Origin of the sequence: Pseudomonas sp. P1.31, from assembly GCF_001269815.1 — a bacterium.
GTDB lineage: Bacteria > Pseudomonadota > Gammaproteobacteria > Pseudomonadales > Pseudomonadaceae > Aquipseudomonas > Aquipseudomonas rustica.
Genome location: NZ_LHVN01000008.1, coordinates 55,508 through 111,245, shown reverse-complemented (window position 1 = coordinate 111,245; position 55,738 = coordinate 55,508). Strand labels below are relative to the sequence as shown.

The window sequence follows — 55,738 nt, the reverse complement described above, 5'->3', positions numbered from 1 at the left end:
TATTCGCCAAAGTGGTCAAGGGCATGGACGTGGTCGACATCATCGTCAACTCGCAGACCACCACTAAAAGCGGCATGCAAAACGTGCCTGTCGACCCTGTGATCATCAAGTCGGCCAAGCGCATCGACTGAGTACTGCAGGGCATATCGAGCGGCGCCGGGCTGATCCCGCGCCGCTCACACTGATAAAAGGAGAGCCCGCATTCCGGGCGGTTATCTGATGCTCTATCGCCGTTTCGAACAACTGATCGACATATTCCGCGACGCCCCCACGGCGTCCCCTCCAGACCGTGTCTGGCCCTTCTATGTTTACTACCTCAAACAGGTCTGGCCGAGTTTCGCCGCCCTGCTCGTCGTTGGCCTGTTTGCCGCGCTGATCGAAGTGGCGCTGTTCAGTTACCTGAGCCGCATCATCGACCTGGCCCAAGGCACGCCGAACCCGAATTTCTTCAGCGACCACGCCCTCGAACTGACGTGGATGGTGGTGGTTGCCCTTGTGTTGCGGCCGATCTTTTTCGGCCTGCACGACCTGCTGGTGCATCAGACGCTGAGCCCCGGCATGACCAGCATGATCCGCTGGCAGAACCACAGCTATGTGCTTAAGCAGAGCCTGAATTTCTTCCAGAACGACTTCGCCGGGCGCATCGCCCAACGCATCATGCAGACCGGCAACTCGCTGCGTGATTCTGCGGTGCAAGCGGTGGATGCGCTGTGGCACGTGGTGATTTACGCGATCAGCTCGCTGGTGCTGTTCGCCGAAGCTGACTGGCGCCTGATGATTCCGCTGCTGCTGTGGATTGCCGCCTACATCGGCGCGCTCTACTACTTTGTGCCACGGGTCAAACAACGCTCGGTGGAAGCCTCCGACGCGCGCTCGAAACTGATGGGGCGCATCGTCGACGGCTACACCAACATCGCCACGCTGAAGCTGTTCGCCCACACCAATTTCGAGCAGCACTACGCCAAGGAAGCCATCGAAGAGCAGACCGTCAAAGCGCAACTGGCCGGTCGCGTGGTCACCAGCATGGACGTGGCGATTACCACCATGAACGGCTTGCTGATCGTCGGCACCACCGCGTTGGCCCTGTGGTTGTGGACGCAATCGTTGATCACCGTCGGCGCGATTGCTTTGGCGACCGGTCTGGTGATTCGCATCGTCAACATGTCCGGCTGGATCATGTGGGTGGTCACCGGCATTTTCGAAAACATCGGCATGGTGCAGGACGGTCTGCAGACCATCGCGCAACCGGTCAGCGTCACCGATCGCGAAGACGCCAAACCGCTGCAAGTAGCCCGTGGCGAAGTGCGTTTCGAGCACGTCGATTTTCACTACGGCAAGAAGCGCGGGATCATCGGCGACCTCAACCTGAACATCAAACCCGGTGAGAAAATCGGTTTGATCGGGCCGTCCGGCGCCGGCAAATCGACCTTGGTCAACCTGCTGCTGCGCCTGTACGACGTCGAGGGCGGACGCATTCTGATCGACGGGCAGAACATCGCCGATGTCGGTCAGGAAAGCCTGCGTGCGCGCATCGGCATGATCACCCAGGACACTTCGTTGCTGCACCGTTCGATCCGCGACAACTTGTTGTACGGCAAACCGGACGCGACCGATGCCGAGTTGTGGGACGCGGTACACAAGGCGCGCGCCGATGAGTTTATTCCGCTGCTGTCGGACGCCGAGGGCCGTACCGGTTTCGATGCGCACGTTGGCGAGCGCGGGGTGAAATTGTCCGGCGGTCAGCGTCAGCGCATTGCGATAGCACGGGTGCTGCTCAAGGACGCGCCGATCCTGATCATGGACGAAGCGACCTCGGCGCTGGACTCGGAAGTCGAAGCGGCGATTCAGGAAAGTCTTGAAACCTTGATGCAGGGCAAAACCGTGATTGCGATCGCGCACCGGCTCTCGACGATTGCGCGGATGGATCGGCTGGTGGTGCTGGAGAACGGCAAGATCGCCGAGAGCGGTACTCATGCTGAGCTGCTCGCGCATCGCGGTTTGTATTCGCGGCTGTGGGCGCACCAGACTGGGGGGTTCGTCGGCATCGATTGATGCACTGAATGATCGTTCCCACGCTCCGCGTGGGAACGCAGCCCGTGACGCTCCGCGTCACTGGACGCGGAGCGTCCCTTGAGGCATTCCCACGCAGAGCGTGGGAACGATCACCGCCCCAGCCCGCCAACCACGGGCGCTGGCGGTTTTTTTGTGGCCGCTGGAAATCCGTTAAAACCCTGCTGTACTCAGCCAAGGCTTCGGAACGGAGCCTGTCGTAAGTCTGCAAGGACGCACAACTCGATGCAGTCTCGATAGCAGCGCTATCAAGGACTCTTCTCATGTCTCTGTTGAAACGTTCAGCTACGGAGTTGTTGGGTACGTTCTGGTTGGTGTTGGGTGGTTGCGGCAGTGCGGTGATCGCCGCGTCTTCGCCGCTGGGTATCGGCGTGCTGGGGGTGGCCCTGGCGTTTGGTCTGACGGTGCTGACCATGGCGTTCGCCATCGGCCACATCAGCGGATGTCACCTCAACCCGGCCGTGTCGGTCGGTCTGGTCGTCGGCGGTCGATTCCCCGCCAAAGAGTTGCCTGCTTACATCATTGCCCAAGTGCTCGGCGCGATCCTCGCGGCGGCGTTGATCGCTCATATCGCCAGCGGCAAGGAAGGTTTCGATATTGCCTCCGGCCTCGCGTCCAACGGTTATGGCGAGCATTCTCCCGGCAAGTATTCGATGGCGGCAGGGTTTGTCACTGAGCTGGTGATGACCGCGATGTTCGTGATCATCATCCTCGGCGCGACCGACAGACGCGCGCCACCGGGACTGGCACCGATTGCGATTGGTCTGGGCCTGACGCTGATCCACTTGATCTCGATTCCGGTCACCAACACCTCGGTCAACCCGGCGCGCAGTACCGGGCCGGCGCTGATGGTGGGCGGCTGGGCGATTGCGCAGTTGTGGATGTTCTGGGTGGCGCCGCTGATAGGCGCGGTGGTGGGCGGCGGAATCTACCGCTGGCTGGGCAAAGAAGAAACCTGAGCCCAACACAAAACCCGTGTAGGAGCTGCCGAAGGCTGCGATCTTTTGATCTTGGTTTTTAAAAGGCCAGATCAAAAGATCGCAGCCTTCGGCAGCTCCTACATGGGTGCTAGGTTTGGCGGTAGGGCAAGGCTGTTCGAGCTTCTTCGGCGTAGGCGAGAACGCCGGCGCGCTCTTGCTCGAGGAAGTCTTTGACCGCCGCTTTCAGCCCCGGATGACGCAAGTAATGCCAAGAATGCGTGATCACCGGCTCAAACCCGCGAATCAATTTGTGCTCCCCCTGAGCACCCGCATCAAACCGCTGAAAGCCATTGGCAATCGCATAATCCATGCCCTGATAAAAACACGTCTCGAAATGCAGCCGATCGAACTCGGCCAGGCAGCCCCAATAACGCCCATAGAAACTGTCGCCACCGACCAGACTGAAGGCCATCGCCACCGGCCGTGAACCTTGCTTGGCCAGCACCACACGAATCGCTTCGGGCATGCGCTCGGCGAGCAAACTGAAAAACTCCCGCGTCAGATAAGGCGCTTGGCGACGCACCGCATAGGTATTGGCGTAGCAGGCATAAACGAAATCCCACTGCGCCTCATCCAGCTCACGTCCTTCCAGCCATTCAAACTCAAAGCCCTGCCCCGCCACTTGCTCGCGCTCTTTGCGCATCTGCTTGCGCTTGCGCGAAGCGAGCACGTCGAGGAAGTCTTGAAAGTCGCGATAACCCCGATTTTGCCAGTGATACTGACAGCCGATGCGCTGCAGCCAGCCGGGTTGCTCGGCCATCGCTGCATCGGTAAACGGGTCAGTGAAATTGATGTGCGCGCTGGAAAGCTCTTCGATTTCCAGATACCCCGGCAGGCTTTTCAGCAGTTCGAAACCGTCCTCGACATTCGCCGCCAACAAGCGCGGGCCGCTGACCGGGCTGAACGGCACGGCGATCAACAATTTGGGGTAATAGTCGATACCGGCGCGGGCACAGGCGTCGGCCCAGCCATGATCAAACACGTACTCGCCGTAGGAATGCCACTTGCGGTAACTGGGCAGCGCGGCGATCAGGCGATCATCTTCGATGTGCAGCAAATGCTCCGGCAGCCAACCGGTGTGCGGGCCAACGCTGCCGCTGTCTTCCAGCGCACTGAGAAAGGCATGCCGCAGAAACGGCTGATTCTCGGGCACCAGTGCGTCCCAGCTTGCCGGGGCAATTTCTGAGAGGTTTTGCAGGCGTTGCAACGGCATCAACGGGCTCTCCACATCGGGGCTTCAAAGCCCGGCGAGTATCGCTTATCGACGTGCTTTGCACACGCTCCTTCGGCCGACACCGCTCTAAATCAATCGTTCCGGCCAAACACCCATCGTCATCATCCTGCCATCACTGTGCCACTGCACTGTCATAAACCATCGCGATACTGGCGCCTGTTTTTAGAGCGTCGGGTTATAGCCCGGCCACTGTTTTCCGACCTTCAACCGTCGGTTGTGTCCAGGATGGTTCAGCCATCCCCTTTCATCTTCGGAGATTGCTATGCGTCTTGCTTCCACGAAAACTGCGGCGGCCCTGTGTGGCGGCCTGTTGCTGGCCATGAGTGTTCCGGCCAGCGCCGCAGTCGACGCCAAACTGCTCGACATGCTTAAAGCCAACGGCTCGATTTCCCAGGCGCAGTACATCGAACTGCAAACCGAACTGGCCAAGGATCAGAAGGCTCAGCAAATCGCGCAGCAGGCGCAGCAAGAGACCAATGAACAAGTCGCGGCTGTCGCGAAGAAGACCAACGAACAAAGCGCTTTCGATCAGAAACTGGCGTGGGCAGCGAAGACTCAATTCAAGGGCGACGTGCGCATCCGTCAGGAGACCGTCAAGATCGACGGCGAATCCAACAACGGCGGTCGCGACAAGGATCGCCAGCGTATCCGTGCCCGCCTCGGCGCCTACACCGAGATCAACCCGCAAGTCGACACCGGCATCCGCATCGCCACTGGCGGCGGCGACGACGCTCGTTCGACCAACCAGGATCTGGACAACTATTTCGACAAGAAGCAGATCTGGCTCGACCTGGGCTACATCGATTACCACCCCGATCAGATCAAGAACCTGCACGTGATCGGCGGCAAGATGCTGCAACCGTGGGTGAGCATGGGCGATGTGATCTGGGATGGCGACATCAACCCGGAAGGTCTGGCCGTTACTTACAAATACCCACTGGGCAGCACCGCCGAACTGTTCGGCAGCCTGGGCAACTACACCCTCAAGGACAACGTCGATGGCGAAGGCGTGCAGTTCCGTCACGACCTGCGTCTGACCGCCGGCCAGTTGGGTAGCCGTCTGGCGATCACCGACAACCTGAAACTGACCGTCGGCGGCAGCGTTTACGCCTACCAGAACGACGAAGACAGCCGCTGCACAGGCACGTCCACTCCTTGCGCGCTGTCGGTCAACGGCAACTCGGCGAACAACGAATTCCGTCTGTATGAAGGGTTCAGCCAACTCGACATCGGCGGTCTGGCAATGCCTCTGTCGTTCTACGGTCAGTACGTGAAAAACAACGACGCCGTGACCGACGCGGACACCGCCTGGCTGATCGGCGCCAAGTCGAAAGTCTTCGGTTTCAACCTCGATTACAACTACCGTGATGTGCAGCGCGACGCCGTGGTGGGGGCCTTCACCGACTCCGACTTCGCCAACGGCACCACCGGCTCGCGTGGCCACAAGTTCAAGGTCGGTTACGACATCGACAAGAACTTCGCCATCGGTGCCACGTACTTCCTGACCAAGGCCGACTTCGCCAGCCGTACTCAGCGTGACGCGGACACCAACACCCTGCAACTGGATGCCGAAGCCAAGTTCTAACCGCGTCAATTTAGCCCGGTGCGGGCGGGACGATCCCCATCATCCGTTCGTTTCACCCGCACTGCGCTACTCCCTTGTAGGAGCTGCCGAAGGCTGCGATCTTTTGATCTTGTTTATCAAGGTCAAAAGATCGCAGCCTTCGGCAGCTCCTACAGGTCTTTGCGGCGTTGTTCGGCGAGGCGTTCGGCCAAGGAATCAACGCCCTCCTCCGGTTTTTCCGGCATCGCCTTCAACGTGGCCTGCATCAAGCGCATCTGCCGAATAAAGCGGCGGCAATTGGGGCAGAACATCAGGTGATGACGCACCATCAGTTTCTCGCGGAAGCTCAACTGGCCATCGAGATAATCGCTGGAGCGCGCCACTTGTTCTTTACAGGTCAGCATTCGCCGGTCTCCTCAAAATGCTCCACCGTGGCGAAGACTTTCAGCCGCGCCCGATGCAGCAGCACACGGACATTGGAGAGCGAGATCTCCAGAAGATTACAGATCTCTTCCAGCTCCAGACCCTGCCGTTCGCGCAGCAGCAAAACACTGCTTTGCAGCTCCGACAGACTGAGCAACGTGTGCTCAAGACAGTCGCGCAATTCACCTTCGGTGAGCAGTGCTTCGGGGGTGTCCTGGTGCCAGGCGAACGGGGCGATCAGCCAATGGCCGTCACCGGGGGAAAAGCGGTCGTCGTCGATGCTGCCGTGGGGTGACGGCAAGTCATCCATCAGCACTTCGCGGCGATTTTGCTTGTAGCGGCTTTTGGCGGAATTGGCGGTGATGGTCAGCAGCCAGGTTTTCAGGCTGGAACGACCTTCGAAGGTGCCGATATGGCGAACCACGGAAAGCCAGGCGTCCTGCACCACTTCTTCGACGTGACGCTGGCCGACGATGGCATAGGCCACGGCGCGCATGGCGCTTTGATAGGTGCTGACCAGTTCCTTGAAAGCCTTCTGCTCACCGGCCAGCAGGCGTTCGAGCAGTTGGGTGTCGTCCGTTGCGGCCATGCATTACCTCTCTGAAAGCAAAAGATCGCAGCCTGCGGCAGCTCCTACGGGGATCAGTGCAGGAGCTGCCGCAGGCGGCGATCTTTAAGGCGTGATCAACGTTTACGCAGGATCACACTGCCGATTGAGTAACCGGCACCGAACGAGCTCAGCACGGCCAGCGAACCGGCGGCGAGATCGTCCTGATATTTGTGGAACGCGATGACCGAACCCGCCGAGCTGGTGTTGGCGTAGGTGTCGAGAATCACCGGAGCTTCTTCTTCGGTAGCTTCGCGACCGAGCAGTTTGCGCACGATCAGGTGGTTCATGCTCAGGTTGGCCTGGTGCAGCCAGAAGCGCTTCACGTCGCCAACGTTGAGTTGGTTCTCCTGCAGATGCTCACCGATCAACTCGGCAACCATCGGGCAGACATCCTTGAACACCTTGCGGCCTTCCTGCACGAACAGCTTGTCGCGGGCACCGACGCCCTCTTCTGCTGCGCGGTTGAGGAAGCCGAAGTTATTACGGATGTTATTGGAGAACTTGGTCAGCAGTTTGGTGCTGACCACGTCGAACTGGTGCTTGGAGGTGGCGGTGTCCGCACGTTCGATGATCACCGCAGTCGCGGCGTCGCCGAAGATGAAGTGGCTGTCGCGGTCACGGAAGTTCAGGTGACCGGTGCAGACTTCCGGGTTGACCATCAGGATCGCCCGGGCCTGGCCCAGTTGCACGCTGTTGGCGGCGGCCTGAATGCCGAAGGTCGCCGAGGAGCAAGCGACGTTCATGTCGAAACCGAAGCCTTGAATGCCCAGGGCTTCCTGGACTTCGATGGCGATGGCCGGGTAGGCGCGTTGCAGGTTGGAGCAGGCGACGATCACGCCGTCGATGTCAGCGGCGGTTTTGCCGGCGCGTTGCAGGGCCTGTTCGGCTGCGCCGATGGCCATCTGGCAGAGCACCGACCATTCGTCGTTGGAACGCTCGGGCAGGCGCGGGGCCATGCGTTGCGGATCGAGGATGCCGTCCTTGTCCATGACAAAGCGGCTTTTGATGCCCGAAGCTTTTTCGATGAAGGCTGCGCTGGATTCGGTCAGGGCCTGGACTTCGCCGTTGGCAATGGCCTCGGCGTTGTCGGCGTTGAACTGCGCGACGTAAGTATTGAAAGACTGCACCAGCTCTTCGTTGGAGATGCTGTTGGCCGGGGTGTACAGGCCGGTGCCGCTGATGACGACGTTATGCATGGTCGTTTCTCTAATCTGTTCAGGCAGAAAGTGCTGGAACCGTCGTACCAACACACAAAGGGTCTATTCCCATCCGGGGGACGCAAACCTGGCATCGTTTTATTCCGCCACGCGACACGGCCGAAGGCTCTGGGTCGCGAAACCGGCGTTTATGGTCGCGAAGTTTGCCATAAACGCAGGGATTTGGCGCCTTTCTCAAGCACAACACCGCTCCCCCATGTAGGAGTGAGCCCTTGTGGTGAGGGGATTTATCCCCGATGGGTGGCGAAGCCGCCCCAAAACCTGACACCTCGGTTCATTAGTCTTACCGAGTGTGTTGGTTTGGCGACTGCTTCGCAGCCGATCGGGGATGAATCCCCTCGCCACAAGGTATCGGGGGATTACGCCAGATCAGGGTTCTACCTGGTTCCACTGTTTGCTCAGGCGTTTGTCGGAGATTGGGGTTTTCGTGCCCAACTGCTGGGCGAACAGGGAAACCCGGTATTCCTCCAGCCACCAGCGGTACAACTCAAGCTGCGGATCGCGTTTGCCTTCCTGTGCATGCTTGGCGGCGCGAGCCTGATATTGCGCCCAGAGACCGGCCAGTTCGCCGCTCCAGACGCGATCCTTCTGCACCTGCGCGCCAAGTTTCTCGAAACGCTGCTCTACCGCTTTCAGGTAACGCGGGATTTCTTTCAGCCACTGCATCGGCGTCTCGCGCACGAACCCCGGATACACCAGGTTACTAATCTGCTGCTTGATGTCGTTCAGTGCCACGGCCTGGGCCAGGTCGATCTTGCCTTTGAAGCGTTTCTGCAAACCGTGCCACAGCTTGAGAATCTCCAGGGTCAACCGCGCCACACGTTCAGCGTGCTCCGTCCAACCGCCGCGCTTGCGCTCAGCCAGTGCCGCCAGACCGGCGCCGTCACGCGGCAACGGGTCTTCGCCTTCAAGAATGCAGCTGTCGAGGCTGGCCAGCAGAATGTCTTCGACCAGCGCATCGACCCGGCCCAAATCGCGATAGAGCAAGCCCAACTCAGTCTGCCCCGGCAACTTGCTGCGCAGAAACTTCGCCGGCTCGGCCAGTTGCTGCATCAACAAACGCTGCAACGCACGACGATGCTGGAATTCGGCTTCGGCCGGGGTCGAGAAACGCCCTTCCTTGACCGTGCCGCCCTCTTCGACCAGCGCCGGATACACCGTCATCGACAACCCGGCAATCTTCTGTTGAGTCTTTTCCGCGACCGGTGCGAAGACTTTCGCCTCTACCGGTTGCTGACTTTTCGCACTCTGCGGCACCGCTAACGCGGCCTGACTGGCCTCGGCAAAACGCGCGGTCAGCTCGGCCAGATCACGTCCTTCACCGAGGAATTTGCCTTGGCCGTCGACGATTTCCAGGTTCATCCGCAGATGCCCTTCGACGCCTTGCTCGGCCTCCGCCCACGCTTCATCGCTGACCCGCGCGCCGGTCATGCGCAACAGCTCACGGCCCAGCGCTTGCGGCAAAGAACCCTCGGCGAAGGTCATGCGTTGCAACGCAGCCTTGATGAAGTCCGGCACCGGCACGAAGTTCTTGCGCAAGGCTTTCGGCAAGTTACGCACGAGGGCGATGCACTTGGCCTCGATCAGCCCCGGCACCAGCCACTCCAGACGCTCCGGCGGCAGCATCGGCAGCAGCGGCGCCGGCACCCGCAAGGTCACGCCGTCTCGCGGGTGATTCGGTTCGAAGTGATAGGTCAGCGCCAGTTCCAGATCGCCGATGTGCAGCGTGTCCGGGTAGTGCAGCGCGGTGACTTCACTGGCCTCACGGGCCAGCACGTCTTCTTCGCGCATGATCAACAGCTGCGGATCTTTCTGGCTATTGATGCGATACCAACTGTCGAAGGTCGCGGTCTGGTGAATCTCCGCTGGCAGGCGTGCGTCGTAGAAGGCGTAGAGGGTTTCTTCGTCAGCAAGAATGTCGCGACGACGGGCCTTCGCTTCGAGTTCGTCGAGTTGTTCCAGCAGTTGTTTGTTCGCGGTCAGGCACTTGGCTTTCGACTGAATCTCGCCGCGCACCAAACCTTCGCGGATAAACAGCTCACGCGAAACCACTGGATCCACCGGGCCGTAATGCACCGGGCGACGACCGACCACGATCAATCCAAACAGGGTGATCTGCTCGAACGCGACGACCTGGCCGCGCTTCTTCTCCCAGTGCGGTTCGAAGTGGTTTTTCTTGATCAAGTGCCCGGCCAGCGGTTCGATCCAGTCGGCGTCGATCTTGGCGACCATGCGCGCGTAAAGCTTGGTGGTTTCCACCAGTTCGGCGGTCATCAACCATTGCGGACGCTTCTTGCCGATGCCCGACGACGGATGAATCCAGAAACGTCGCTGCCGCGCGCCGAGGTAATCGCCGTCCTCGGTTTTCTGGCCGATCTGGCTGAGCAGACCGACCAGCACGGCTTTGTGCAGCTTCGGATAATCCGCCGGCTCTTTGTTCAGGCTCAACTGCATGTCGCGGCAGATCAAGCTCAACTGGCGATGGGAATCGCGCCACTCGCGCAGACGCAGGTAGTTGAGGAAATTCTTCCGGCACCAGTTGCGCAGCGGACTCGCGGTCAGGGCCTGGCGCTGTTCTTCGAAGCCACGCCAAAGATTCACCAATCCGGCGAAATCCGAGTCGATGTCTTTCCACTGCGCGTGGGCTTGATCTGCAGCTTGCTGACGCTCCGGCGGACGCTCGCGCGGATCCTGAATCGACATGGCACTGGCGACGATCAGTACTTCCTGCAGGCTGCCGAGCTTGGCCGCTTCAAGCAGCATGCGACCCATGCGCGGGTCGACCGGCAGACGCGCCAATTGGCGACCCAGCGGGGTCAACTGGCTGTTGCGATCCACCGCCGAGAGTTCTTGCAGGAGGTTGAAACCGTCGCTGATCGCCTTGCCGTCCGGCGGCTCGATAAACGGGAACGCGGTGATTTCGCCGAGGCGCAGATGCAGCATCTGCAAAATGACCGCGGCGAGGTTGGTGCGCAGAATTTCCGGATCGGTAAATTCCGGACGCCCGAGGAAATCTTCCTCGCTGTACAAACGAATGCAGATACCCGGCTCGACCCGACCGCAACGGCCCTTACGCTGGTTGGCGCTGGCCTGGGAAATCGCCTCGATCGGCAGACGCTGCACCTTGGCGCGGTAGCTGTAACGGCTGATGCGCGCGGTGCCGCTGTCGATCACGTAACGGATGCCCGGTACGGTCAGCGAAGTCTCGGCGACGTTGGTCGCCAGCACCACGCGACGGCCCGGGTGCGACTGGAAAATCCGCTGCTGCTCGGCCGGCGACAGGCGCGCGTACAGCGGCAGAATTTCAGTGTGTTTGAGTTGGGCTTTGCGCAGCATGTCGGCAGCGTCACGAATCTCGCGCTCGCCGGGCAGGAACACCAGCACATCGCCGGGACTGCGGCGTTCGCTGCGTTCGTAAGCGGCGATTTCGTCGAGGGTGGCAAGGATCGCCTGATCCACCGTCAGGTCATCCTCGACACGGTTGCCCTCTTCGTCCTGCTCCAGCGTCAGCGGGCGATACCAGGTGTCGACCGGGAAGGTACGGCCGGAGACTTCAACAATCGGCGCGTCGTCGAAGTGCCTGGAGAAGCGCTCCAGATCGATGGTCGCCGAGGTGATGATGACTTTCAGATCCGGGCGGCGCGGCAGCAGGGTTTTCAGGTAACCGAGCAGGAAATCGATGTTGAGACTGCGTTCGTGGGCTTCGTCGACGATGATCGTGTCGTAGCGTTCGAGGTAGCGATCGTTCTGGGTTTCCGCGAGCAGGATGCCGTCGGTCATCAGCTTGATCAGGGTGTTGGAATCGCTCTGATCTTCGAAACGCACCTGATAGCCGACCAGCGACCCGAGCGGCGTGCCGAGTTCTTCGGCAACCCGACTGGCCACACTGCGGGCAGCGATTCGACGCGGCTGGGTGTGGCCGATCAAGCCGTGCTGACCGCGACCGATCTCCAGACAGATTTTCGGTAATTGCGTGGTTTTACCCGAACCGGTTTCGCCGGCGATGATCAGCACCTGATGCTTTTCCAGCGCTTTCTTGATCTCGTCGCGCTTGGCGGCGATCGGCAAACTGTCGTCGTAACGAATCACCGGCAGGCTGGCCTTGCGCGCCAGCACCTGATCACAGGACGCCTGCATGCGCGTCACCCACTGGGCCAGTTTGGCCTCATCAGGTTTCTTGCGCAGCTCAAGCAACTGCCGCCGCAGCCGGTGACGGTCGGCGAGCATGGCGTGTTCGAGGTTTTTCAGCAGTTTGTCGATGGAGGGCGATTCGTCGGTCATCGGGTACGCAATTCGGTCGTCTATTTGTGCAGGGGGCGGATTGTCGCAGATTTGCCTTCGATTGGCCTGCTTCCCCGGTAGGAGCTGCCGAAGGCTGCGATCTTTTGATCTTTTTTTTTAAAAGCAAAATCAAAAGATCGCAGCCTTCGGCAGCTCCTACAGAGGAGTTATTCGTTGTCCAGGCCTTTGCGGCGGTACGGGAAGACGTCGATGATTTTGCCGGCGCGAATCGCCTCCTGCAGGCTCTTCCAGTAATCCGCGTTATACAACTCGCCATGCAGCTGATCGAACAACTTGCGTTGCCCCGAATCAGCGAACAAAAACGGCGGAAATTCTTCCGGAAACACATCCAGCGGCCCGATCGAATACCACGGTTCAGAGGCCATTTCATCCTCCGGCGTGCGCGGCGCAGGAATGTGTCGGAAGTTAGCTTCGGTCAGGAAACAGATCTCGTCATAGTCATAAAACACCACGCGCCCATGACGGGTAACGCCAAAGTTCTTCAACAGCATGTCGCCGGGAAAGATGTTCGCCGCCGCCAGTTGTTTGATCGCCAGCCCGTAATCCTCCAGCGCCTCGCGCACTTGCGCGTCGTTGGCGTTTTCCAGATAGAGGTTAAGCGGGGTCATTCGCCGCTCGGTCCAGCAGTGGCGGATCAGCACGGTGTCGCCCTCAACCGATACCGTCGACGCTGCCACTTCGAGCAACTCCTCAAGGCAGGCTGGATCAAACTTGGTCAGTGGAAAACGGAAATCGGCGAATTCCTGGGTATCGGCCATACGCCCTACCCGGTCGACGCTTTTCACCAGTCGGTACTTCTCGATCACCGTCGCACGGTCGACGTTTTTCGAGGGCGAAAAGCGGTCTTTGATGATTTTGAAAACGGTGTTGAAGCCCGGCAGGGTGAACACGCTCATGACCATGCCACGCACGCCGGGAGCCATGATGAATTGATCGTCGGTATTGGCCAGGTGATTGATCAGCGCGCGATAAAACTCGGATTTGCCGTGTTTGTAAAAGCCGATCGAGGTGTACAGCTCAGCGATGTGTTTGCCGGGCAAAATGCGCCGCAGGAAGCCAATAAACTCCGCCGGCACCGGCACATCGACCATGAAGTACGAACGGGTGAAGGAGAAGATGATCGACACGTCGGCTTCGTCAGTGATCAACGCATCGATCTGAATCCCGCGCCCTTCGCGGTGCAGCAGCGGAATCACCAGCGGCCATTGTTCGTCGCGGGTGTAGATGCGCCCGACCAGGTACGCGCCCTTGTTGCGGTACAGCACCGAGGAAAATAGCTCGACGCTAAGCTCCGGATCCTTGCACACCCAGTCCGGCAGGTTCTCACGCAGTTGCGCTTCGAGGCGCTGCAGGTCACCCGATAAATCGGCGTAGTCTTCGCTGAAACGGTAATCGGCAAAAATGCTCGCGAGCATCCCCGATAACTGCCCTTGCGGTTTGTAGGTACGGGTTTGCGCGGCGCGGGCACGGCGCAGGCTCGGGCGTGTGGTGTGAATGAACATGCAGCCATCGCTGATCAGATCGTGGCTGAACAACCCGCAGAAAATCGAGTTGTACCAGGTCTCGGACAGTTCATCGTCGAAGCGCAGGTCGATAACACTGATGTAGGCGCTTTTCACCAGCGGCCAGCAGCTGACGTTCATCAGTGTGTCGTCGTCGAAATGCTCGCGCAGGCGGGCGATTGTCTCGCCGACCTTTTCTTCGTAGAGGTTGATCCGCGCTGCCGACGCCGTTTGCGTCTCCTGCCAGCGCGCCTGTTCGAAACGCTCGCGCGCGCCGTCAGTGATTCGGCGGAAATGCTCGCGGTAATCGTCAAAGCCATCGAGGATCATGCGGGCGATGTCGGTGGCTGGCCATTGCTGCGGCATAAATGAGACCTCGGCGTACGTTTGGAAATCTGTGCCTGAGCTTAGCCACGGTTGCGGGCACAGGTGAAGTGCAATTTCGGCCAAATGCCGTTCCGGTTGTTACCGCGTACGGTTTTCTGCGTGTAAGCGGCGGCTGCAGGAAATTAAATGTCCGATTAGCGGTTGCCATGATCCGGGGCCTCGGCAACACTCTCGTCCCGATCAAGGAAGGAGCCCCGCCGTGAGCCCTGTCGATATTTTCCGTATGTTGTCGCTGGCAGCCATCTGGGGCGCGAGTTTCCTGTTCATGCGCGTGATTGCGCCCGTGATCGGGACCATTCCGACCGCGTTTTTTCGCGTATCGATCGCTGCCGTCGGTCTGCTGGTGATCCTCGGTTTGATGCGCATCAGCTGGGATTTCAAAGGCAAACTGAAAACCGTGATGCTGCTCGGCGTAATCAACTCGGGGATTCCGGCGACGCTGTACTCGGTTGCCGCGCAAGTGCTGCCGGCCGGTTACTCGGCGATTTTCAACGCCACCACGCCGTTGATGGGCGTGTTGATTGGCGGATTGTTCTTCAGTGAAAGATTGACCGTCGCCAAGTTGAGCGGCGTCTTCCTCGGACTGTTTGGGGTTGGCGTGCTGACGCGCGCAGGGCCGGTGGCATTCGATCTGCAATTGTTGATGGGCGCCGTCGCCTGCCTGCTGGCGACCACCTGTTATGGCTTTGCCGGGTTTCTTGCGCGGCGCTGGCTGGATCAGGCCGGCGGACTGGACAGTCGATTATCGGCACTGGGCAGTATGCTCGGCGCGACATTGTTCCTGCTGCCGCTGTTTGGCTACAGCGTGGCAACCCAGCCACCCGTGAGTTGGGGCGGCTGGCATGTCTGGCTGTCGCTGCTCGGTCTGGGTCTGGGCTGCACGGCGTTCGCGTACATCATTTATTTCCGCCTGCTCAGCTCGATCGGCCCGGTGAAATCGATGACCGTGACCTTCATGATTCCGCCATTTGGCGTGTTGTGGGGGGCGTTGCTGCTGGATGAGCCGCTGTCGATGGCGCACATTTATGGCGGCGTGCTGATTGCGGCGGCGTTGTGGCTGGTGTTGAAGCCTGCGGTGGTTAAGCCGGCGGAGGTACCGGCCCGGTAGATTTGTGCTGGTGCAGAAAAGGCTATCGCGAGCAGGCTCACTCCTACAATTGGAATGCATCCCCCTGTAGGAGTGAGCCTGCTCGCGATTGGCGGCCGAACAGCCGCCACCTGACTCTCTGTTACCCCGTTTTACGAAACACAAACGCCAACCCAACAATGATCAGCAGCATCCCCAGCACACTCAACGCCGCCAGCCGATTACCGAAAATCAGGTAATCCATCACCGCCGTCACCGCCGGCACCAGATAAAACAGGCTGGTGACGTTCACCAGATTGCCCTGCGCAATCAGCCGATACAGCAACAGCGTCGCCAGCACCGACACCACCAGCCCCATCCACAACACCGGCAGGAAAAACCCTGCGCTGTGTTCAAAATGAAACGGCTGGAACGGCACAAAAATCCCGCACAGCAACAGCCCGGCGAGGTACTGCACCGGCAACGTGCCGAGGGGATTGTCGGTGATGCGCTTCTGCATGATCGAACCGAGCGTCATGCTCGCCAACGCCAGCAACCCGAAGAGCATTCCCGCCCAGGACATCCCGGCCAGACCGATGCCCTGATAAACCACCATGATCAGACCGGCCAGCCCCAGCGCCAGGCCGAGCAAGCGGCTCGCTGAGCGTTGACGTTCCATCAGCACCACGGTGAGGATCGGCTGCACGCCCATGATCGTGGCCATCACGCCGGGTGTGACTTTGGTGTTCAGGGCCAGCAGATAGAAAATCTGATAAGCCCCCAATAACACCACGCCCGTGGCAATCGCATACAGCATCGGCTTGCCGCCCTTGGGCAACTTCAACTTGAGCAACGGCGCCAGCAGTACCAGCCCGCACAAGGCAATCGCAAAACGTATCAGCAGAAAGGCAAAGGGTGACGCGTGCGCCAGCCCCCATTTGGAGAAGATCGCCCCGCTGCTCCACAGCAGAACGAACAGGCTCGTGGACGCCGCCGCGAGCGCGGATTTTTTCGAAAGGACAAACATGAATACCACCTGTAGTCAGGCAAATAGCCAACTCAGCCGAGGCTGAAATTCAGTAGGTTTTTTCAGGCGGGCACGGGGGGCAGCAAAAACGCTGATCAGCCCGAAACGCCAACGCCCGGCGGTGATACGACTGCGCACACCGGCGTGCTACTGACAGGTGGGGGGTAATGACTGATCTGCCTTGGCTGCTGATTCCCGCACGGCACGACGCCAGCGTTGACCGCTGAATCGACTACCGCGTTGATGAGGGATGCAGGCATTGGGGCTGATCTTTTTGAATGGATACGTAAGTCGGTTGGCTCACGTGGGGCTGAATATAACCAGCGTATGACATGGATTGCAATGACTTGGGCGAATGGCCGCTAGCGACAGGTGGATTGGAGACGCTTAGGCTGAATTGCAATGGCAGCACCCATCCATGGAGGACAAGGAATGCACGGAATCACATGCCAAAGGAACGGACATCTTTGCGATATCAGTTGTATCGATCACAAGCCAGAAAGCAGGCCGCTATCGTCACCGCCCGGTTACAGCTTCAACCGGCGCAAAATGAATCGACTCTCATAGATTTATCAAAAGTTCGTTTCGAACCGATCAATCAGCAAGCAGTGGAAGCGTCACGACTTTGGAAAGATCAGCACTTCGCGTGGTGTGAAGTCGTTGAATGGAAAGCCCGGGAACCCTTGTCTCTCGACATAGCGATCTGGCACGAAGAGCAGCTTTGCGGACTGTGCTTTGCAAATCCAAACGCCAGCAGGAAAAGAATACGAATTGTGCGTCTGGAAGGACGCCCTAGAGAAAAACATCCGTTGAAAAACCGTATCGGTGCATTGGCGTTGATCGCAATCGAACAATATGCCCAATTCCTTGGAAGCAATATTCTCGAAATCCAGGAGCCTTTGAAGGGTGCGGTTTCACATTATCAAAAACTCGGCTTTGACTTCGATTCTCAGGGCCGCCTTGTAAAAAACCTAGAGAACCGAGTATCGTGAAAACTGTTCAAATAACGATCAATAGTGGTGGAAACATGAGCAAATCCGAGAAAAAGGCTCCCACTAGAAAGGGATCTCTTCCCCGCAGCAAAAAATCTGGAGAGGTGCTTCTGACTGCAAGCCAAAACCGGCTTCTGAAATTACTGGAAACCGGTACTGACACAGAAGAGCCGAGTGTACTCGCAGCAGGTCGCCTGTAAGTTTTCCAATAAAAAACCGCTCCCAAAGAGCGGTTTTTTCATTTCAATATCCAGCCTCAGCCAAACAACCAATACCCCAACAACGTCAACACCACTACCGCCAATACCGGTCGTGCCACACGGTAAGCCTTTGGATTACGGCGCTTCCACTGTTTCACAACGCCGCTGAATTTGTCGCTGAAGTTCTTGCTCCAGGCGTAAGCCTGGTTGATCCCGCCCACGCGTTCATCATCGAGGTTCTGCGGCGCAGTCGCGCGGCCGAGCCAGGCGCTGATCGAACGGTTGATGCGAGTCATGAAGCGGTTTTTCAGCGGACGTTCGACGTCGCAGAACAGAATGACGCGGGTTTGCTCGGTTTCGTTTTTAACCCAGTGCACGTAGGTCTCATCGAACATCACGTCTTCACCGTCGCGCCAGGCGTAAACCTGACCGTCGACGAAGATCCGGCAATCGTCCGAGTTAGGCGTCGACAAGCCGAGGTGATAACGCAGAGAGCCGGCAAACGGATCGCGATGCGGGTTGAGGTGACTACCGCCCGGCAGCAACGCAAACATCGCGCCTTTTACATTCGGAATCGCACTGACCAGCGCCACGGTTTTCGGGCACAGGGTTTCGGCTGAAGGCAGCGGTTTGTCGTACCACTTGAGGTAGAAACGCTTCCAGCCTTTCTTGAAGAACGAACCGAAACCGGCATCGTTGTTCTTCTCGGCGGCGCGAATATAGCCCTCGTCGAACAGGTGCATGGCTTCGTCGCGGATGGTTTGCCAGTTGTCGCGCAACACGTCCAGCTCTGGAAACTTGCTGCGATCCAGATAAGGCTTCGACGGCACGCCAGAGAACATGTACATCAAGGCGTTGTACGGAGCGAACAGCGCCGAATGGTTGACGAACTGACGCAGTACCGGCAAACGCGCCTTGCCGCGCAAATGCACATAGAGCGTGCTGCCGAGAAACAGCAACAGCACAAACGCCTTGGCGGCAAACGAAACGGTCATCCACAACTCCTTGATAAAAAACGACGCTGCGATGCCATTTACCCGGCATGGCAGCCGGCCATGATAAACACTACCGGCGTCGGGAAAAACCCGTCCATTCCAAGATTCAGTGTTAAGCAATGCGCAATAAAGCGCTTATTAACATAACGATCCTGAACCTTGGCTGACCTGAATCAATCCAGATTACTGCTGATTCTCCTGCTCGGTGAACAGGTCGCTGAACAACATGCTCGACAGATAACGTTCGCCTGAGTCCGGCAGGATCACGACGATGGTCTTGCCCTGCATCTCCGGGGTCTCCGCCAGACGCACGGCAACCGCCATCGCTGCACCGCAGGAGATCCCGCACAAGATCCCTTCTTCCTGCATCAAACGCAGGGCCATGGCTTTCGACTCATCATCAGTCACCAACTCAACCCGGTCTACCATCGACAGATCGAGGTTTTTCGGCACAAAACCTGCGCCGATACCCTGAATCTTGTGCGGGCTCGGCTTGATCTCTTCACCGGCCAGCGCTTGCGTGATCACCGGTGAGGACACCGGCTCCACGGCCACGGAGAGAATCGGTTTGCCCTGGGTATTCTTGATATACCGCGAAACACCGGTGATGGTTCCGCCGGTTCCGACGCCGGCCACCAATACGTCGACAGCGCCATCGGTGTCGTTCCAGATTTCCGGGCCGGTGGTTTTTTCATGAATGGCCGGGTTGGCCGGGTTATCGAACTGCGCTGGCATGAAATATTTGTCGGCATCACTGGCCACGATTTCAGCGGCTTTTTCGATCGCGCCTTTCATGCCCTTGGCCGGTTCGGTCAACACCAGTTCAGCGCCCAATGCTTTGAGCACCTTACGGCGCTCGATGCTCATCGAGGCCGGCATGGTCAGCATCAATTTGTAACCGCGAGCGGCGGCTACGAAGGCCAGGCCGATGCCAGTGTTGCCCGAGGTCGGCTCGACGATGGTCATGCCGGGCTTGAGTTTGCCGCTGCTTTCGGCGTCCCAGATCATGTTGGCACCGATCCGGCATTTCACCGAATAACCGGGGTTGCGCCCCTCGATCTTGGCCAGAATGGTCACGCCACGCGGCGCAATACGGTTGATCTGCACCAGCGGCGTGTTGCCGATGGAATGGGCATTGTCAGCAAAAATACGGCTCATGGCTGGGTCCTTATGCAGCGTTGAATTCAGCGCTCCAAGGTATGCCTGTTGCCCATCACAGTCCAGTCGAGGCGAACGTCTGCAACACGTAGTAGTCAATCGCTTTACATCGTTCGGGAATTGTCACCATGAAACGTCGTTACAGTTGGCCGCTATGGACTTTTGCGGGAATCGTCGTGCTGCTGATCGCGCTGCACATCGCCCTGCCCTACGTGGTGCGCGATTACCTGAATGACAAACTGGCCAACATGGGCGATTACCGTGGTCAGATCACCGATGTTGACCTGGCGTGGTGGCGCGGCGCCTACAAAATCAACGGTCTGAAGATTGTCAAAGTCGACGGCAAAGTGCCGGTGCCGTTCGTTAACGCACCGTTGATCGACCTTTCAGTCAGTTGGCACTCGCTGTGGTACGACCATGCCGTCGTCGCTCAAGTGAAGTTCTTCAAACCTGAAATCAACTTCGTCGACGGTGGCGCCAACAAACAGAATTCCCAAACCGGTCAAGGCACCGACTGGCGTGAGCAGTTGGGCAAGTTGTTGCCCATCACCCTCGACGAAGTGCAAATCAACGACGGTCGCATCAGTTTCCGCAACTTCAACTCCAAACCGCCGGTGAACATGAATGCCACTGACGTCAACGCGAGCATCTACAACCTGACCAACGTGGTCGATAAGGACGGTAAACGCGACGCCCGTTTCGAAGGCAAAGCCTTGCTACTCGGCCACGCACCGCTGGAAACCACCGCCACCTTCGATCCGTTGAGCAATTTTGAAGACTTCGAATTCCGTCTGCGCGCCAAAGACATCGAACTCAAAAGCATGAATGACTTCGCTTCGGCCTACGGCAAGTTCGACTTCAATGCAGGTCACGGCGATGTAGTGATTGAAGCCAAAGCCAAAAAGGCGCAAGTCAACGGCTACATCAAACCCCTGCTGCGTGACGTCGAAGTGTTCAACTGGCAGCAGGACGTGGAAAACAAGAACAAAAGCATCTTCCGCTCCGTCTGGGAAGCGCTGGTCGGCGGCACGGAAACCGTGCTGAAGAATCAGGCGAAAAACCAGTTCGCGACCAAGGTTGAGCTGAGCGGCAATGTGCATCAGCAAAATATCAGCGCGTTTGAAGCGTTTTTGCAGATTTTGCGTAATGGCTTTGTTCAGGCATTCAATGCGCGGTATGAACGGCCCAAGCCGGATGCGGGTTAGGATTTACGGGCGAAATGCATCCCGATAAAAGGTATCTGCGCCGATCTGGATATCTGCGGCCAACCATTCAACAGTCCAGCCATTATCTGCCAGACGAGCAGTTGCAAAGACTATCGGATCGAGTAATGGGGCGAGTCCTGGATATGTTTGGATATCGCAACTCAAATCGACTGTTACTTGCCGGCTATCGCAAAAGGTCAGTGCGAGTCGGCGGTCTGTAAGCGCTACGGCAGCGGACAAGCGTGGTCTTTTTATGCTCGACATGTATTAAAAGCCTCCGAGTGAACGGGATGGGGCTGCTTCGCAGCCCAGCGGGAGCAAGCTCCCTCGCCACAGAAAGCCCTTTTGCCGCAAGTCATGCGGTGTGTTCAGAGGCTATCGCCGAATCAACCGGGTAAAAATACTGGCCATGCGCCGAGACTGAGTCAACATGTGACGCCCCATTCAGAGACTGAATAAGCCGTCTGCGTTCACAGTCGACCGGCCTGCGCGTTATAGTCGGGCATCCGATTATTTCGCCCCCGCCCTGCCCGTTCAGGTCGGCGTTACCGTTCGAGGATTAGCAGATGAAGTTCGAAGGCACCCAGGCCTACGTCGCCACCGATGACCTGAAGCTGGCGGTCAACGCCGCCATCACCCTGGAGCGGCCGCTGCTGGTCAAGGGCGAGCCGGGCACCGGCAAGACCATGCTCGCCGAGCAACTGGCCGAATCGTTTAATGCCAAGCTGATCACCTGGCACATCAAATCCACCACCAAGGCCCATCAGGGCTTGTACGAGTACGATGCGGTCAGCCGTCTGCGCGACTCGCAGCTGGGCACTGAAAAAGTCCACGACGTGCGCAACTACCTGAAGAAAGGCAAGCTCTGGGAGGCTTTCGAGTCCGAAGAGCGGGTCATTTTGCTGATCGACGAGATCGACAAGGCCGACATCGAGTTCCCCAACGACTTGCTGCAAGAACTCGACAAGATGGAGTTCTACGTTTACGAGATCGACGAGACCATCAAGGCCAAGAAGCGCCCGATCATCATCATTACCTCCAACAACGAGAAAGAGCTGCCGGACGCCTTTCTGCGCCGCTGCTTCTTCCACTACATCGCTTTCCCGGATCGCCCGACCCTGCAGAAAATCGTCGACGTGCATTACCCGGACATCAAGAAGGATCTGGTCAGCGAAGCGCTGGACGTGTTCTTCGATGTGCGCAAAGTGCCGGGCCTGAAGAAGAAGCCGTCGACCTCGGAACTGGTCGACTGGCTGAAACTGCTGATGGCCGACAATATTGGCGAAGCGGTGCTGCGCGAACGCGATCCGACCAAGGCGATTCCGCCGCTGGCCGGTGCTTTGGTGAAGAACGAGCAGGACGTGCAGTTGCTTGAGCGTCTGGCGTTCATGAGCCGTCGCGGCACCCGCTAAGAGGCTGATGCCATGTTGCTCAACCTGTTCAATGAAATGCGTGCAGCCAAGGTGCCGGTGTCGGTGCGCGAACTGCTCGACCTGATCAACGCGCTGAAACAGCGCGTGACCTTCGCCGACATGGACGAGTTCTATTACTTGTCGCGGGCGATTCTGGTGAAGGACGAACGTCATTTCGACAAATTCGACCGTGCGTTCGGCGCCTACTTCAATGGCCTCGAAAAGCTCGACGATCATTTACAGGCGCTGATTCCCGAAGAGTGGCTGCGCAAGGAGTTCGAGCGCTCGCTGAGCGACGAGGAACGCGCGCAGATCCAGTCCCTCGGCGGTCTCGACAAGCTGATCGAAGAGTTCAAGAAACGTCTGGAAGAACAGAAGGAACGCCACGCCGGCGGCAACAAATGGATCGGCACCGGCGGCACCAGCCCGTTTGGCTCCGGCGGCTTCAACCCGGAAGGCATTCGGGTGGGCGATGCCGGCAAGCGTCAGGGCAAAGCGGTAAAAGTCTGGGATCAGCGCGAATACAAGAATCTCGACGACTCGGTGGAACTGGGCACGCGCAACATCAAGGTTGCCCTGCGTCGTCTGCGTAAATTCGCTCGCCAGGGCGCGGCGGAAGAACTTGATATCGACGGCACCATCGATCACACCGCCAAAGACGCGGGCCTGCTGAACATTCAGATGCGCCCGGAGCGGCGCAATACGGTGAAGCTGTTGTTGCTGTTCGACATCGGCGGTTCGATGGACGCGCACGTGAAGATCTGTGAGGAGCTGTTCTCGGCCTGTAAGACCGAGTTCAAGCATCTGGAGTACTTCTACTTCCACAACTTCGTTTACGAATCGGTGTGGAAGAACAACATGCGCCGCACTTCCGAGCGCACTTCAACCCAGGATCTGCTGCACAAGTACGGCGCTGACTATAAGGTGATTTTCATTGGCGACGCGGCGATGGCGCCTTATGAAATCACCCAGGCCGGCGGCAGTGTCGAGCACTGGAACGAAGAGCCGGGTTATGTGTGGATGCAGCGGTTTATGGAGAAGTACAAGAAGCTCATCTGGATTAACCCGTATCCGAAAGATACGTGGGGGTATACCTCGTCGACCAATATCGTGCGGGATTTGATTGAGGATCAGATGTATCCGTTGACGCTGCGTGGGCTTGAGGAAGGGATGCGGTTTTTGTCCAAATGACGACCAGATCGTTCCCACGCTCTGCGTCACAGGGACGCGGAGCGTCCCGGGCGGCATTCCCACGCGGAGCGTGGGAACGATCAAATTCGCGTTCCCCTGTAGGAGCTGCCGCAGGCTGCGATCTTCTGATCTTCAGCCAAATCTCTGCAAATACTCGATATGTTCGCGATGTGCGACATCCTGCACCACCGGCCTTAACCGCACCTGCATCCCCGGCAAACACTGTGCCAGCCGCGCCAACGCCAGCGGCGTCAAAGCCCCCAATCTCGGATAGCCACCAATCGTCTGCCGATCATTGAGCAACACAATCGGCTGTCCGTCCGGCGGCACCTGCACCGCGCCCAACGGAATTCCCTCGGAAATCATCGGCTGTCCCTGATACTGCAAAGCCTTGCCCAGCAGGCGAATTCCCATGCGATCAGCGCGACTGTCCAGCGTCCACGCACTGTTAAACACATCAAACAGACTCTGCCCGCTGAACTGACCAATCTGCGCGCCGAGCACCAGATCCAGCGGTGCACTCGATTTAAGATCCGGCCGCAACGCCAACGGCATTTCCCGCACCAGCAACGATTCCCCGTGATAACTCAGCGTTGAACCCTTGGACAACGACAAGCCCATGCCGTCGAGTCCACCGAGTTCTTCACGCACCACCGTCGCGCTGCTGCCCAACACCTTCGGCGCGTCAAATCCACCGGGCGCCGCAAGATACGCCCGGGCACCGAGCAATGGCTGCGTGAACTGCAATTTCTGCCCTTTGCCCAATTTGAAACTGCGCCACGGCGCCAACGGCTGACCATCGATCTGCGCGCCAAGATCCGCCCCGGCCAGCGCCAGCAAGCAATCCTCTTCGGCGATCAGCGCAAACCCGCCGAGGGTGATTTCGATCACCGGTACATCCAGCCCATTGCCCAGCAGCCAATTGGCCCAACTCATGGAATTCCAATCCGCCGCGCCGCCCTGAGTCACGCCCAGATGCCGCACACCAAATCGCCCGGCATCCTGCAACAAACACAGCGCCGTGCTCGCCTCAATCGCCAATCGGCTCATGCCTGCGCCTCCAGTGGCGTGTCGTCGCCGCCCAGATTGATGAACTCGGCATGGCTCACAGCTTCGAAACGCACGGTGTCGCCGGGTTGCATCAGGCTGTAGCCCTCGCGATGACGGTCAAACAGTTTCGCCGGCGTACGACCGATCAAATTCCAGCCACCGGGCGAGACCACGGGATAGGCAGCGGTTTGCCGCTCAGCGATACCGACGCTGCCGGCGGCGACTTTCTTGCGCGGCGTGTTCAAACGTGGCGCCGCGAGGATTTCTTCGACCAAACCCATAAAGGCAAAACCCGGCGCGAAGCCGAGAGCGAACACCTGATATTCGCGGCCGCTGTGGCGACGGATCACCTCATCCACCGCGAGTCCACTGCGCTCAGCCAGCAAGCTCAACTCCGGCCCGACGCTCAAGTCATACCAGACCGGCAGCACATGACATTGACCGGCGGATCGTGAATTCGGCGACAGATCAATCAGCGCCTCAGCGATCAATTCCCGCGCCTGATTCGGGCTCAAAACAGTCAAATCGTAATGCACCATCAGCGTCGTGTACGACGGCACCAGATCGATCAATTGCGCGCCAAACGCCGTACGCAAGCGCTCACTGGCGGCGAGCATCCAGGGCATGTTGGCCTCAGCGATTTCATCGAACAGACGCAGCATCAGGCAATCCAGTGCCACCACTTCAATCCTTGGGTTCATTGCGCGTCCTGCTGATTCAAGGCCTCGCGAATACGCTGCACGGCGGCCACCGAACTGGCGTTGTCGCCGTGTACGCAGAGGGTGTTGGCGTGCAGGCGCAACGCACTGCCATCGCTGGCGGTGAGGTTGTCGCCACGGGCAATGGTCAGCGCTTGCTCGATGATTTTTTCAGGGTCGTGATGCACCGCACCCGGCAGTTGTCGCGAAACCAGTTTGCCGGCGCTGTCATAGGCGCGGTCGGCGAACGCTTCGAACCACAACGTCACGCCATACTCATCACCCATTTGCTGCGCGGCCGAGTTGTCGCGAGTGGCCATCAACATCAGCGGCAGGCTGCTGTCGTAAGCGGCCACGGCCTGAATCACCGCGCGCAATTGCGCCGGGTTGGCCATCATGTCGTTGTACATCGCGCCGTGCGGTTTGACGTAACTGACCCGGCCACCCTGCGCCTTGCAGATGCCGTCGAGCGCGCCGATCTGGTAATGCAGGATGTCTTGCAGCTCTTGCGCCGAATACGCCATGGAACGGCGGCCGAAACCGACCAGATCCTGATAAGCCGGATGCGCGCCGATTTTCACGCCGTGGCTCAACGCCAGGCTGACGGTTTTACGCATGATGCTCGGGTCGCCGGCATGGAAACCGCAGGCGATGTTGGCGCAATCGATGAAGGGCATGACCTCGGCGTCCAGACCCATGGTCCAGCTGCCGAAGCTCTCGCCAATGTCGCAATTCAATAGCAGGCGGCTCACGGTGAACACTCCTGTAGGGGCTTGTCTTTTTATCGGTAGGACTGTGCTTCGCAGGTTATCAGTTACTGCGCATCGAGTTGCTTGCCACGGGTTTCCGGCAGGCTCAATGCCGCGATAATCACCACGCCGTAAGACACCGCCGCGAAAGCACCAATGCCGACACTCAATGGCACGGTCTGGCTAAGCAAACCGATCAGCAGCGGAAACAATGCCGCCAGCGCCCGCCCGATGTTGTAGCAAAAACCCTGCCCCGAACCGCGAATCCGCGTCGGAAACAGCTCAGTGAGAAACGCGCCCATGCCGCTGAAAATCCCTGAGGCAAAGAAGCCCAGCGGAAAGCCCAGCCACAGCATCACGCCGTTACTCACCGGCAATTGCGTATAGAGCAAAACGATGGTGAACGAGCCGACCGCGAACAGAATGAAATTCTTTTTGCGGCCGAGCAGATCGGTCAGATAGGCGCTGATCACGTAACCGACGTAAGAGCCGACAATCACCATCGCCAGATAACCGCCAGTACCGAGTACGCTCAAACCGCGTTCGTTCTTGAGGAAGGTCGGCAGCCACGACGTGATGGCGTAATACCCGCCCAGCGCACCGGTGGTCAGCAGCGAAGCGCGGAACGTGGTGAAGAGCATGCCCGGGGCGAAGATCTCGTAAAACTTCGATTGATTCTCCGGCGTTTGTCGGGCCTTGGCTTCGCGATAGATCTCCGGATCCTTGACCAGACGGCGGACGAAAATCACAAAAATCGCCGGTACGATGCCGAGGATGAACAGCGCGCGCCAGGCGTCTTCCGGTGGCAACACCGAGAACAGCAGCGCATACAGAATCGCCGTCAGCCCCCAGCCCAGCGCCCACCCGGATTGCACCATGCCCACCGCTTTGCCGCGATCCTTGGCGCGGATCACCTCGCCGATCAGCACCGCGCCGGCCGTCCATTCGCCGCCGAAACCGAAGCCCATCAAGGTGCGGGCGATCAGCAGTTGTTCGTAGTTTTGCGCGAAACCGCAGAGGAAGGTGAAGAAGGCGAACCACAGCACCGTCAGTTGCAGGGTGCGCACGCGGCCGATGCGGTCGGAGAGAATCCCGGCGACCCAACCGCCAATCGCTGAAGCAATCAGCGTGCTGGTATGAATCAGCCCGGCCTCGCCGGTGGTGATGCCCCACATCGCAATCAGCGTCGGCACGACGAAGCTGAGCATCTGCGTGTCCATGCCGTCCAGACCGTAGCCGATCTTGCAGCTCCAGAAGGTGCGGCGCTCCTGCTGATTGATGTTGCGATACCAGTCGAACGGCCCCGGACGCGCCGGTGCCGGGGATGCTTCTAGGGTGTCGGGAGCACTCATGGCTTATCTCCGCAGTTTTTTTATTGGTCTTGTTCGTAGCCCCGACGACGCCTATCGTGGGAACCGGATGCGCCGATTTTTCGTCGCCCGGGCGTGCTGCGTCCAACGAATAAAAACCCGCCTTAGGCATAAGAAAAATTTGTCACCCGAGCCTTGCCCATGAACCTGAAGTTTCTCGAGACCTTTGTCTGGGTCGCCCGCCTGAAAAGTTTTCGCCTGACCGCCGACAAGCTGTTCACCACCCAGGCATCGATTTCCAGCCGCATTGCGGTGCTGGAGGGCGAGCTGGGGGTGAAGCTGTTTCTGCGTGATTCGCGCGGTGTCAGCCTGACGCCCGAAGGCCTAAAAGTGCTCGACTATGCCGAGCAGATGCTCGACACCATGTCGGCGCTGAAGCAATCGATCGAGACGCGCTCAAGCAAGGTCGGTCGCGTACGCATCGGCGTGATGGACACGGTAATCCACACGTGGCTGAGCCCGTTGGTGGCGCAGATGACCGATCTGTACCCGCGCGTGGAAATCGAGCTGGTGGCGGATACCTCGCTGAACCTCTGCGATCAACTGCAAAAAGGTTTTCTCGATATCGTTCTGCAAACCGATCTGGTGCGCCACGAAAGTGTGCGCAGCCTAGAGCTGGCCAGCCATCCGCTGGGCTGGATCGTCGCCAGTAATTCGATCTACAACCGCGACTACGCCGACCTCGCTGAACTGGCGCAGGAACGCATTATCACCTACTCGAAAAACTCCCGACCGCATCAGGATCTTCTGGCGTTGATGCAGGCGAACGGCGTGATGGCGCCGCGTTTGAATTGCGTGAATTCGGTGTCGGCGATTACCCGGTTATTGCGCGATGGATTCGGGATTGGCGTGCTGCCGCCGGTGTTGGTGGCGGAGGAACTGGCGCGGGGGGAATTGACCTTGCTGGACATCGATCAGCGGCCACCGGACTTGCAGGTGGTGGTGTCGTGGCGGGTGGGGGTTGAGTGGGTCGAGGAAATTGTGACGTTGTGTCAGCAGGTGTTGGCGGAGTATGCGCAGAAGGTTGGTGATGGGTATGTGGTTTTGACCCCTTAACAGCAAAAGATCGCAGCCTTCGGCAGCTCCTACATGATCGTTCCCACGCTCCGCGTGGGAATGCCTCAATGGACGCTCCGCGTCCGCTTTGGGACGCGGAGCGTCCCGGGCTGCATTCCCACGCAGAGCGTGGGAACGATCTTCAGAGGCCGCGCACGTCGCGGTCTTCGATCGGGCGGCTCTGGCGCAGGCGTCGGCCGCCGAGCACGACCCAGTCAATCAGACGGAACACGCATTCAATCCCGAACGACAGCAACAGCGCGCCGCTCATGCCCCAGATCATCGCTTCCGGGGTCAGCAGAATCTGATAGCTGTAGCCATTCCAGGTTTCCTTGCGAATGTCCGGATCCGCCGCCAGCACCACTTGCAGGAAGCGGATGTACCAAGGGCCCTGCATCGCCTGGAACTGCTTGTCCAACGCCACCTGACGCGTGAGCAAAGTGTTCAGGCTATCCGCATCGCTACGGAATATCGGATCTTCACTGGCGCGATAATGCGCGACCAGCGCCTGCATATCACCCTTGAAAAATTGATCAGCCGTGCCTTGAAAGCCGCGCAATCCGGTCTGCGCTTCAATCAGATGCGCTTCGACGCGTTTCGCGTAATCGTTGATGAAGCCCGGCACCTGGACACCGATCAACAGGCCCGCCGCGAACAACACCAGCCGTAGATAACTGAGCAACATGGCGCGCAATCCTTATTCGGTCTTACCCTGGCTGACGCATTCGCCGCGTCGCCACAGGCTCCATTGGCCCGGTTCGTAGCGGGTCCAGGTTTCGTTTTCGGTCAACGGTTCGGTGGCAATCACGGTGACCACGTCGTTGGGCGTGGTTTCCGCCTGGAAATCGACGATCACATCGACATCCTTCAAGCGCGCCGGGCCGAACGGTGCGCGCCGGGTGATCTGTGCCAGTTTGGTCGAGCAGTAGCAGAACAGCCAGTCGCCATCGCTGAGCAGGCAGTTGAACACGCCTTTGCTGCGGTATTCGGCGCAGGCCGCGACCAGATCCGGCAACAGTTCTTCTATATCGACCGGTTCCGGAAACGCTGCACGCACGCGGTTGAGCAAATCGCAGAACGCCGCCTCGCTGTCGGTATCGCCGACCGGGCGGTAGAAACTTTTGATCGGGGTGAAATCGGCGAGTTGGCCGTTGTGCGCGAAGCACCAGTTGCGCCCCCACAGTTCGCGGACGAACGGGTGGGTGTTGGACAGGCAAACCTTGCCGACGTTGGCCTGGCGAATATGGCCGATGACCACTTCGCTTTTGATCGGATAGCGTTGCACCAGATTGGCGACTTCCGACTCGCTGCTGGCCGCCGGATCCTGAAACAGACGCAAGCCGCGACCTTCGTAAAACGCGATGCCCCAGCCGTCGCGGTGCGGGCCGGTACGCCCGCCACGCTGCATCAGGCCGGTGAAGCTGAACACGATATCGGTCGGCACGTTGGCACTCATGCCCAGTAATTCACACATGTGCGGACTCTCGGGATTACAGGCGCGGCTCGACCCGCGTGCGCTGCGGATTGCTCGGGACGGGCGGACGACCGTAGCGGTCATCGCCGACGCCGCCGAACGGTTGATCGTCATCGCGATCATCGGCACGGGCGGCAGCCTTGGCGGCTTCTGCCTGCTCGCGGCGAGCACGGGACGCGCGTTCGATTGGCAGACGGATCAACACGAAGATCAGGTAAATACCGAGGGCGATCATGCTGTACATGAACAGATCGGAGATCGCTCGCCACGCGTTGTTGCCGACCTTGAACGCCAGATCCAGCGCGGTAATGGCGATAGACGGCGCAACTTTGGCTTTCACCGGGTCAATGATGGTCGGGCTGAACAGCAACACCGCCATCAGCACCCGCAGCGGCTCGCGCAGGTAGCGCCACATCCAGGTGGTCAGGCGCATCCATACCAACAGGCAGCCTACGGCGGCAAAGGCGTAGAGGCCCCAGGCGATCAGATAGTCGTTCTCGGTCATGGTGTCCATGGCAAGGCAGGCAAAGAGGCGCTTATAGTAACGACTTTTCGCCCGTCCGGCTTGTCCCAATAGACACAAGACCTGTAGGAGTGAGCCTGCTCGCGATGACGGACTGCCAGTCGACATTGATGTTGAAGCTGCCGGCCTCATCGCGAGCAGGCTCACTCCTACAGAGGTTGCAGTGTTTCCAGGATTTGCGAAAACCCCTATTCCGTACATTGTTCGAGAGCCTTCCATGCCCCAATCCGCCAATGTCAGCAGTGCTCCGATTGCCCACAAGGCGCCCGGCGCCGACCCGTATGCCTGGCTGCAGGAACGCGACACCGACGCGGTGCTTGATTACCTCAAGGCTGAAAACGCCTGGCAGGAAGCGCAAACCGCCGATCAGGCCGAGCTGCGCGAAACGCTGTTCGAAGAGATCAAGGGCCGGATTCTCGAAACCGACCTGTCCCTGCCCTCGCCATGGGGCCCGTACCTGTATTACACGCGCACCACCGCTGGCGACGAATACGCGCGGCACTATCGCTGCCCGCGTCCGGCCGACGACAGCCTGACCCTTGATGAAAGCCGCGAACAGCTTTTGCTCGACCCGAACGTACTGGCCAATGGCGGGTTCTTCTCGCTGGGCGCGTTCAGCATCAGCCCCGATCATCAGCGGCTGGCCTACAGCGTCGACGCCACGGGCGATGAGATCTACACGCTGTTCGTCAAAGAACTGTCCAACGACAAGGTCAGTGAGCTGGAATTCGAGGATTGCGACGGCAGCATGACCTGGGCCAACGACAGCCTGACGCTTTTCTTCGGCGAACTCGACGACACCCATCGCCCGCACAAACTGCTGCGCTATCGCCTCGACGGCACCGCCGCTGAAGAAGTCTTCACTGAGACGGACGGTCGCTTTTTCCTGCATTGCTACCGTTCCAGCTCCGAGCAGCAATTACTGCTGTCGCTGGGCAGCAAGACCACCAGCGAAGTCTGGGTGCTCGATGCCAATCAGCCGCACTTGCCGTTCACGTGCCTGGCGCCACGAGTCGAAGATCACGAATACGACGTCGATCACGGCCTGCTCGATGGCACGTGGACATGGTTTATCCGCACCAACCGCGACGGCATCAACTACGCGCTGTATCAGGCGCCGGATACCGGCATCGCGCCAACTGAAGCCGAGTGGCAGAACCTGATCCCGCACAGCGACACGGTGATGCTCGACGGCGTCAGCCTCAACACCGAAGCCATGACCCTGAGCCTGCGCGAAGGTGGTCTGCCGATCATCGAAGTTCACCCACAAGGCCTGGCGCCTTATCGCGTGCAATTACCAGACGCGGCCTACAGCCTTTATGTGCAAAACAGCCTGGAATTCGAAAGCGATCGCATTCGTCTGCGCTATGAAGCATTGAACCGCCCGGCTCAGGTGCGCCAGTTGATCCTCGCCACTGGCGAGCAAACCGTGCTGAAAGAAACTCCGGTACTCGGCCCGTTCGACGCCGACGCTTACGTCAGCCAGCGCCTGTGGGCCACTGCGCCGGACGGTACGCAAGTGCCGATCAGCCTGGTGATGAAACGCGAAATGCTCGGCAAACCGGTGCCGCTGTATCTGTACGGTTATGGCGCTTACGGTTCCAGTCTGGATCCGTGGTTCTCCCACGCGCGTCTGAGTCTGCTCGATCGTGGCATGGCCTTTGCCATTGCTCATGTGCGCGGCGGCGGTGAGCTGGGTGAAGCGTGGTATCGCGCTGGCAAGCAGGAACACAAACAGAACACCTTCAGCGACTTCATTGCCTGCGCCGAATTCTTGATCCTCAACGGCATCACCACGGCCGAAAAACTGGCGATCAGCGGCGGCAGCGCTGGTGGCCTGTTGATTGGTGCGGTGTTGAATCAGCGCCCGGATCTGTTCGGCGTGGCGATTGCCGAAGTGCCGTTCGTCGACGTGCTCAACACCATGCTCGACCCGGAGCTGCCGCTGACCGTCACCGAATATGACGAGTGGGGCAACCCTGAAGAGCCGGAGGTTTACGAGCGGATCAAGGCGTACGCGCCGTACGAAAACATCACTGCTCAGGCCTATCCCCCGACGCTGGTGATCGCCGGCTACAACGACAGCCGCGTGCAATATTGGGAAGCAGCCAAGTGGGTGGCGAAACTGCGCGCGAGCAAAACTGACGACAATCTGTTGCTGCTCAAGACTGAGCTGGGCGCCGGGCATGGCGGGATGAGCGGGCGTTATCAGGGATTACGTGACGTAGCGCTCGAATATGCATTTGTCTTCAAGGTTTTGGGCCTGGCCTGAGGAACTCCGTCCGTCACTTGGGTCTTAATTCCAGACCCTTGTGGCCGATACCCACAGATCCCTGTAGGAGCTGCCGAAGGCTGCGATCTTTTGATCTCGATTTTTTGAGGGGCAAGATCAAAAGATCGCAGCCTTCGGCAGCTCCTACAAGGGACTGTGTAGAGCCTGATACTGAGACAACAGAATAAGACCGCACCGACATGTCAGAACCAACCTTCCTGAACAATGAAATCCGCGATTGGCTGATGGACTGTGGCCTGTTCGATCAATTGCAACTGGCCGACTTCGCCGCCGCCTCGGGCTACTTCAGCATCAGCACCGTGGCGGAAGGCGAGGCGATTTTCCGCGAGGGCGATGCCGGCAGTTTCATGTGCATCCTCCACACCGGTCAGGTCGCCGTGCAGAAAACCGGGCCCGACGGCCAGGTCATCACCATGGCCACCCTGCGCAGCGGTCGCGCCTTCGGTGAAATGGCAGTGCTTGATGGTGAACGCCGCTCGGCCACCTGCATCGCTGCGAGCAACTGCCAACTGTTGAACCTCGGCAAGGACTCGCTGGAAAAAATGCTCAACGACGCGCCGAAGATCGCCGCGAAGATTATCCGCGCCCTCGCCGTCTCGCTGTCGAAACGCCTGCGCATGGCCGACGGCCAACTGGCGGCACAACAGGTCTAACCGCCAGGCGATTTAGCCTTGCTGCCGCTCGGTTCAATGCCGGGAACAGGCTGATCCTTGCTCGGCGGAGTCGGCATTTCAATCGGCACCAGCGGCGGGCTGCCACTGCCGGCACCCGATTTGGGAATGTTGATCGGCGTGATCTGCGGATAAGGTGTTGGTGTTGCGGTACCGGGCGCGCCGGGCTGCGGCGTCGGGCTGACCGGAATGGTCTGCTGCGCCTGCACTGCAGTAATCGAGAGCGCGGCCAGGGCAATGACCGTTAGAATGGTGCGCTTCATCAAGGGCTCCGTTTGGCCTCTAGTCTGCGCTCAGGCTACTCCCAACGGGCCCGCTTGCCTTCCCCCTTGTAGAGATTTCCATGAAACGTTTCGTTCTGCTCGACACCACCCCGATCCCCGAAAGCGGCGGTGCCCTGTGCCTGTTCGAGTATGGCGAGGACTTCGTCATCAAGATTCAGGGCGGCGACGGCGGGCAATTGATGAACACGCGCATGCACGGCTCCGAAGATGCGCTGGCCGAGATTCCCTGCCGCAAAGTCTCCGGGCGGCCGGATTCGCGGGTGCTGATCGGCGGTCTGGGCATGGGCTTCACCCTCGCCTCCGCGCTCAAGCATCTGGGCAAGACCGCTGAAGTAGTGGTCGCCGAATTGGTGCCCGGCGTGGTCGAGTGGAATCGTGGCCCGCTCGGCGAGAAGTCCGGTCGTCCGCTGCTCGACCCGCGCACGGTGATCCGTCAGGAAGACGTGGCCAAGGTGCTGCAAAGCGAGCCGAATGGTTTCGACGCAATCATGCTTGACGTCGACAACGGCCCCGAAGGTCTGACCCAGAAGGCCAATAGCTGGCTGTACTCCGCCGCTGGTCTGAATGCCTGCGCCAAGGCATTGCGTCCGAAAGGCGTGCTCGCCGTGTGGTCAGCCAGCGCTGATCGACTGTTTTCCGACAAATTGAAGAAGGCCGGTTTCAAGGCCGAAGAGGTCCAGGTCTTCGCCCACGGCAACAAGGGCACGCGCCACACGATCTGGATTGCCGAGAAGCTCAAAGGCTGAGCTAAACTCTGCCCATAACCGTCATTAGTCTTTTACAAAGGTGAACCCATGAGTTCGTCCACCCCAACCAACACGTCGAAGCTGGATCGCATCCTCGCCGACAACCAGCGCGACAAGGAAATGGGCTACCGCGACAAAGCCCTGAAGATGTACCCGCACGTCTGTGGCCGCTGCACCCGTGAATTTTCCGGCAAGCGCCTGAGCGAACTGACCGTGCACCACCGCGACCACAACCACGACAACAACCCGCAGGACGGCTCGAACTGGGAGCTGTTGTGCCTGTACTGCCACGATAACGAGCACTCGCGTTATACCGATCAGCAGTACTTCAGCGAAGGCTCGCTGAGCACGCCGAAGATTGCCAAGGCGACGCACAACCCGTTTGCCGCGCTGGCCGGGTTGATGAAGAAAGAAGATTAAAAAGCAAAAGATCGCAGCCTTCGGCAGCTCCTACAGGGTGTACGCCATCCAACTGTAGGAGCTGCCGAAGGCTGCGATCTTTTGATCTTATCCCCGTATAATCACACTCTTTTTCCCGAAGGCACCCCGCTCGTGGCAGACAAACGGTACAGCTGCATTGGTTTGTATAACCCCAAATCACCGGAGAACGTCGGTTCGGTGATGCGCGCCGCAGGCTGCTATGGCGTGGCATCTGTGTTCTACACCGGCAAGCGTTATGAACGCGCCGCCGACTTCGTTACCGACACCAAGCGCGTGCACTACGACATCCCGCTGATCGGCATCGATGATCTGAAAAAAATCCTCCCGCTCAACTGCGTCCCCGTCGCCGTGGAACTGGTCGAAGGTGCCCGTCCGCTACCTGAATACACCCACCCGGATCGCGCCCTGTACATCTTCGGCCCTGAAGACGGTTCGCTGGATAAAGAGATCCGCGACTGGTGCGAAGACGTCGTGTACATCCCGACCACCGGCTGCATGAACCTCGCTGCCACCGTCAACGTCGTGCTCTACGACCGCATGGCCAAAGGCCTGAACACCCGCTCCGGGCCGAAATTCCGCTGAAGCGTCGCACATCCGATGGAACAAGCTGACCGCTCGCGCAGTCAGCTTATTTATCCATTACTCATAGCCTGGAGAAAGATCATGACCGAGCTCAAACGCGTCGAACGTATCGAATCCACCCCGTTTCAGAGCCGTTCCGAGCAGAACGTCGAAGGCTGGGAGCGCATCGGCTCACTGGCCGGTGGCGTGATCATGGTCGGCAAGGGCCTGCGCCGTGGCGGTGTGTTCGGTTTGATTCAGGTGGCGATTGGCGGCGTGGCCATGGCTCGCGGTATTACCGGGCACAGCTCGGTGAAAAGCCTGATCGAGAAAAGCCGTCAGGACATGAATAACGTGAGGGCGAAGATCGAACGTGCCGGGGAAGAGTTGAGCAAGCTGAAGGCGAATGCGGAAGCGGCGACCAGTTCGGCGACAGTGACCGGGAATGATTCGGTGAAATCGCCGAAAGCCGGGGTTTAAAAGCAAAAAGATCGCAGCCTGCGGCAGCTCCTACATGTGGAATGCGTTTCCCCTGTAGGAGCTGCCGCAGGCTGCGATCTTTTGATCTTATTGCAGTAAATCGGTCTCAAGGACTTTGGAAGACTCGCCGAGCACGCTCTCAGCCAGTTGCACAAACTCTTTAGTACTCACCGTCCCCAAATGCATCGCTCCCCGCAATACGTCATCCAGCGAACGTTTATTGCGGGTCTTCAAACGAATCTCGCGATCCAGTTCCTGCAACACAATCACCGCTTTTGATACCTGCGCCGGGCTGATCTGCTCACCGCGCAGCGTCGTGACTTTCTGGCTGTCCCTGGCCAGTTTCGCCTGCAAACTCTGATAGCGCTCATCACTCATGCCACCGGCACGGCGCAGCAGTTCGATCGCGTAATACTCGGCAAAGCCTTCGCTGATCCAGTCGCTGCGCTGCTCGTCGTTGATCCGCCCAAACACCTGCGCCAGTTCACGCATCAGCGCACTGCTGCCGCTTTCACTGACCAGCGGCAAGCGCGTGTTCACGTAGATCGATTCATGCGCACCGAGGCTGCCGCGCCACATCGGGTCGTTGGCACCGACGATCAGCAGCTTGGCCGGATGACGCGGATAAACCGCCTGCACCTGCGGCCAGACGAAGGTCAGCAACGTCAGCACGTCCATGCGCCGCATGCCCTGCCCTTGCGGCGAGGCGACGGTGACTTCGGTTTCGCCCAGACGCGTGCGACGGCTGCCGAGCTTGCCGGCGAGCATCCAGCCGGTCGGGCGGTCGAACAGGCGTGAAGGGTTGTCGATGCGGAATTTGTTTTTGCCGATTCTTGGCCAGGAGGTTTCGACGCTTTTCCAGCCATCGGGCAATTCGAATTGCAGGCGCGAGACCAGTTCCGTGCCGTCCTGCTGATCGAGTTTGGCCGGCGGCACCAGTTCATCACCGCGCAGCAGCGCCCAGCTCGGCGTCATGCGGGTGTCGAAGCTGCCGTTTTTGCGACCGTGGCTGATGCGCACGCGGTAGGTCAGGCTGGCCTTGGCACTGGTCGGGCGCCAGACGCCGCGCGCGTGTTTGCCGGGAGTCAACAGCCATTGGCCATCGGCTTTGAAGTCGCTGTAATGGCTGCCGTCGCCAAGGTCGAAATCGAGGCTGCGCACGGCTTCGCCTTTGGCCAGGGTCAGGCGCACTTCGGCCTGATCGCTCTGTGGCAACAAACGTACGTGGTAATCGAGATCGACTTTTTTTGCTGCCCAGATTGGTGCGCTGAACACCAGCAGGCCGATCAGCAGCACTCGCAGCAAACCCACAGCCATACCCACTCCTTGTGGCAGTCAGAATTATTGTGTGAGTGCTGCGCACTCGATTTCGGGAGCAAGCTCCCTCGCTACATGAAATCCCGTTAGCCAGCGCGGAAAATCAGGTGATCTTCCCAGTCATCTTCCGGCACGCTGCCTTCGGCGAGCATACGCCCGGATTGTGAAATTCGTTCGTGGTGCACCGCCTCGCGATCACCACTCACCAAGTGATGCCACGACGGCAGATCCTTGCCCTCGCTGACCAGTCGATAACCGCAGGTCGGCGGCAGCCATTTGAATTCTTCGGCCTGGCCCGGGGTGAGCTGGATACAGTCCGGGACAAACTTGATGCGATTCGGGTAATCGCTGCACTGGCAGGTGTTCAGATCCAGCAGTTTGCAGGCGATGCGCGTGTAATAGACGCTATTGTCTTCTTCATCCTCGAGTTTTTGCAGGCAGCACAGACCACAGCCGTCGCACAGCGATTCCCATTCCTGGTGATCCAGTTGATCAAGGGTTTTGTGTTTCCAGAACGGTTCGACTTCGGCGGCCATGGCTCAAGCATCAACATCAGGTGGTGAAAGGCCGCCAGTCTAGTGCCCCGGGCCGCGCGGGCCAAGCGCTGGCGACTGTCGGTAAATCGCGCTTGTCAGCCTCAGCGCTGCCGAGTAGGGTTTTGCCTCGAATTCATTTACTCAAACGTAGCCAGGAATCTCTCGATGAGTGCCAACCCTCGCGTTGCCGAATACGCCATTCACCCGCAGTTCACCGACCGTTGGTCGCCGCGCGCCTTCACCGGCGAAGCGATCCCGGAAGAGACCCTGCTGAGCTTCTTCGAAGCCGCCCGCTGGGCACCGTCGGCGTACAACTCGCAGCCATGGCGCTTCCTCTACGCGCGCCGCGACACGCCGAACTGGCAGCGTTATCTGGGCCTGCTCAATGAATTCAACCGTAGTTGGGCGCAGCATGCGTCGGCACTGGTGATCGTGATTTCGAAAACCACCTTCACTGCACCGGGCGCGACCGAAGAAACCCCGGCGTTGTGGCACACCTTCGACACGGGTTCGGCGTGGGGCCATCTGGCGCTACAAGCGAGCATCAGCGGCTGGCACACCCACGGCATGGCCGGCTTCGATCAGGAGCTGACGCGCAAGGAGCTGAATATTCCTGAAGGTTATGCGCTGCATGCCGCTGTTGCGGTAGGCAAACTGGGTGACAAGGCAACGCTGGCGGATTACCTGCAAGCACGCGAAGAGCCAAGCCCGCGTCGTCCGCTGAGCGAACTGGCAGCTGAAGGCGACTTCACCCTCTAAAAGCAAAAGATCGCAGCCTTCGGCAGCTCCTACAGGGGATTATGTACCTCTGTAGGAGCTGCCGCAGGCTGCGATCTTTTGATGCCAACTCAATACCCGCGATTGAAATCCACTTCCCCGCGCAACGCCTCGCTCGCCTGATAGGCCTTCAGGTTGTCGACAAACAGCTGCACCATCAGCGCCGGTGAAGTCGGTGCCGAGCTGTGCCCGGTCAGCAGCAAGCCCCACGCCGTCCAGAATGGGTGACGCTGCGGCAACGGCTCCTGACGGCAGACGTCGATTACCGCGCCCGCCAGATGCCCTTCCTTCAGCGCCTCGACCAAATCCGCATCAACCACGGCCACACCGCGCCCGACGTTGATGAACAACCCGGTCGGCTTGAATTGCTTGAACAGCGCCGCGTCGTAGATATCGTGGGTATGTTCGGTGTTCGGCAGCAGATTGACCACGTAATCCACTTCGCCAACCAGCCGTGGCAGATCAGCCATCGACCCGACTTCGACAAACGGCGCCTGCGCGCGCGCGCTGCTGGCGATGCCGTACAACTCGACGCCGAACGGCAACAGGAACTGCGCCACGCTCTGGCCGATGTCGCCAGTGCCGACGATCAGCACCTTGCGCCCGACCAGACTCTGGCCGGTGCGGTTGTCCCACTTGCGCTCGACCTGGCTGACCAGTCGCGCCAATACCTCGCGCTCGTGACCGAGCATGTAGGTCAAAACGTATTCAGCCATCACCTGGCCGAAAATGCCTACGGCGCGGGTCAGGCGATAATCGCGGCGCAAGCCATCGGCAAGCAGCGGCGTGATGCCGGCCCAGGTCGATTGCAGCCATTGTGGCTGGTGGCCCTGACGCAACAGGGTCGCCAGCAGATCCGGCTGCCCCAGCCACACCGGGCAATCAGCGGCCAGCCGCGCCAGTTCGGCGGAGTCGCCGCTGGTCAGCACTTCAAGCTCGGGCACTGCCTGACGCAGCAGCCGGGCGTATATCGCGTGGTCGTGTTCGGCAATCAGAACGCGCATCTTCAAACCTTTCGCAAACCGTGCAGACGGTCGCCGGATGTCGGGCGACCGTCGCGGTAAAAACAGTTCCAGGGTTAATCGAGGCCCAGAACAGGGCCTCGCAGATCAGACCGGGTCGTTGCGTCGCAGCAACTCTTCGGGCAAGTGCTCGATGTACTCGTCCTCGGCCGGCGGCATTTGCAGGTGATAGCCCTGCTTGTCGAGGTTTTCCAGCACGATGACGATGTCTTCGCTGGCCAATTTGCGCTCAGGCGACAGCACCAGGTCAAATGAATGTTTCGGCTTGCCGAACGCCAGCATCAGCGCTTCCGGCACGCGCTCGAGTGCATCACTTTTCAGCACGTAAAGGTACATGCCGCTGCGCTTCGAGCTTTGGTAGATGGAACAAATACGTTTCAAGGCTGTTCTCCGGCGGTGGCCAGGCTGTCGAGCAGCGTCTGACCCATGAGTTCGCGGCGCCAGCCACGCAGCGACTCAGGCAATTGGTAAGGACCCTCGGGGTAGCCACTTTTGACCAGCGCTTCGAGGGTTTTCTTGCGTAGCATCAGTTCCGGCGCGATGTCGAGGCGCTCGGCCTCGGCCTGACCCAGCGCACGCAGTTGTTTGATCAACGCAGCAGCTTCGATCGGCAACGGCTCCGGCACGGCAGGCGGCCATTGATCAGGGCCCACACTGCCAGAGCGCTTGATCAGATCAAGCAGAAATTGACCGTCCTGACGCACGGTACGCGGGTGCATGTCTTCGATCTTGCCCAGCGCGGCGAGGTTGTCCGGTTGCGTGCGAGCCAACGGCCACAGCGAATGCTCACGGACGATGCGGTTGCGCGGCAGGTCGCGGGCACGCGCTTCGGTTTCACGCCATGCGCACAGCTCGCGCAATACCGCGAGCTGTGCACGGGAGAGTTTCCACGCCAGTTTGGCTTCGCGGTAAACCTCGTACGGATCGGTTTCGCGGCGCAGGTTGGCCACCAGTTCGGCGCCGTCCTCCAGCACCCAGGCGAACTTGTCGTCGGACAGTTTCGGGCGCAGCTGTACGAAAACTTCCGCGAGATGCACGGCATCTTCAGCGGCGTAGCTGATCTGCGTGTCGGACAACGGACGCTGCAACCAGTCGGAACGGGTTTCGCCCTTCGGCAGTTCGATGCCCAGCACCGCTTGCACCAGGCGCGAATAGCCCATGGAGAAACCGAGGTTCAGATAAGCCGCGCCCAATTGTGTGTCGAACATCGGCGCCGGCAGGCTACCGGTCAGACGCAACAGCACTTCGAGGTCTTCGCTGCAGGCGTGCAGGACTTTCAGCACCGCCGAGTTTTCCAGCAGCGCAGCCAGCGGTTGCCAAGCATTGATGGTCAGCGGATCGATCAGGTAGGCGCGTTTACCGTCGCCAATCTGCAACAGGCCGGCAATCGGGTAGAAGGTGTCGACCCGCATGAATTCGGTGTCGAGGGCAACGAACGGCAGCTGCTGCCACTCGGCGCAAAACTGCGCGAGGCTTTCGTTGTCGCGAATCCAGTGAATATCGATGGCCACACGGCTCTCCCTTGAAGAATGGCGCGCAGTATATATCGCCACCGGCGATTTACGCGCCTGCGAAGGGCAAGAGCTGTAACGAAATGTCCTGCCAATTGGCAAGAATAGTCTGACAGAAGGATCAAACGTGGCCATTACCTGTAGGAGCTGCCGCAGGCTGCGATCTTTTGAACCTGTTTTTGAAGATCAAAAGATCGTCCGATCGCGGCCCGAGCCTTCGGCAGCTCCTACAGCGGGAATGCTTCAGTCCTTGGCCAGCACGCCGTCGATCACTGATCCGCGGCAACCGGCAAACATGTCCAGATCCGGTTGATACACCGAACTCTTCACTTCGAGCAAACCGAGCATCGAGTGGAACAGGTTGTCCTGACTCAGCGGTTTATCGCGGCTCATTTGCAGGCAATGGGTGTCGACCGAGTAGGACTTTTGATAGTTGTCGGAGAACCACGCCAGCATCGCCACGTGCTTCTGTTGTTCCGGCGCCAGCATATACGGCGTGCCATGCAGGAACAGGTTGTACTCACCCAGCGACTCGCCGTGATCGGACAGGTACAACATCGCGGTATCGACTTTGTCCTGATTGTTGCGCAACACATCGATCAGACTCGACAGCACATGGTCGGTGTACACCAGCGTGTTGTCGTAACCGTTGACGATACTTTCGCGGCTGCAATTGTTCAGGGCGTTACTTTCACAGACCGGCGTGAAGTGCTCGTACTCCTTTGGATAACGTTTGAAGTATTCCGGACCGTGACTGCCCATCTGGTGCAGAACCAGCACGGTGTCTTTGTCCAGGTGATCGATAAAGCTTTGCAGCCCTTGCAGCAGGATTTCGTCGCGGCATTCGCTGTGGGCGCACAGTGCCGGGTCTTTCAGGTTGCTGACATCCTGCACGGTGACGCGATCACACGTGCCTTTGCAGCCGGACTGGTTATCGCGCCAGATCACATCGATGCCGGCCCGTTTGAGGACGTCGAGCAGGCCTTCCTCGTTCTTTGCCTTGCTCGCATCGTAGTTCTTGCGGCCCATGTTAGAGAACATGCACGGCACCGAGACGGCAGTTTCCGTGCCGCAGGAATGCACGTCGGTAAATGCGATCAGCCCGGTTTCCTTGTCGAGTTTTGGTGTGGTGTCACGGTTATAGCCGAGGATGCCGAAGTTCTCGGCGCGGGCACTTTCGCCGACCACCAATACAGTCAGGGATTTGCGCGGCTCAAGTTTTACATCGGGATTGCGCTCGGCGTCTTCGCCGATTTTGACGAACGGTTGCTGCGCCGAAACCACTTGCTCACGCAGGTAACCGGCCGCCGCACCAATGTAGTTGCTCGGCACCAGCATCAAGCGAATTTCGTGGTGATTACGAAACAACGATGACAAACCCTGGTAGTTGGCCAATGCCACACCACCAATCACCGCCACCGACGCCACACTGACAATAACCTTGCTCAACAATTCGCGGTGCCAGCGTCGATAATTAATCGGCAATTTCCACAACAATAAAGACGGCAAAACACCGAGAAACAATATATAAACAAACAACTTCAACGAGAGCAGATCACGCACTTCCGTAGCATTGGTTTCGGCAAAGTTACGCAACATGCCCGGGTCAATCATGACGCCATACTGGCTCATGAAATAAGCCACACCAGCGCTGATCAAAAACATCAGCGTCAGCACGGGTTTAAGCAGCGGGCGGAAGGCCACAAAGGTCAGCACGATGTTGAACGCCGCGAAGATCATCACCCCAAACGCCACGCGCATGGCAATGCCCTTGCCGTCTGACGCGGTGATGTCAAACAGGTGCTGCCAGAGCACAACGTTAAAACCAATCAAAAGAAAGGCGCTGGCAATCAACGTCACCCATTCCGGGCGCACGGCTTTTAACTTCAACATGATAAGGGGCAGTTCCTGAAAAGAACCCTCGGTTAGTTGTGAAAAATTCATTAACCAAGGCATGACAAACTTTAGGCAGGCAACCATCAATTTTTTGTGAAAAAGACGCCAACGATTAGTTGGACTGAGAGCAAAGTCTGAAACTTGTGGAGTATTTGGGAATGGTTCAGCTTTTATTCAGCTAACAACCCCTGTAGGAACTGCCGAAGGCTGCGATCTTTTGATCTTGCCGTTAAGACAAAGTCAAAAGATCGCAGCCTCGTTTCACTCGACAGCTCCTACAGGAACCGGCGGGTATTTGATTTTTAGGTAAGGCCGGGGGTTTTCTGATTTCCCCGAATCATAGGGCGCCGCGCCTAATCATCTGCCCTTTCCCAAGGTTTGATGATGGAAAACGTCCGCGCCACTGCCCGTCCCGCTGTCTGGTTGATGCTCGCCGTCATGCTGGTAGCCCTCAATTTGCGCCCTTCGATGGCGGCGGTCGGGCCATTGCTGTCGGCGATTCGCAGCGACATCCCGTTGAGCTTCAGCCTCGCCTCGCTGCTGACCATGCTGCCGGTGATGGCCATGGGACTGGCGATGTTTTTTGGCATCGGCATCAGCCAGCGTCTGGGTGAACGACGCACGGTGCTGTGGTCGTTGCTGCTGATCGGTCTGGCCACGTTGTCGCGGTTGCTTGTCGATTCCGCCGTCGAGTTGATTGTCAGCGCGATTCTGGCCGGTATCGGCATTGCACTGATTCAGGCGTTGATGCCGGCATTGATCAAATCGCGTTTCCCCGACAACGTCGCCCTGTGCATGGGTTTGTACGTCACCTCGATCATGGGCGGCGCCGCCATTTCTGCGTCGTTCGCACCGCTGGTGCTCATCAGCACCGGCAGTTGGCGGATGGGATTGGCCGTTTGGGCCATGCTGGCGATATTCGCTTTGCTGTTCTGGTGGGCACAACGCGGCAACTTGCCTGCGACCGCGAACACTTCAGTCAGAAAAGAAACCTTCTTCAAACATTCCCGCGCCTGGTTACTCGCAATCTTCTTCGGCTTGGGCACTGCGTCCTACACCTGCGTCCTCGCCTGGCTGGCGCCGTACTACGTGGAGAAAGGCTGGAGCGAACAAAACGCCGGCCTGCTGTTAGGTTTTCTGACAGCCATGGAGGTGATTTCCGGCCTGGTAGTGCCAGCCATCGCCAATCGCAGCCGCGACCGACGCATCGTACTGTTCGCATTGCTTGGGTTGATCATCGCCGGTTTCTGCGGCCTGATCCTTAGCCCGCAACACTTCAGCCTGTTGTGGCCCTGCCTGTTGGGTCTGGGCATCGGCGGACTGTTTCCGATGAGCCTGATCGTCTCCCTCGATCACCTCGACAACCCGCAACGCGCCGGCGGCCTGACCGCTTTCGTGCAAGGCATCGGCTATCTGATTGCCGGCCTCTCGCCGCTGATCGCCGGGATGATCCGCGATCAACTGGGCAGTTTCGAATGGGCATGGTGGTCGCTGACCGGCGTGATGCTGATCATGGCGTTGATGGTGTTGCGCTTCGATCCGCGACGTTATTCGCAACACTTCCCGTGATCGGGCTACAGGCCTCTGGCCAGCTTTCAGCGGTTTTAGCGGTAACGTCGTGTTGCTAAAACTTTCTGTCCCACAACTGTCCATGAAACGTCCTACAAGCCTTTGTCCTTGTACCATCGTTCCGTTAGGATCGTTCGCACACGTTTGCGCGGATTCAGCGCAAGGAGCACAGCGGGACGGAACGGATGCTGAACAGTAACTTGCTTCGAAAGCTCGACATGCAGGATCTCATGGTGTTTATCGCCGTGTATGAGCAGAGCAGCGTCACCGAGGTCTCGGAAACGTTGTTCGTCAGTCAGTCCACCGTCAGTTACTGCCTGAAAAAACTGCGCACCAGTTTTGAAGACGAACTCTTCATCAACACCCGCACCGGCATGCGCCCGACCTACAAGGCCAGCAGCATGTACGGCCATGTGCAGAAAATCCTCGAAAGCATCAACCTCTGCCACGCCGGCGCACCGACATTTGACCCGAGCCAGCAAGCGGTCACTTTCAACATCTGCGCCCCGGAATACTTCGAACAACTGATTTTGCCGCGCCTGTTGAAGCGCTTCGACTTCGATGACTTGCCAGTGATGGTCAACATGCACAAGTTCGAAACCGATGTGCCCGCCGATGAGTTGCGCGATGGCAGCCTCGATCTGGTCATCAGTTTCGGCCCCAACTTCCACCGCCACCACACGGACTTGAAGTCGCGCATGTTGCTGGAAGATGACCTGGTCTGCGTCTTCGATAAACGCGCGACGCCGCTGGAACCGCGCCTGAGCCTGCAAGCGTTTACCGAACGCCGGCATGTGTTCCCGACGCCGTGGACGTCGACGACGAATATGGTTGATGGCTGGCTGGCGCGACAGGCGCAAAAACGTCAGATCGTCGCGCGTTCGAACAGTTACAGCGCGGCTTTGAAGATGATCACTGGCACCGATTTCATCCTCACCCTGCCCCGGCGGATTCAGCGGTTACTGACCAACGATGCGGTGTTCAATCACTGCGAGGCGCCGAACGGTTTGCCGGGGTTTACCCTCGACATGCAATGGAGCCAGAGCGTTGATCAGGACAGCGCCAACGTCTGGCTGCGCGAACAAGTGGTCAAGGTGTGCAGTGAACTGCAAGCGGCCTGATTCCTACACGCCGATGACCGTTTTTGTGTAGGACTCGCGATCGATATCGATCAGCTCGACACTCAGCTGCACCTCGACACCGGCCGGCCATTCGCACAGATCCTGCAGCACGGCCAAGAGACTTTGCGACAGCTGTTTCTTGGTCTCCGCTGAACGCCCGCTGAGCAACGCCAACTTCACCGCCACAAAACCGCGCTCGCTCATGGCCGTGCCAACCTTGAAGGTTTCGACCTTCAACGCACGGCTCTTGATATCGAACTCCGCCGCGAACTGACCAGAACCCACCAGCGTGTTATTGAGGCGAATCAACGCGACGTCGGCGTTCAACTGCGGCAGGTTGGCGGTGTATTCCATGTGCAGGTGTGGCATCGGGAGGCTCCAGTCGGGCGGCAGAAAGGTCGTACGTATAACACAGCTGACTTATCGCAAATCCGCCGTGTTGCAAACGCGAGTTAGCTTCGCCGGCGGCGATGTGCCAAAGGCCATCTATCACCGTAGGAGCTGTCGAGTGAAACGAGGCTGCGATCTTTTGATCTTTCAAATGCCAAATCAAAAGATCGCAGCGTGCCGCAGCTCCTACCTGTCAATCAAAAGGCGGTGACGGGCCGTTCACTCATGAACTGCTCCAGCCGGGAACGCAGCCAGCGCTCGGCCGGGTCGCTGTCGACGTGGCTGAGCCAGACCATCGACAAGTCCAGCGTCGGCGTCTTGAACGGGAATGGCTCTTTGAACAGCAACCCCGAAGTGGCCATCGCTGCCGCCGTGTAATCCGGCAGGCTGGCGATCAGATCGGTGCCCGCCAGCAACGCCGGCAAGGCGCTGTACTGCGGCACCGACAGCACCACCTGCCGGGTGCGGCCCAGTTCCGCCAGCCACTCATCCGCAAACCCACTGACATTCGCCGTGTGGGAAACCAGCACATGCGGTCGCGCGCAATATTCATCGAGGGTCAGCGGTGTGTCGGAAGCATCCGCGCGCAGGATGCTCGGTTGAATGTGCCGCAGCAATTTGCGCTTGGCATTCGCCGGCAAGCCACGGGTCTGGCTGATGCCGACGGTGATGTCGCCGGCGGCGAGCAGATCGGGAATGCGCCAGTAGTCGACGTGCTGCACCACAAACACCACGTTCGGCGCTTCCTGACGCAAGGCGCGCAGCAGCGGCGGCAGCAGACCGAACTCGACGTCATCGGACAGACCGATGCGGAAGGTCATGGTGCTCACGGCGGGATCAAAATCGCGGGTCAGGCTGAGTGCCACCGACAACGAATCCAGCGCTGGTTTGAGGTGACGGAAGATATCTTCGGCACGCGCGGTCGGTTCCATGCGATGGCCGACGCGGATGAACAGCGGATCGTTGAGCATCGTGCGCAGGCGATTGAGCGCCGAGCTGATGGTCGGCTGGCCAAGAAACAGCTTCTCGGCCGCCCGGGTTACGTTGCGTTCCAGCATCAAGGTCTCGAACACCACCATCAGGTTGATGTCGGCCTTGCGTAGTTCATTGCGGTTCATCCATTGCTCCCCGATCCCCAGACTGCCGGCAGTGTAGAAAGCAGTTGGGGGCGGCGTCCATCGCCACGATGCGTCCGCTGACCGTCAACCGCTTCGAGGGCTCTGGTCTGTGCCTTTCAGAAACATCCGCCAACGATTGGAAACAAATGTCCGGTAGCCAAAAAACCCGCCTGCGCTAGGCTTGCGTCGATGCGCCACACAGGCTGGCGCACACGCCTATCGCATGGAGCGAACTGAATGTATTTCGAGATTTACAGGCAATCCCGCGGCACCCCGACCACCGGCAAAGGCCAATGGCGCTGGAGGCTGCGCGCGGGCAATCACGAAACCATCGCCAGCGGCGAATCGTACGTGAACAAAGCGGATTGTCTACACGTGATCGAGCTGATCAAAGCGGTACAGGGCGAAACTCCGGTCAAGGAAATTTAACCGCGTGAGTCGATCAAAGGCAGCGTCCTACAGCTCCTTCCTTTTTTGACCGAATGACTGGCGGGCTCCGTTTGCACCCCTACGCTCAGCAACGCAGGGGGCCATCCGGCCCTGTTTTCTCCCGATCATTCACACTCAAAAAGGAGCCGCAGACATGGCCAGAGACAAAGCGAAAGACGACATGCACTTTAACTGCACACAAGCACACGAAGCCGACTACGTCGCCAGCCTCTACCCGCACGCCAAGGAAGAAGTGAAAACCTTCCTCAGCTCGGCCTGCAAGGACAAGACGCTGCACAACTCGACGCATAAGGATGTGTATGAACTGATCAAGCGCAAGTTGGGCCACTCGCAGCCTTGACGGGCTGGAAGTGCGGGGTGATGTAGATCCCGCAGAAATGCAAAAGCCCCACAGGCTTTGGGTCTGTGGGGCTTTTTTTCCATGAGTCGCGGAAAACCCAGAGCAACGCGGACGGTAAGGCTCAGTCACCTGCCGAGCATGCCGTGTCAGGCGTGTGCTTCCCGGTCAAGCACTTCAGCCACCCACTGATTAATACTTTTTCGAGCCAATTGAGCTTTCACTGCAACGGTGGCATGAAGGGCTGGCGCCAATCGCAGGCTCAGATTGCCTGAATAAGGCTTCTGAGGCACTCGACCGAGTTTTGCACACGTTTCCAGATAATCGCTCACTGCCTCCTCGAAGGCAGCTCTAAGTTCTCTGACTGATTCACCGTGGAATCCCACGACATCCTTGATTCCTGCGATGTGACCAACAAACAGACCATCTTCGTCACTGTATTCAATACGGGCAGCATACCCGTTGTAATTCATCACGTTCACGGAATGACTCCTGCTTGTTCTAGAAAAGCCCGAGCATCACGAACCTGGTAGGGCTTTGCTTCTTTGTCTGGATGAGGACGATGAAAGGTAGCAACGACCCCGCTTAACTCAAACCGAACACGCGAACCATTACCCTCCACAGCTTTGGCGCCTACCGCTTTGAAAAGAGACTCTATACGTGTCCATTCCAGCGTAGATGGAGTCGGTCTTGAATATACGGCTTGAAGAGTACCGAGTTGCTTATTGTTCATAGTATTACATCATGATACCGCACCGATATTTGGCAGCTGCGATTAATCTCGCTGATGCATGAAGCGCCCATTTCAATAAATGCAGAAACGCCGCTTATCCATCAATGGAAAGCGGCGTCGTCGTGTCTGGATTTAGAGTGTTTTTGGCACGGAGATCAGAATAATTGAGTTAATCGAAACAGGGTTGTAGGCAAAATCCGAGAGTTTCGTGGGAACGGGCATCTTGCGCGACATCGGAGCAATTCTCGCCTGACCGAGGGTATTCCAGTCCAATTGCACGAGAAACAAAAAAGCCCCGTAGATTTTCATCTACGGGGCTTTTTCTATGTAATGGCGGAGAGATAGGGATTCGAACCCTAGGTACCGGTGAAGGTACAACGGATTTCGAATCCGTCCCATTCGGCCACTCTGGCATCTCTCCAACGGCGCGCATCATAACAACACTTTTACCGAAAGCAAACCCTCTTTCGAAAATTTCTTCGTGCTATCAGATGCTTGCGTCGATTAAAGCGGTACGCCCAGACGATTGGCGACTTCTTCGTAGGCTTCGATGACGTCACCGAGGCCCTGGCGGAAGCGGTCTTTGTCCATCTTCTTCTTGGTGTCCTTGTCCCACAGACGGCAGCCGTCCGGGCTGAACTCGTCGCCGAGGACGATCGAGCCGTCGCTGAACACGCCGAATTCAAGCTTGAAGTCGACCAGCAGCAGGCCGGCGTCGTCGAACAGCTTGGTCAGCACTTCGTTGACCTTGAGCGACAGTTCTTTCATGCGAACCAGTTGCTCGGCGGTGCCCCAACCGAACGCCACAACGTGGGATTCGTTGATGAACGGGTCGCCCTTGGCGTCGTCCTTGAGGAACAGTTCGAAGGTGTAAGGATTGAGCTTCAGGCCTTCTTCGACGCCCAGACGCTTGACCAGGCTGCCCGCGGCGTAGTTACGCACGACGCACTCGACCGGGATCATGTCGAGTTTCTTCACCAGGACTTCGTTGTCGGCCAGCAGTTTGTCGAATTGGGTCGGAATGCCGGCCGCTTCGAGTTTCTGCATGATGAAGGCGTTGAACTTGTTGTTGACCATGCCTTTGCGGTCGAGCTGCTCGATGCGCTTGCCGTCGAACGCCGAGGTGTCGTTGCGAAACAGCAGGATCAAGCGGTCAGCGTCGTCGGTCTTGTAAACCGATTTGGCTTTGCCGCGGTAGAGTTCTTCACGTTTTTCCATGATGGGCTCCGCTTGCTAAGTAGGTGGGCTAGGCGATGTGGCGCCAGTCGAGCCCTGAATCTTGATCGGCCAGTTGCAGCCAGTCCGGGTCGCACCCGAGGGTGTCGACAAAACATTGCCGGGCCAGCTGCGGCAGGTTGTTCTTGCTGCTCAGATGAGCCAGGACAAGGTGTTGCAAACCCTGCCAGCCCAACTCGGACACCAGGAAAGCCGCCTGATGGTTGTTCAAATGTCCCAGCTCGCCGCCCACCCGCTGCTTGAGAAAGTACGGGTAGTGCCCACGGGCCAGCATGTCACGACAATGGTTGGACTCGATCATCAACGCATCGAGATCCCGATAACCGTCCAGCACCCGCTCGCAGTAAGAACCCAGATCGGTCAGCAGGCCGAAGCGCCGCTGCTCTTGATCACTGAAGACATACTGGGTCGGTTCCTGCGCATCGTGGGCCACGGCAATGACCCCGATGTTCAGTGCACCGATCTGCAGTTGCTCGCCGCCGGCCAGCAAGCCTGCGGGTTCAATCGGTTTGCGCATCCCGCGCAGTGTGCCGCGACTGAGGTAGACCGGCAGATTGTAACGCCGAGACAGTAAACCCACGCCATGCACGTGGTCGGCATGTTCGTGGGTTACGAGTATCGCGCTCAGTTGCGCCGGGTTCACACCCAGGCGCAACAGGCGTTTTTCGGTTTCCCGCAGGGAAAAACCACAATCCACCAGCACATACGTATCAGCACTGGCGATCAGCGTGCCGTTCCCTTGGCTACCGCTGCCGAGAACGGCAAAACGCATGGTTGATCAGCCCAGGTTGTCCTGAATCACGCTCAGCACTTTACGCGCCACTTCAGCCGGCGCGACGGTGTTGATGTTTTTCTCGACGGTGACCTGAATGTTCTCGCCAACCTTGCTCAGGCGAACCTGATAACGCTCGGCACGGGATTCAACTTCTTCCTTGGTCGGCGCACTGCCGAACAGGCTGCTGAAGAAACCAGGCTTGTCGTCTTTCTTCTCGGCTTTTTCGGCCAGGTTGATGTAGTACAGGCCGAGGCTGCGGTTGATGTCTTCAACGCGCCATTCGCCTTGTTCCAGTGCACGGCCAACGCTCGACCAGGCACGATCCAGATCGGTACCGACGTTCAACACCGGGTTGCCGCTGCCGTCTTCGCTGAGGCTGACGCGGCTCGGCGTATCGAAATCACGCGAGGCGAGCATCGACACCGAACCGCCCTTCTCGGAGATCCGGCTCATGCTTGCGAGCATGTCGTCGACCAGCGCAGCGTCCAGACCAGTGTTGACCGAGCGGTTGGTGAAATCGACATCGGCGGTGCTGCCGGCAGGACGCTCGGCGCTGACCACGTAGATTTCACTGGTGTTGCGCTGCACGCCTGGCTCGATGCGCACACGGACGCGGGTTTCGCTATCAGTGGCGACGCCGGCCGCGCTCAGGCGCTTGGCCATCGACGCGGACAGCTCATCGGAATGCTGCCAAGTGGTGGTGAATTCGCCGGTTTGCGGACGCTGTTCATCCAGACGGAAACCGTTGTCCTGGAAGAATTGCACCGCCACTGGCCAGACTTCGGCCGGTGGATGCTGGGCCATGACCCAACGCGAATCGCCGCTCTTCTGCAGCGAGTAGTCGGTGGCATCGGCGATGGCCGACAGTGGCTGAGGACGTGGAACCACGTATTCGCCCTTGGCGGTGTCATCAGCGACGTTGCGCGGGATCGGCAGCAGCGGATCCAGACGCTTGGAGGTGCTGACATCCGGTGGCAGTTGCATCGGTGCAGTCTGTTGCGCTTCCAGGTAATCGCTACCACGGTCACGGAAATAACCTTCCGGGCCCCAGACCCATCCGCAGCCACTGGTGCTGGAGATAATCAAGGCAAGTGCGGAAAGTCCGGCCATTCGCTTCATGCGTTGTACTTCCTCAATTAAACCAGGACGCTGCACTGGCGCAGGGCCGAGCGCAGCGTTTCATGACAAGGTGTGCTCAGCCAGGTCAGCGGCAAGCGGATGCCTTCGTGCATCAGGCCCATTTCAACCAAAGCCCACTTCACCGGAATCGGGTTGGCTTCGATGAACAGGTCTTTGTGCAGCGGCATCAGTTTTTCGTTGATGGCCCGTGCGGTGTCGGCGTCGCCTTTCAGCGCGGCCTCACACAGATCGGCCATTTCGCGCGGCGCGACGTTGGCGGTCACGGAGATGTTGCCTTTGCCGCCCAGCAGGATCAGTTCAACGGCGGTTGGATCATCGCCGGACAGCACGATGAAATCTTTGCTCACACCATCGATGATCGCTTTGGCGCGTTTCAGATCGCCGGTGGCTTCCTTGATACCGATGATGTTCGGCACGGTGGACAGGCGAATCACGGTCTCGGCCTGCATGTCGCAAGAGGTGCGGCCCGGAACGTTGTAGAGAATCTGTGGAATGTCGACTGATTCAGCGATGTGCTTGAAGTGCTGGTACAAGCCTTCCTGAGTCGGCTTGTTGTAGTACGGAACGACCAGCAGGCAAGCATCAGCGCCGGCTTCTTTGGCGTTGCGGGTCAGCTCGACGGCTTCGCGGGTCGAGTTGGCGCCAGTGCCAGCGATCACCGGAATGCGCCCGGCAACCTGTTTGACCACGGCTTTGATGACGGCGATGTGTTCTTCTACATCAAGAGTTGCCGACTCGCCGGTAGTACCGACCGCGACAATGGCATGGGTGCCGTTCTTGAGATGGAAGTCCACGAGTTTGCTGAGGCTGTCCCAGTCAAGACGCCCTTGTGCATCCATGGGAGTGACCAGTGCCACCATACTGCCCGCAATCATGAAACCGCTCCTGCCGGAAAAAGAGAGCGGTAATGGTACTGGCGCCAAGATGCTTGCACAAGCGAAGTACTGCGCTGCCGCCATTCCCCTTGGCCGCGCTTTTCGCTACCCTTCAGACTTTGATCGGTACCGATCAGCTTGTACGCCGGGTTTCAGCCTCCCTTTTCGGCCTCCCAGACCCCGTTCCTGCGTCGCATCGACGCGCTCCCGCTATAGTGGAGCGAGCCGCGAGCGCTTGCCGGGTCTATTGCATGGACAGCCAGAACAGGCGCGCCCCGGCCACCAGCGTCCGTCACCTACCGACCGCTCATCGCTTTAGGAATGCTGCATGTCCACCCCCACAGTTCGCGAACAATTCCTTGTCATCAGTGCCCTCGGCGCCAACCCCATGGAGCTGACTAACGTCCTGTGCCGCGCCAGCCATGAAAATCGCTGCGCCGTGGTCACCTCCCGCCTGACTCGCCACGGCGAGTGCAGCGCGTTGATCCTCGAGATCACCGGCAGTTGGGACGCCCTCGCCCGCCTCGAAGGCAGTCTGCCGAGCCTGGCGAAGAAACACGCTTTCACCGCCAACGTGGTGCGCAGCGCGCCGCTGGAAAATCGTCCACAAGCCCTGCCGTACGTGGCTTATGTGAGTTCGGCGTATCGCCCGGACATCATCAACGAGCTGTGCCAGTTCTTCATGGATCACAACGTCGAGCTGGAAAACCTGACCTGCGACACGTATCAGGCACCACAGACCGGCGGCACCATGCTCAACGCCACGTTCACCGTGACCCTGCCGGCCGGCACCCAGATCAGTTGGCTGCGCGACCAGTTCCTCGATTTCTCCGACGCGATGAACCTCGACGCACTGATCGAGCCTTGGCGCCCACAGAACCCAATGTAAGGAAGCTTTCATGGCCGTTGTCATCGACCAACCGGTTGCCGATTTCGAAGCACCTGCCACCAGCGGGCAGACCGTCAAGTTGTCCGCCCTCAAGGGCAAGCAAGTGGCGATCTACTTCTATCCGAAGGACAGCACCCCGGGCTGCACCACTCAAGGTCAGGGCTTTCGTGATCAACATGAAGCGTTCAAGGCTGCCAACACCGAAGTCTTCGGCATTTCGCGCGACAGCCTGAAGTCCCACGAGAACTTCAAAGGCAAGCAGGAATTTCCCTTCGAGTTGATCAGCGACAAGGACGAGGCGGTTTGCCAGTTGTTCGACGTGATCAAGTTGAAGAAGCTATACGGCAAGGAATACCTGGGCGTTGATCGCAGCACCTTCCTGATTGATAAGGACGGTGTGCTGCGTCAGGAATGGCGCGGTGTGAAAGTGCCGGGGCATGTGGATGCTGTTCTGGCTGCTGCTCAGGAACTGAACAAGGCCTAAGATCAAAAGATCGCAGCCTGCGGCAGCTCCTACAGGAGTCGTGCCATCGCGAAATATGCGATCGGGAATCGAATCTGTAGGAGCTGCCGAAGGCTGCGATCTTTTGCTTTAAAGCAGCGGCGCCACCACCGGTTCCTTGCGCGGCCAAGCATCCAACACTGCCTTGAACAGCGTCGCCAGCGGAATCGCAAAAAACACCCCCCAAAATCCCCACAACCCGCCAAACAACAGCACCGCGCAAATAATCGCCACTGGATGCAAGTTGACTGCCTCGGAAAACAGCAACGGCACCAGCACGTTGCCATCCAGCGTCTGGATGATCCCGTACACCGCCATCAAATAGATGAACTGATCGCTCCAGCCCCACTGGAACAGCGCAATCAGCAGCACCGGCACGGTGACCACCACTGCACCCACATACGGCACCACTACCGAAATCCCGACCAGCAACGCCAACAGCGCCGCGTAATTGAGCCCGAGCGCGACGAAAGCGATGTAGGTCACGCCACCACAGATCACGATCTCGATGACTTTGCCGCGAATGTAATTGGCGATCTGTCGGTTCATCTCCTGCGCGACCCGCGTAATCAACGCGCGCTCACGCGGCAGATAACCGCGCACCCACTCGCCGATCATGGCCCGGTCTTTAAGGAAGAAGAACACCAGAATCGGCACCAACACCAGATAGATCATGATGTTCACCAGCAGCGGCAGACTCGACAGCGAAAACGTCAGCGCCCATTGCCCGAACTTGCCGATCTCGCCGCGCGCCGCTTCGATGGCTTGCAGCACTTGCTCGTCGGAGACCAGATGCGGATAGCGCTCCGGCAGCAACAGCAGCAGCGACTGCCACTTGGCAAGCATGCCCGGTAGTTCATTGAACAGCGTGATCAACTGATGCCAGAGCAGCGGCATGACCACGACAATAAACAGCATCAACACGCCCATAAACAGCGCAAACACCAATCCCACGGCTACGCCGCCCGGCACGCGCAGGCGTTCGAGCGTGACCACCAGGCCCTGCATCAGATACGCCAGTACCATCCCCGCCAGTACCGGCGCGAGCATGCCGCCGAGGGTGAGCACGGCGGTGAAGGCAAGAATCAGCAACACTGCCAGCACCACAGCTTCTTCGTCGGAGAAGTAGCGCTGAATCCAGTCGCGTAACACTTTGAACATCAATAATCCTTAGGTTGTTTTACGCTGTCGGCTTCAGGCTTTTTTCAACCAGTAACGGTAAACGCCCGCGTCGTCTTCTTCGAGCAGCAGCGTATGACCGGCCAATTTGGCAAAGGTGCGGAAGTCGCGTTGCGAGCCGGCATCGGTGGCAATCACCTTGAGCACCGCGCCGCTGTGCAGTTTATTCAATTCCATTTTCGCCTTGAGCAACGGCAACGGACAATTCAGGCCACTGGCGTCCAGTTCCACGTCATGGGCTACAGCGTCAGTCATTGCGTCACTCCGGTCGAGATAGTCGAGCTGCCTAGAATATCTGGTCGCAAGCCCGGTGTCCGGCTACAGTAAGGTCTTTGTCTTCTAAGGCTTTGTGCATGACTTTTCTGCGCCCTACCCTGCTGACGCTCGCTTGCCTGCTCGCCTCACCAGGCTTTGCCGACGATCTGCCGTCACTC

Annotated in this window: 58 protein-coding genes and 1 tRNA gene (2 of these 59 cut by a window edge); 24 read left to right on the top strand and 35 right to left on the bottom strand. The window is 58.8% G+C overall.

The window, feature by feature from the left end:
- From AD669_RS07010 to aqpZ, 3 genes are all read left to right on the top strand, one after another.
- Positions 1-131: the 3' end of a peptidylprolyl isomerase gene (locus AD669_RS07010; RefSeq protein WP_053118162.1), read on the top strand. 433 nt of this gene lie to the left of the window's left edge; the window shows 131 of its 564 coding nt (coding positions 434-564); its start codon lies beyond the left edge, outside the window; it ends in the stop codon at positions 129-131.
- Positions 132-219: 88 nt separating this feature from the next.
- Complete coding sequence (locus tag AD669_RS07005; protein ID WP_053118159.1) at positions 220-2,052, top strand: ABC transporter ATP-binding protein; 1,833 nt, start codon at positions 220-222, stop codon at positions 2,050-2,052.
- Between the two features lie 281 nt (positions 2,053-2,333).
- Complete coding sequence (gene aqpZ / locus AD669_RS07000; protein WP_053118157.1) at positions 2,334-3,029, top strand: aquaporin Z; 696 nt, start codon at positions 2,334-2,336, stop codon at positions 3,027-3,029.
- A 109-nt stretch (positions 3,030-3,138) separates the two neighbouring features.
- Here the strand turns inward: aqpZ and AD669_RS06995 are convergent, their stop codons facing one another.
- Positions 3,139-4,263 carry a GNAT family N-acetyltransferase gene (locus AD669_RS06995; RefSeq protein ID WP_053118155.1) on the bottom strand — a complete coding sequence of 375 codons (1,125 nt, stop codon included), beginning with the start codon at positions 4,261-4,263 and terminating at the stop codon, positions 3,139-3,141.
- Positions 4,264-4,546: 283 nt separating this feature from the next.
- Here AD669_RS06995 and AD669_RS06990 point away from each other — a divergent pair, with 283 nt between their 5' ends.
- Positions 4,547-5,869, top strand: a complete 1,323-nt coding sequence (locus AD669_RS06990) for a putative porin (protein WP_053118153.1) — start codon at positions 4,547-4,549, stop codon at positions 5,867-5,869.
- A gap of 149 nt (positions 5,870-6,018) precedes the next feature.
- Here the strand turns inward: AD669_RS06990 and AD669_RS06985 are convergent, their stop codons facing one another.
- From AD669_RS06985 to aceK, 5 genes are all read right to left on the bottom strand, one after another.
- Positions 6,019-6,252 (bottom strand): anti-sigma factor, encoded by a 234-nt coding sequence (locus AD669_RS06985; RefSeq protein WP_053118152.1) that lies wholly within the window; start codon positions 6,250-6,252, stop codon positions 6,019-6,021.
- Positions 6,246-6,860, bottom strand: coding sequence for an RNA polymerase sigma factor (locus AD669_RS06980; protein ID WP_053118150.1), 615 nt, complete (start codon positions 6,858-6,860; stop codon positions 6,246-6,248). The genes AD669_RS06985 and AD669_RS06980 overlap by 7 nt, the downstream gene beginning before the upstream one ends.
- Positions 6,861-6,955: 95 nt before the next feature.
- On the bottom strand, positions 6,956-8,077 hold the full coding sequence (locus AD669_RS06975) for a beta-ketoacyl-ACP synthase III (protein WP_053118148.1): 1,122 nt from the start codon (positions 8,075-8,077) through the stop codon (positions 6,956-6,958).
- 390 nt (positions 8,078-8,467) lie between these two features.
- Positions 8,468-12,379, bottom strand: a complete 3,912-nt coding sequence (hrpA, locus tag AD669_RS06970) for an ATP-dependent RNA helicase HrpA (protein WP_053118146.1) — start codon at positions 12,377-12,379, stop codon at positions 8,468-8,470.
- Positions 12,380-12,546: 167 nt separating this feature from the next.
- A complete protein-coding gene (gene aceK / locus AD669_RS06965; RefSeq protein ID WP_053118144.1) occupies positions 12,547-14,268 on the bottom strand; it encodes a bifunctional isocitrate dehydrogenase kinase/phosphatase in 1,722 nt (573 codons plus the stop codon).
- A gap of 220 nt (positions 14,269-14,488) precedes the next feature.
- Between aceK and AD669_RS06960 the strand changes: the two genes are divergently transcribed.
- Positions 14,489-15,397 (top strand): DMT family transporter, encoded by a 909-nt coding sequence (locus AD669_RS06960; RefSeq protein ID WP_053118142.1) that lies wholly within the window; start codon positions 14,489-14,491, stop codon positions 15,395-15,397.
- 121 nt (positions 15,398-15,518) lie between these two features.
- Here the strand turns inward: AD669_RS06960 and AD669_RS06955 are convergent, their stop codons facing one another.
- Entirely contained in the window at positions 15,519-16,382 is an 864-nt protein-coding gene (locus tag AD669_RS06955) for a DMT family transporter (RefSeq protein ID WP_053118140.1), read from the bottom strand.
- A gap of 446 nt (positions 16,383-16,828) precedes the next feature.
- Between AD669_RS06955 and AD669_RS06950 the strand changes: the two genes are divergently transcribed.
- Positions 16,829-17,374 (top strand): hypothetical protein, encoded by a 546-nt coding sequence (locus AD669_RS06950; RefSeq protein WP_053118138.1) that lies wholly within the window; start codon positions 16,829-16,831, stop codon positions 17,372-17,374.
- Positions 17,375-17,630: 256 nt separating this feature from the next.
- Here AD669_RS06950 and AD669_RS06945 read toward each other — a convergent pair whose 3' ends face one another.
- Together AD669_RS06945 and cysK are read right to left on the bottom strand one after the other, a co-directional pair.
- Positions 17,631-18,569, bottom strand: coding sequence for an aspartyl/asparaginyl beta-hydroxylase domain-containing protein (locus AD669_RS06945; protein ID WP_053118136.1), 939 nt, complete (start codon positions 18,567-18,569; stop codon positions 17,631-17,633).
- 183 nt (positions 18,570-18,752) lie between these two features.
- Positions 18,753-19,727, bottom strand: a complete 975-nt coding sequence (gene cysK / locus AD669_RS06940; RefSeq protein WP_053118134.1) for a cysteine synthase A — start codon at positions 19,725-19,727, stop codon at positions 18,753-18,755.
- 128 nt (positions 19,728-19,855) lie between these two features.
- Between cysK and AD669_RS06935 the strand changes: the two genes are divergently transcribed.
- Positions 19,856-20,932 carry a DUF748 domain-containing protein gene (locus AD669_RS06935; RefSeq protein WP_053118132.1) on the top strand — a complete coding sequence of 359 codons (1,077 nt, stop codon included), beginning with the start codon at positions 19,856-19,858 and terminating at the stop codon, positions 20,930-20,932.
- Positions 20,933-20,935: 3 nt separating this feature from the next.
- Here AD669_RS06935 and AD669_RS28005 read toward each other — a convergent pair whose 3' ends face one another.
- Positions 20,936-21,196, bottom strand: a complete 261-nt coding sequence (locus tag AD669_RS28005; protein ID WP_172680085.1) for a DUF2442 domain-containing protein — start codon at positions 21,194-21,196, stop codon at positions 20,936-20,938.
- Positions 21,197-21,498: 302 nt separating this feature from the next.
- On the opposite strand from AD669_RS28005, the gene AD669_RS06930 reads away from it, so the two are divergent.
- Together AD669_RS06930 and AD669_RS06925 are read left to right on the top strand one after the other, a co-directional pair.
- The gene (locus AD669_RS06930) at positions 21,499-22,344 is read left to right on the top strand and encodes a MoxR family ATPase (protein ID WP_038358424.1); all 846 of its coding nucleotides are present in this window, start codon (positions 21,499-21,501) and stop codon (positions 22,342-22,344) included.
- A 12-nt stretch (positions 22,345-22,356) separates the two neighbouring features.
- Positions 22,357-23,535 carry a VWA domain-containing protein gene (locus AD669_RS06925; RefSeq protein ID WP_053118130.1) on the top strand — a complete coding sequence of 393 codons (1,179 nt, stop codon included), beginning with the start codon at positions 22,357-22,359 and terminating at the stop codon, positions 23,533-23,535.
- A 132-nt stretch (positions 23,536-23,667) separates the two neighbouring features.
- Here the strand turns inward: AD669_RS06925 and AD669_RS06920 are convergent, their stop codons facing one another.
- The 4 genes from AD669_RS06920 to AD669_RS06905 all read right to left on the bottom strand — a co-directional run bounded on the left by AD669_RS06920 (position 23,668) and on the right by AD669_RS06905 (position 27,384).
- Positions 23,668-24,585, bottom strand: coding sequence for a biotin-dependent carboxyltransferase family protein (locus tag AD669_RS06920; RefSeq protein WP_053118128.1), 918 nt, complete (start codon positions 24,583-24,585; stop codon positions 23,668-23,670).
- Entirely contained in the window at positions 24,582-25,286 is a 705-nt protein-coding gene (gene pxpB / locus AD669_RS06915) for a 5-oxoprolinase subunit PxpB (RefSeq protein ID WP_053118126.1), read from the bottom strand. The genes AD669_RS06920 and pxpB overlap by 4 nt, the downstream gene beginning before the upstream one ends.
- A complete protein-coding gene (locus AD669_RS06910) occupies positions 25,283-26,035 on the bottom strand; it encodes a 5-oxoprolinase subunit PxpA (protein WP_053118124.1) in 753 nt (250 codons plus the stop codon). The genes pxpB and AD669_RS06910 overlap by 4 nt, the downstream gene beginning before the upstream one ends.
- 62 nt (positions 26,036-26,097) lie before the next feature.
- Positions 26,098-27,384: an MFS transporter gene (locus AD669_RS06905; RefSeq protein WP_053118122.1), complete on the bottom strand. Its 1,287-nt coding sequence runs from the start codon at positions 27,382-27,384 to the stop codon at positions 26,098-26,100.
- A 159-nt stretch (positions 27,385-27,543) separates the two neighbouring features.
- Here AD669_RS06905 and AD669_RS06900 point away from each other — a divergent pair, with 159 nt between their 5' ends.
- Positions 27,544-28,458, top strand: coding sequence for a LysR family transcriptional regulator (locus tag AD669_RS06900; protein WP_053118120.1), 915 nt, complete (start codon positions 27,544-27,546; stop codon positions 28,456-28,458).
- A 142-nt stretch (positions 28,459-28,600) separates the two neighbouring features.
- Here AD669_RS06900 and AD669_RS06895 read toward each other — a convergent pair whose 3' ends face one another.
- The 3 genes from AD669_RS06895 to AD669_RS06885 are packed head-to-tail and all read right to left on the bottom strand — an operon-like array spanning position 28,601 to position 30,446.
- Entirely contained in the window at positions 28,601-29,143 is a 543-nt protein-coding gene (locus tag AD669_RS06895) for a DUF2937 family protein (protein ID WP_053118118.1), read from the bottom strand.
- A 12-nt stretch (positions 29,144-29,155) separates the two neighbouring features.
- On the bottom strand, positions 29,156-29,932 hold the full coding sequence (locus tag AD669_RS06890) for a class II glutamine amidotransferase (protein WP_053118116.1): 777 nt from the start codon (positions 29,930-29,932) through the stop codon (positions 29,156-29,158).
- 16 nt (positions 29,933-29,948) lie between these two features.
- Positions 29,949-30,446: a hypothetical protein gene (locus AD669_RS06885; protein ID WP_053118114.1), complete on the bottom strand. Its 498-nt coding sequence runs from the start codon at positions 30,444-30,446 to the stop codon at positions 29,949-29,951.
- A gap of 226 nt (positions 30,447-30,672) precedes the next feature.
- Here AD669_RS06885 and AD669_RS06880 point away from each other — a divergent pair, with 226 nt between their 5' ends.
- Entirely contained in the window at positions 30,673-32,727 is a 2,055-nt protein-coding gene (locus AD669_RS06880; RefSeq protein WP_053118112.1) for a S9 family peptidase, read from the top strand.
- 200 nt (positions 32,728-32,927) lie between these two features.
- On the top strand, positions 32,928-33,401 hold the full coding sequence (locus AD669_RS06875) for a Crp/Fnr family transcriptional regulator (protein WP_008085900.1): 474 nt from the start codon (positions 32,928-32,930) through the stop codon (positions 33,399-33,401).
- Here AD669_RS06875 and AD669_RS06870 read toward each other — a convergent pair.
- Positions 33,398-33,682 carry a hypothetical protein gene (locus AD669_RS06870; RefSeq protein ID WP_053118110.1) on the bottom strand — a complete coding sequence of 95 codons (285 nt, stop codon included), beginning with the start codon at positions 33,680-33,682 and terminating at the stop codon, positions 33,398-33,400. The genes AD669_RS06875 and AD669_RS06870 overlap by 4 nt on opposite strands.
- Positions 33,683-33,762: 80 nt before the next feature.
- On the opposite strand from AD669_RS06870, the gene AD669_RS06865 reads away from it, so the two are divergent.
- From AD669_RS06865 to AD669_RS06850, 4 genes are all read left to right on the top strand, one after another.
- Positions 33,763-34,449, top strand: coding sequence for a spermidine synthase (locus AD669_RS06865; RefSeq protein ID WP_053118108.1), 687 nt, complete (start codon positions 33,763-33,765; stop codon positions 34,447-34,449).
- Positions 34,450-34,497: 48 nt separating this feature from the next.
- Positions 34,498-34,869, top strand: coding sequence for a YajD family HNH nuclease (locus AD669_RS06860; protein WP_007911336.1), 372 nt, complete (start codon positions 34,498-34,500; stop codon positions 34,867-34,869).
- Between the two features lie 132 nt (positions 34,870-35,001).
- Positions 35,002-35,472, top strand: a complete 471-nt coding sequence (locus AD669_RS06855; protein WP_007911337.1) for an RNA methyltransferase — start codon at positions 35,002-35,004, stop codon at positions 35,470-35,472.
- A gap of 81 nt (positions 35,473-35,553) precedes the next feature.
- Positions 35,554-35,931, top strand: coding sequence for a DUF2892 domain-containing protein (locus tag AD669_RS06850; RefSeq protein ID WP_008087099.1), 378 nt, complete (start codon positions 35,554-35,556; stop codon positions 35,929-35,931).
- 87 nt (positions 35,932-36,018) lie between these two features.
- Here AD669_RS06850 and AD669_RS06845 read toward each other — a convergent pair whose 3' ends face one another.
- Positions 36,019-37,248 carry a hypothetical protein gene (locus AD669_RS06845; RefSeq protein WP_053118106.1) on the bottom strand — a complete coding sequence of 410 codons (1,230 nt, stop codon included), beginning with the start codon at positions 37,246-37,248 and terminating at the stop codon, positions 36,019-36,021.
- A gap of 86 nt (positions 37,249-37,334) precedes the next feature.
- Positions 37,335-37,784 (bottom strand): YcgN family cysteine cluster protein, encoded by a 450-nt coding sequence (locus tag AD669_RS06840; RefSeq protein ID WP_053118104.1) that lies wholly within the window; start codon positions 37,782-37,784, stop codon positions 37,335-37,337.
- A 165-nt stretch (positions 37,785-37,949) separates the two neighbouring features.
- On the opposite strand from AD669_RS06840, the gene AD669_RS06835 reads away from it, so the two are divergent.
- Positions 37,950-38,543 carry a nitroreductase family protein gene (locus AD669_RS06835; protein ID WP_053118102.1) on the top strand — a complete coding sequence of 198 codons (594 nt, stop codon included), beginning with the start codon at positions 37,950-37,952 and terminating at the stop codon, positions 38,541-38,543.
- An 89-nt stretch (positions 38,544-38,632) separates the two neighbouring features.
- Here the strand turns inward: AD669_RS06835 and AD669_RS06830 are convergent, their stop codons facing one another.
- The 4 genes from AD669_RS06830 to AD669_RS06815 all read right to left on the bottom strand — a co-directional run bounded on the left by AD669_RS06830 (position 38,633) and on the right by AD669_RS06815 (position 42,987).
- Positions 38,633-39,565: a D-2-hydroxyacid dehydrogenase gene (locus AD669_RS06830; protein WP_053118100.1), complete on the bottom strand. Its 933-nt coding sequence runs from the start codon at positions 39,563-39,565 to the stop codon at positions 38,633-38,635.
- A gap of 105 nt (positions 39,566-39,670) precedes the next feature.
- Entirely contained in the window at positions 39,671-39,964 is a 294-nt protein-coding gene (locus AD669_RS06825) for a YcgL domain-containing protein (protein WP_053118098.1), read from the bottom strand.
- Positions 39,961-41,094 (bottom strand): ribonuclease D, encoded by a 1,134-nt coding sequence (rnd, locus tag AD669_RS06820; RefSeq protein WP_053118096.1) that lies wholly within the window; start codon positions 41,092-41,094, stop codon positions 39,961-39,963. Before rnd ends, AD669_RS06825 begins: the two co-directional genes overlap by 4 nt.
- Before the next feature lie 243 nt (positions 41,095-41,337).
- Positions 41,338-42,987 carry a phosphoethanolamine transferase gene (locus AD669_RS06815; RefSeq protein ID WP_053118094.1) on the bottom strand — a complete coding sequence of 550 codons (1,650 nt, stop codon included), beginning with the start codon at positions 42,985-42,987 and terminating at the stop codon, positions 41,338-41,340.
- Positions 42,988-43,374: 387 nt separating this feature from the next.
- Here AD669_RS06815 and AD669_RS06810 point away from each other — a divergent pair, with 387 nt between their 5' ends.
- Positions 43,375-44,559: a cyanate transporter gene (locus AD669_RS06810; protein WP_053118092.1), complete on the top strand. Its 1,185-nt coding sequence runs from the start codon at positions 43,375-43,377 to the stop codon at positions 44,557-44,559.
- Positions 44,560-44,744: 185 nt separating this feature from the next.
- Positions 44,745-45,680: a LysR family transcriptional regulator gene (locus AD669_RS06805; RefSeq protein WP_053118090.1), complete on the top strand. Its 936-nt coding sequence runs from the start codon at positions 44,745-44,747 to the stop codon at positions 45,678-45,680.
- A gap of 3 nt (positions 45,681-45,683) precedes the next feature.
- Here AD669_RS06805 and AD669_RS06800 read toward each other — a convergent pair whose 3' ends face one another.
- Positions 45,684-46,049, bottom strand: coding sequence for a 5-carboxymethyl-2-hydroxymuconate Delta-isomerase (locus AD669_RS06800; protein WP_053118089.1), 366 nt, complete (start codon positions 46,047-46,049; stop codon positions 45,684-45,686).
- Between the two features lie 218 nt (positions 46,050-46,267).
- Positions 46,268-47,188: a LysR substrate-binding domain-containing protein gene (locus tag AD669_RS06795; protein ID WP_053118087.1), complete on the bottom strand. Its 921-nt coding sequence runs from the start codon at positions 47,186-47,188 to the stop codon at positions 46,268-46,270.
- Between the two features lie 237 nt (positions 47,189-47,425).
- Between AD669_RS06795 and AD669_RS06790 the strand changes: the two genes are divergently transcribed.
- Together AD669_RS06790 and AD669_RS06785 are read left to right on the top strand one after the other, a co-directional pair.
- On the top strand, positions 47,426-47,617 hold the full coding sequence (locus AD669_RS06790) for a DUF1508 domain-containing protein (RefSeq protein ID WP_053118085.1): 192 nt from the start codon (positions 47,426-47,428) through the stop codon (positions 47,615-47,617).
- A 154-nt stretch (positions 47,618-47,771) separates the two neighbouring features.
- Entirely contained in the window at positions 47,772-47,978 is a 207-nt protein-coding gene (locus tag AD669_RS06785; protein ID WP_053118083.1) for a hypothetical protein, read from the top strand.
- Positions 47,979-48,124: 146 nt separating this feature from the next.
- Here AD669_RS06785 and AD669_RS06780 read toward each other — a convergent pair whose 3' ends face one another.
- From AD669_RS06780 to dapA, 7 genes are all read right to left on the bottom strand, one after another.
- Positions 48,125-48,457 carry a type II toxin-antitoxin system HicB family antitoxin gene (locus AD669_RS06780; RefSeq protein WP_053118080.1) on the bottom strand — a complete coding sequence of 111 codons (333 nt, stop codon included), beginning with the start codon at positions 48,455-48,457 and terminating at the stop codon, positions 48,125-48,127.
- Positions 48,454-48,708, bottom strand: a complete 255-nt coding sequence (locus AD669_RS28000) for a type II toxin-antitoxin system HicA family toxin (RefSeq protein WP_082341402.1) — start codon at positions 48,706-48,708, stop codon at positions 48,454-48,456. The genes AD669_RS06780 and AD669_RS28000 overlap by 4 nt, the downstream gene beginning before the upstream one ends.
- Before the next feature lie 331 nt (positions 48,709-49,039).
- Positions 49,040-49,129 (bottom strand) — tRNA-Ser (locus AD669_RS06775).
- A gap of 83 nt (positions 49,130-49,212) precedes the next feature.
- The gene (gene purC, locus AD669_RS06770; protein WP_008077821.1) at positions 49,213-49,926 is read right to left on the bottom strand and encodes a phosphoribosylaminoimidazolesuccinocarboxamide synthase; all 714 of its coding nucleotides are present in this window, start codon (positions 49,924-49,926) and stop codon (positions 49,213-49,215) included.
- Between the two features lie 28 nt (positions 49,927-49,954).
- Entirely contained in the window at positions 49,955-50,716 is a 762-nt protein-coding gene (locus AD669_RS06765) for an MBL fold metallo-hydrolase (protein ID WP_053118078.1), read from the bottom strand.
- A 6-nt stretch (positions 50,717-50,722) separates the two neighbouring features.
- The gene (gene bamC, locus AD669_RS06760; RefSeq protein WP_053118076.1) at positions 50,723-51,838 is read right to left on the bottom strand and encodes an outer membrane protein assembly factor BamC; all 1,116 of its coding nucleotides are present in this window, start codon (positions 51,836-51,838) and stop codon (positions 50,723-50,725) included.
- A gap of 17 nt (positions 51,839-51,855) precedes the next feature.
- A complete protein-coding gene (dapA, locus tag AD669_RS06755) occupies positions 51,856-52,734 on the bottom strand; it encodes a 4-hydroxy-tetrahydrodipicolinate synthase (RefSeq protein WP_007911392.1) in 879 nt (292 codons plus the stop codon).
- A 328-nt stretch (positions 52,735-53,062) separates the two neighbouring features.
- Between dapA and AD669_RS06750 the strand changes: the two genes are divergently transcribed.
- Together AD669_RS06750 and AD669_RS06745 are read left to right on the top strand one after the other, a co-directional pair.
- Positions 53,063-53,623: a glycine cleavage system protein R gene (locus tag AD669_RS06750; RefSeq protein ID WP_053118073.1), complete on the top strand. Its 561-nt coding sequence runs from the start codon at positions 53,063-53,065 to the stop codon at positions 53,621-53,623.
- Positions 53,624-53,633: 10 nt separating this feature from the next.
- Complete coding sequence (locus AD669_RS06745) at positions 53,634-54,107, top strand: peroxiredoxin (RefSeq protein WP_053118071.1); 474 nt, start codon at positions 53,634-53,636, stop codon at positions 54,105-54,107.
- Positions 54,108-54,215: 108 nt separating this feature from the next.
- Here the strand turns inward: AD669_RS06745 and AD669_RS06740 are convergent, their stop codons facing one another.
- A complete protein-coding gene (locus AD669_RS06740; RefSeq protein ID WP_053118069.1) occupies positions 54,216-55,286 on the bottom strand; it encodes an AI-2E family transporter in 1,071 nt (356 codons plus the stop codon).
- 33 nt (positions 55,287-55,319) lie between these two features.
- Positions 55,320-55,559, bottom strand: a complete 240-nt coding sequence (locus AD669_RS06735; protein WP_053118067.1) for a sulfurtransferase TusA family protein — start codon at positions 55,557-55,559, stop codon at positions 55,320-55,322.
- A gap of 98 nt (positions 55,560-55,657) precedes the next feature.
- Between AD669_RS06735 and AD669_RS06730 the strand changes: the two genes are divergently transcribed.
- Positions 55,658-55,738, top strand: the start of a protein-coding gene (locus AD669_RS06730) for a M48 family metalloprotease (protein WP_053118065.1). Its footprint extends 1,353 nt past the window's final position; only the first 81 of its 1,434 coding nucleotides appear in the window; its start codon is at positions 55,658-55,660; its stop codon lies off the right edge, out of view.

Coding starts and splice junctions, on each gene's coding strand:
- AD669_RS07005 (WP_053118159.1), top strand. CDS start 220: ATGCTCTATCGCCGTTTCGAACAACTGATCGACATATTCCGCGACGCC.
- aqpZ (WP_053118157.1), top strand. CDS start 2,334: ATGTCTCTGTTGAAACGTTCAGCTACGGAGTTGTTGGGTACGTTCTGG.
- AD669_RS06995 (WP_053118155.1), bottom strand. CDS start 4,263: ATGCCGTTGCAACGCCTGCAAAACCTCTCAGAAATTGCCCCGGCAAGC.
- AD669_RS06990 (WP_053118153.1), top strand. CDS start 4,547: ATGCGTCTTGCTTCCACGAAAACTGCGGCGGCCCTGTGTGGCGGCCTG.
- AD669_RS06985 (WP_053118152.1), bottom strand. CDS start 6,252: ATGCTGACCTGTAAAGAACAAGTGGCGCGCTCCAGCGATTATCTCGAT.
- AD669_RS06980 (WP_053118150.1), bottom strand. CDS start 6,860: ATGGCCGCAACGGACGACACCCAACTGCTCGAACGCCTGCTGGCCGGT.
- AD669_RS06975 (WP_053118148.1), bottom strand. CDS start 8,077: ATGCATAACGTCGTCATCAGCGGCACCGGCCTGTACACCCCGGCCAAC.
- hrpA (WP_053118146.1), bottom strand. CDS start 12,379: ATGACCGACGAATCGCCCTCCATCGACAAACTGCTGAAAAACCTCGAA.
- aceK (WP_053118144.1), bottom strand. CDS start 14,268: ATGCCGCAGCAATGGCCAGCCACCGACATCGCCCGCATGATCCTCGAT.
- AD669_RS06955 (WP_053118140.1), bottom strand. CDS start 16,382: ATGTTTGTCCTTTCGAAAAAATCCGCGCTCGCGGCGGCGTCCACGAGC.
- AD669_RS06950 (WP_053118138.1), top strand. CDS start 16,829: ATGCCAAAGGAACGGACATCTTTGCGATATCAGTTGTATCGATCACAA.
- AD669_RS06945 (WP_053118136.1), bottom strand. CDS start 18,569: ATGACCGTTTCGTTTGCCGCCAAGGCGTTTGTGCTGTTGCTGTTTCTC.
- cysK (WP_053118134.1), bottom strand. CDS start 19,727: ATGAGCCGTATTTTTGCTGACAATGCCCATTCCATCGGCAACACGCCG.
- AD669_RS06935 (WP_053118132.1), top strand. CDS start 19,856: ATGAAACGTCGTTACAGTTGGCCGCTATGGACTTTTGCGGGAATCGTC.
- AD669_RS28005 (WP_172680085.1), bottom strand. CDS start 21,196: ATGTCGAGCATAAAAAGACCACGCTTGTCCGCTGCCGTAGCGCTTACA.
- AD669_RS06930 (WP_038358424.1), top strand. CDS start 21,499: ATGAAGTTCGAAGGCACCCAGGCCTACGTCGCCACCGATGACCTGAAG.
- AD669_RS06925 (WP_053118130.1), top strand. CDS start 22,357: ATGTTGCTCAACCTGTTCAATGAAATGCGTGCAGCCAAGGTGCCGGTG.
- AD669_RS06920 (WP_053118128.1), bottom strand. CDS start 24,585: ATGAGCCGATTGGCGATTGAGGCGAGCACGGCGCTGTGTTTGTTGCAG.
- pxpB (WP_053118126.1), bottom strand. CDS start 25,286: ATGAACCCAAGGATTGAAGTGGTGGCACTGGATTGCCTGATGCTGCGT.
- AD669_RS06905 (WP_053118122.1), bottom strand. CDS start 27,384: ATGAGTGCTCCCGACACCCTAGAAGCATCCCCGGCACCGGCGCGTCCG.
- AD669_RS06900 (WP_053118120.1), top strand. CDS start 27,544: ATGAACCTGAAGTTTCTCGAGACCTTTGTCTGGGTCGCCCGCCTGAAA.
- AD669_RS06895 (WP_053118118.1), bottom strand. CDS start 29,143: ATGTTGCTCAGTTATCTACGGCTGGTGTTGTTCGCGGCGGGCCTGTTG.
- AD669_RS06890 (WP_053118116.1), bottom strand. CDS start 29,932: ATGTGTGAATTACTGGGCATGAGTGCCAACGTGCCGACCGATATCGTG.
- AD669_RS06885 (WP_053118114.1), bottom strand. CDS start 30,446: ATGGACACCATGACCGAGAACGACTATCTGATCGCCTGGGGCCTCTAC.
- AD669_RS06880 (WP_053118112.1), top strand. CDS start 30,673: ATGCCCCAATCCGCCAATGTCAGCAGTGCTCCGATTGCCCACAAGGCG.
- AD669_RS06875 (WP_008085900.1), top strand. CDS start 32,928: ATGTCAGAACCAACCTTCCTGAACAATGAAATCCGCGATTGGCTGATG.
- AD669_RS06870 (WP_053118110.1), bottom strand. CDS start 33,682: ATGAAGCGCACCATTCTAACGGTCATTGCCCTGGCCGCGCTCTCGATT.
- AD669_RS06865 (WP_053118108.1), top strand. CDS start 33,763: ATGAAACGTTTCGTTCTGCTCGACACCACCCCGATCCCCGAAAGCGGC.
- AD669_RS06860 (WP_007911336.1), top strand. CDS start 34,498: ATGAGTTCGTCCACCCCAACCAACACGTCGAAGCTGGATCGCATCCTC.
- AD669_RS06850 (WP_008087099.1), top strand. CDS start 35,554: ATGACCGAGCTCAAACGCGTCGAACGTATCGAATCCACCCCGTTTCAG.
- AD669_RS06845 (WP_053118106.1), bottom strand. CDS start 37,248: ATGGCTGTGGGTTTGCTGCGAGTGCTGCTGATCGGCCTGCTGGTGTTC.
- AD669_RS06840 (WP_053118104.1), bottom strand. CDS start 37,784: ATGGCCGCCGAAGTCGAACCGTTCTGGAAACACAAAACCCTTGATCAA.
- AD669_RS06835 (WP_053118102.1), top strand. CDS start 37,950: ATGAGTGCCAACCCTCGCGTTGCCGAATACGCCATTCACCCGCAGTTC.
- AD669_RS06830 (WP_053118100.1), bottom strand. CDS start 39,565: ATGCGCGTTCTGATTGCCGAACACGACCACGCGATATACGCCCGGCTG.
- AD669_RS06815 (WP_053118094.1), bottom strand. CDS start 42,987: ATGTTGAAGTTAAAAGCCGTGCGCCCGGAATGGGTGACGTTGATTGCC.
- AD669_RS06810 (WP_053118092.1), top strand. CDS start 43,375: ATGGAAAACGTCCGCGCCACTGCCCGTCCCGCTGTCTGGTTGATGCTC.
- AD669_RS06805 (WP_053118090.1), top strand. CDS start 44,745: ATGCTGAACAGTAACTTGCTTCGAAAGCTCGACATGCAGGATCTCATG.
- AD669_RS06800 (WP_053118089.1), bottom strand. CDS start 46,049: ATGCCACACCTGCACATGGAATACACCGCCAACCTGCCGCAGTTGAAC.
- AD669_RS06795 (WP_053118087.1), bottom strand. CDS start 47,188: ATGAACCGCAATGAACTACGCAAGGCCGACATCAACCTGATGGTGGTG.
- AD669_RS06790 (WP_053118085.1), top strand. CDS start 47,426: ATGTATTTCGAGATTTACAGGCAATCCCGCGGCACCCCGACCACCGGC.
- AD669_RS06785 (WP_053118083.1), top strand. CDS start 47,772: ATGGCCAGAGACAAAGCGAAAGACGACATGCACTTTAACTGCACACAA.
- AD669_RS28000 (WP_082341402.1), bottom strand. CDS start 48,708: ATGAACAATAAGCAACTCGGTACTCTTCAAGCCGTATATTCAAGACCG.
- purC (WP_008077821.1), bottom strand. CDS start 49,926: ATGGAAAAACGTGAAGAACTCTACCGCGGCAAAGCCAAATCGGTTTAC.
- AD669_RS06765 (WP_053118078.1), bottom strand. CDS start 50,716: ATGCGTTTTGCCGTTCTCGGCAGCGGTAGCCAAGGGAACGGCACGCTG.
- bamC (WP_053118076.1), bottom strand. CDS start 51,838: ATGAAGCGAATGGCCGGACTTTCCGCACTTGCCTTGATTATCTCCAGC.
- dapA (WP_007911392.1), bottom strand. CDS start 52,734: ATGATTGCGGGCAGTATGGTGGCACTGGTCACTCCCATGGATGCACAA.
- AD669_RS06750 (WP_053118073.1), top strand. CDS start 53,063: ATGTCCACCCCCACAGTTCGCGAACAATTCCTTGTCATCAGTGCCCTC.
- AD669_RS06745 (WP_053118071.1), top strand. CDS start 53,634: ATGGCCGTTGTCATCGACCAACCGGTTGCCGATTTCGAAGCACCTGCC.
- AD669_RS06740 (WP_053118069.1), bottom strand. CDS start 55,286: ATGTTCAAAGTGTTACGCGACTGGATTCAGCGCTACTTCTCCGACGAA.
- AD669_RS06735 (WP_053118067.1), bottom strand. CDS start 55,559: ATGACTGACGCTGTAGCCCATGACGTGGAACTGGACGCCAGTGGCCTG.